This is a genomic window from Coleofasciculus sp. B1-GNL1-01 (genome assembly GCF_040220235.1).
Lineage (GTDB): Bacteria > Cyanobacteriota > Cyanobacteriia > Cyanobacteriales > Coleofasciculaceae > Coleofasciculus.
Genome location: NZ_JAVJTO010000051.1, coordinates 115343 through 173013, shown reverse-complemented (window position 1 = coordinate 173013; position 57671 = coordinate 115343). Strand labels below are relative to the sequence as shown.

Sequence of the window (57671 nt, the reverse complement as noted above, 5' to 3'; positions counted from 1 at the left end):
TTCCACTTTGCCTCACAGTTTTTTCACCCCTTGCCGCACAAGCATTGACGATTAATAAGGTTACCAGTTCGCAACCAGTCAATAGCGGTTTGGCGACAGAAATAGCAGCGATTGTTAGTGAAGACACCGAAAAACAAAGCAATCCGATTACTTCCGATTTGCCGACGGCTAAAATGAATACTGGAGTCGCTAGTAATACTACGTCTTTAGAGTCCCAATCTAAGATCTATAAATCGTCTGGAGAAGCTTTACTGGCATTACTCGTACTATTAGGTGTGCCAACGGTCGTGATTTTTCTAGTCGCCAATAGTAATGGCAGTTCTTCGAGTCGTCGTTCCTCGCGTCGCCGTTCTTCGAGTAGTAGTCACACGGGAGGTGTTTATACAGGCAGTAACTACAGTGGTGGCGATTCCGGTGGTGGCGATTCCGGTGGTGGTAGTTTTGGTGGTGGTGACAGTGGCGGTGGTGGCGCTGGCGGTGATTTCTAAGCAGCCTTCCTTGAGTGCGATCGCTCCTTATTGATAATCCGAAATACCTGTGGCCTGGACTGTAGGGGCGACCCGCTTGCATTAATTAAATACTCCATTCCATTCAATTAGGTTGGGTCGCCCTCTACTCAAATTCGTTGTCATTACAACTTGAACAAAACGACATCGGAATTTGAATCAACATCCGGACTCGATACCTCTCCAGTTTTTAACCAATAGCCAGCACGTCATAGTTTATTAAAGGTTGTCACGAACAATATACAGAGTGAAAATTGTCCGACTACTTAACACCTCTACTGAGCTATATCTATTTCTTTTATTTCCCATTAATCCCGAAACTCAAACATGATTCCATATATTTTCTTAATTGGTATTCTAGGTTTAGCTTTGGTAATTCTGGCTTATAGTCGAATCTGGATTATTGCGAGTCGTCCGATATTAATCTCACCAATAGGACAACACACCCAAACAGGTGGTTCTGCTGATGGTAGAATTTATCAAAACTATACTGTCCTTTTAGAGGAGTCAGCACTGAGGTTACATCAAAGGCTTGCTTATATGGGTTGGATTGCTATGGGGTTTGCATTTACATATTGGATAGGTTGGTCTATTACAGTTGCTTCTCAACCTGAACCAACCTTACTTATACTTATACTGATAAGCTTGTCAATTATGGCGTTGGTGGTGGGAGTTAGTACTTTTCCTTTGGCAGACAGACTAACCAATAATCTGTTATCAGCCACACGAATAAAACGACAACGGCAACCGTTTTATTGCCAGCATTGTCATCAACCGCTACAAGAATTAAATGGGAATACTTTAAGATTTTATCTTAGTCACTCTGCCCAAATTTCTCAAGAAAAGGGTATTGTCAGTTTTGTGGGGTGGCGATGTCCTCAATGTCAGCCACAGTTACCGCCTCCAGGTATTAATTTATATCAAATTCGGTTAAACAAACCTGACTAAAAATGGACATATAACTCTTTTTCCCGCCATGCTTCTGTGGTTCAGGCTAAATGGGCGCAAATGGAAAATCAACTTCAACGGCGGGCTGATTTGATTCCTAATTTAGTTCGAGTCACTCAAGCTTACACCGAACATGAGAAAAAAAATGGGTCTTTATTTCAGCAATCTCGTCAGGCTTATTTACAAGCGGATACCCCAGAAAAAAAGCGGCGGCTGTGGAACAAGTGAATGACGCGATTAATCGTTTTTAAGACTATGCCACCAATAATTCTCAGTTACAATCAAGTCAATTATTTGCGAACCTTCAGTATGAAATAGCCAGGACAGAAAATCGCCTTGCTGTAGAACGGATGCGTTATAATCAGGCGGTGCAACGGTACAATCAAACGATTCAGCAATTTCTAACTCAGTTTTGGCACAGGGGTTAGGGTTTGAGGCGCAATCCTTTTTCCAGACGGCAACCCCTAAACCTTAACCAGGACGATTCTCACGCTAATCTGATTCGTCTGATAAGTTAGGGGATAGGAAGGGCGGGTTTTGCCTGTTCAATTATCACACGCTAGAAAGATTAATCCCTAAACCCGTCCCTACAGGGATGGAAATTTTGTGTCTGATATCAATAACGTCTCTTGCTTTAAATGTTGAATTATTTGTTATTGCCGATATAGAACGAGTATGTTATCGTGTTGGTTGATTTGAGCTGAATAGCACTGACGTAAGCGTTTTATGAATCGATGTAATACATCCATAGATTTATAGTCAGCGCTGAGGTGTTTATGGCGCTAAAGCGCAACTACGAATGAAGCTAGCTTAGGTCAGTAGTATTCGCCTTTATTGCGTGAGTTTATCGCCTTCATGCCATCCTCAAATTACGACCACTTATTTAATACTATTGAAGAGTTAGTGCTGCATCATTCTCCTAGTGGTGCAGAACGAGAAATTGATCAACTGCTAATCAGTCGATTGCATGGCTTAGGGGTTGAATCGTGGCAGGATCGAGCTGGGAATATTATTGCTAAGATACCGGGTCAAACCCCTGAGCGATCGATTGCGATTACTGCTCATAAAGATGAAATCGGCGGTATTGTTAAATCGATAGGCGAACAGGGACAAGTGCAAGTCCGCAAACTCGGCGGCTCATTTCCCTGGGTTTATGGGGAAGGCGTTGTCGATTTATTAGGGGATAATCAAACCTTGAGTGGGATTCTTTCCTTTGGATCACGTCACGTTTCCCATGAATCTCCCCAAAAAGCACAACAAGAAACTGTCCCCGTGCGTTGGGAAGAGGCTTGGGTGGAAACGAAATGTACTCTAGCTGAACTTGTCGCTGCTGGGGTGCGCCCAGGAACCCGCATGGTTGTGGGAAAGCACCGCAAGCGACCCATACGCCTCAAGGATTACATTGCCAGTTATACCTTGGATAACAAAGCCTCTGTTGCCATTCTGTTGAGTCTCGCCGAACAAGTCAAAACTCCCGTTGTGGATACTTATTTAGTGGCGTCGGCGAAGGAAGAAGTTGGCGCAATTGGCGCGTTGTATTTTAGCCAAAATCACTCGCTTGATGCTTTAATCGCCCTAGAAATCTGCCCTCTCTCCTCAGAATACCCAATTGAAGATGGGGAAGCACCTGTGCTGTTGTCCCAGGATGGCTACGGGATTTACGATGAGGGACTCAACTGGGAACTGCGACAGGCGGCGAATGGGATTGGTGTTCCTTTACAGCTTGCCACAATTAGTGGGTTTGGCAGCGATGCGTCTATTGCCATGAAGTTTGGTCATGTTTCCCGCGCCGCCTGCTTGAGTTTCCCGACACAAAACACCCATGGCTATGAGGTGGCTCATTTGGGTGCGATCGCCAACTGCATTTCTTTGCTTGACACGTACTGCCAGACTCAGTTCACCTGAGTATCACAAAACGGCGACGGATAACAACTCCCTTTATTAAGATACAGTTAAGGAAAAAATGCGACAGTGAAGATTGTGTAAATATAGGTAGTATAGGCTTTTGAGAAGCAAATCGTTCAGTATACTAGATAAAAAGCGAAGGACTTAACCAGCCGTTAGCGCTGAAAAAACAATTCTTTAAGGTAGGTTTACCATGTTGCATATCATGCTAGTTAGCTCAGTTAGTCTTTACTTAGTCGTAGCGGTACGCTTGTTAAACAAGTGGTTTACCTGTTTAAGAGAAGATAATACGTTATCGGAAGACGATAAACTGAGCTGTGGAGTTTGTTTTGTTATCGCCACGATTACTTGGCCCCTATCTGTACCCTATTCCTATCTCAGATTATTAGAAGGACAAAATACTATTCCTCAAGATTCCTGATTAAGTTGAATCTGCTTAAATAAAAGAAACGTGGCAAATAGGAAGTCGTAGAAAATAACTATCAACTAAACCGAAAGAAACCGAATCAAGCCACCACGGATCAACTTTTCAATAATCCAACTCCTTACGCTATTTTCGGGGTGGATTGACGCGCTCCGAAGAGTTCATAACCGAAAACCGATCAACAAAGCTTGTCTTCAACCGAACGTCATGCAATCAATCGCGTATGAGTAATCAAGATTCTCTGGGTTGAGTAGAAACAAAAGTATTCACATCTCTACAGCATACATTTGTGATTGCAGGAGTAGTGATCAATACAACGCAATGGCAATCAAGTGACCATTCGCGCATTATTGGAATGCTTACGGTGTCAGCATGGGGAATTTTGAATTTGCCAAGTAGCCAAACTCTATCGTTATGGGGACAGAGATCGCCCCCACAGACTGTCAAAATTGAAAAACAAGTGACAACACTTTGAGGAAAACGATATGACGGCTACTTTAACAGCACCTCAATCGATAGAATCTTGGTTAGGTGAAGAGGCAGACAATCTATTGACGTACAACGCCAAAGTGGATAAACGTCTGTTACATTTACCGAGTCCAGACTGGGTGGAACGGATTTTTGCCAATAGCGATCGCCCTGCCCCAGTGTTGCGTAGCCTTCAGCAGATCTACTCCAGCGGACGCCTTGCTAATACGGGTTATCTGTCTATCCTACCCGTAGACCAAGGGATTGAACATTCCGCCGCCGCCTCTTTTGCCCCGAACCCGGTCTACTTTGACCCGGAAAATATTGTCAAACTTGCCTTGGAAGGCGGTTGTAATGCGGTTGCTACGACGTTAGGGGTTTTGGGCATGGTGTCTCGCAAGTATGCCCACCGTATCCCCTTCATTGCTAAACTGAACCACAATGAAACGCTGACGTATCCGAATCGATATGATCAGCTAATGTTCGCCAATGTCGAGCAAGCCTGGAACTTAGGCGCTGTGGCTGTGGGGGCGACGATTTACTTTGGGTCTGAGGAATCGAGCCGCCAAATCGAGGAAGTGAGTAAAGCATTTGCTCGCGCTCATGAGTTAGGGATGGCAACAATCTTGTGGTGCTATTTACGCCATAGCGTTTTTAAGCAAGATAAAGATTATCATCTTTCGGCTGACCTCACGGGTCAAGCCAATCATCTGGGTGTTACCATTGAAGCCGATATTATTAAGCAGAAGCAGCCTGAATGCAATAATGGCTATGGTGCGGTGGCTAAAGCTACGGGCGAAAAATATGGCAGAACAGATGATCGCGTTTATACGGAACTCACCAGTGATCACCCCATTGATTTGACTCGTTATCAAGTTCTCAACTGTTATGCGGGTCGTGCAGGTTTGATTAATTCTGGCGGTTCATCGGGGAAAAATGATTTTGCCCAAGCTGTTCGCACTGCTGTGATTAATAAACGGGCTGGCGGTTGTGGACTGATTTCTGGACGCAAGACATTTCAGCGTCCCTTCGAGGAAGGTGTTAAGCTGTTCCACACGATTCAGGATGTTTACTTGTCCGGCGACGTGACCATTGCTTAATCCTGAGTTAAATCAATCTTGGTTGGGGCGGGTTTAGTTATATCTGTTGTGAGGCAAGACACGATAATGGTGAAACCCGCCCCTACACAAAACTTTAACTTCCTCACTTTGACTGTTGAGTTGAAACCCAAGAATATTTTGAATAGACTAGTACCGGACGAGTCCGGGGTGTCTGATGGGCGGAGGTAGCCTTCTTACAAGGTGAAATCGAAGCACCAGTCAGTTTTGAGACCGACTTAGGTACACTATTCGTCCGGTTTGTAAAGTCACGATTGTGTATTCTAGTAGAATGGGCTTCTTAAAAAAGAGGCTCACACCACCCCTAGACTCGTCCGCCTCTTTTTCCCATCAAATAAATGTAGAGTCCAGGATGCACCTAGAAAAATGCTTCTCTGATGAGAATATCATTCGTGAGTTGTGTACCCTGCGAGTGACACTTGCTAAGAAGCGACATGACAAACAATTTCTCTACAACATATCAAAAGATGCACCTCCACCCATACACCCTGATCGGCTTGACCAGCTTTCAAAAACAGACAAAATAATTCATGATTTATTCCCACCGCGAAAGCAGTGGTATCGTCCGAATCGTCACGAACGCAAGAATAAGAGCAGTATAGAAATCAACAAGTTAGCTCTTAGTAAAACTGTGTTGCGGGTGCGTAATAATCCTAAGTATAAAAATGAAATATGGTTAAAAAATCTTAATAAAAAAATTGACGAAATCAAGAGTGCTGCTCTAGGATTTACATATCAAATGGGAGCATCAAATTTTTGGATATTAGCTCTTTCAAAGGGGTCTGAAACCCTTGCAAGATGCCTACTTTGGGTAATGTTTGCTCCCTACTCCATGAGTAAGCCTTGTATAAAACTAATTCCAAAATCTGATGAGCATAGTTATCGTATAATTGCTGTATACGAAAATATAGTTGATCGAATTATAGATAAATTATGCGCTCGCTATTTTTGTAAAATATTTGACAAATTTTTTTTGGATTGTTCCTATGCCTTTAGAAGTGGCAAGAATCATCATGAGGCTTTTAAGGCTATTATCGAGTATAGAGAACAGAGAGATGATCAAATTCTTTGGGTTGCTGAATGTGATATTCAGAAGTTCTTTGATTGCGTACACCATCAAAAAGCTAAAGATACTCTAAATTTAGCAATACAGCGGATAAATTCAGGTGAACCAGCAGTCGATAAACGAGCCAGAGAAATTTTTGATGCATATTTAGAATCATATTCCTTTTCAGGGTATGCACAAAATGAAGCTGATAAATGGTTTAAAGAAAAAGATCCTGAAGGTTATACAGGATGGCCCGAAGATGAATTAAAACAATTCTATAATAATCCATCAAATGAATATATCGGTATACCCCAAGGAAGTGCGCTTTCATGCTTAGTTGTTAACTTACTGCTCGATCAAGCAGATCGGCAGGTACTCCAAGATCCAGAAAAACCCGATCCAGATTTATTTTATGCTAGGTACTGTGATGACATGATTATTGTTCATCCGGATAAAGCAAAGTGTCATAGTGCTTTTGAGCAATATAGAACAGCACTGAGTTCACTTAACTTACTGCCTCATGATCCCTGGCAGGTTGAGAAGTACAACAAGGGCTTTTGGGATAAAAAATCTAAGTCTCCCTACAAATGGGCAGCTAAAGACAATGCGGCTGCTGTTCCTTGGGTTTCCTTTCTCGGATACCAACTCCGCTATGATGGATTAATTAGAATCCGCCCTTCTTCAGTTGAAAAAGAACTCAAAAAACAAGTTGAACAAGCTGACAATATTCTCAAGTACGTTTGTCCTAAGCAGAAATCAACAAATTCTTCTGAAAAATCATATTCTCCTGGTACGCGGAGGAGCAAAGGTCAAATTATTTATAGACTGCATCAGAGACTTATTTCAATGTCCGTTGGACGCAAGCAAATCGGAACTCCACCAGACGCACCTTCAGTATTTTGTTGGTGTGTTGGTTTTAAAGAACTTAAAGGGCGGCGTATCGTTTGTTCCCAACTCAAACAATTGGATCGAGGACGGGAACGTCAACTTCGTCGTGTTAAGCGACACCTAAAAGATCTAGACATTCCTTCTAATGCTAATGCTGACTCCCATCATGATCGGCTTAAATACCGAGGACATCCTTTCAGTTATTACTCCCTTAACTGCTCAACAAATGCCCCATGTTCCGGTGTCGCCAATCCCTCCTGCAATACTGACAGCACTTGAGCCAAATCCCCTGCTAACAAGGCGGGTACAGCTAACCACAATCCCGGAAAAACCTCACTCCTGACAATCCCTTCATCATCCGGTTGTAGGGAAACATAGTCACCATCTCGTAATCTAAACCAATCGAGGCGTTGGTCATAAAATTGCCACACGATGTATTCCTGCACCTGATTACGACGGTATTGTAAAGTTTCAATAAGAATATAGTCAGATGTAGTCATGTTGGGTAATATATACATGAAACTCTCTCTCCGACTATCTATACCAAAAAAGCAGGAATCAGTTATCGAACTGCCTTTATGTGGTGGAAACAAGGAAATTTGACAGGTCATCAATTTAAGAAGGTCGAAACGAAAAACCGAAAAGATTATAGCCGAATTAAAATCTCACGGACAATAATGCGACTAGCTCAAAGACATATAATTAAAAAGGGGCATCGTTTTTGGAGGTCGATAGATCGCTTGTCTTGGCAGTCTAAAAATCTTTACAACTCAGCCAATTATCTCATCCGTCAAAACTGGATTTATGGTCATGGGTATTTGACTTATAATCAGATGGCTTCCTTAATGAAAGAGACCGAACAATATAAAGCCTTACCAGCTAAAGTATCACAGCAAGTTTTAAGAGGATTAGATCGGAACTGGAAATCATTTTTCGCCGCGACCTCCGAATTTAAAAAGCATCCCGATAAATTTATAGGCAGACCGAAAATCCCTGGCTATAAAGATACCAAAAAAGGACGAAATCTGCTAATTTATACAATTCAAGCGATAAGTCAAGTAGCCAGAAGAAAAGGATTAGTCAAGCTATCAGGAACTAATATTGAGTTGACCAGTCAAGTGGCTAACCGTATAGCAGAAGTAAGAATCATTCCGAAATGTGATTGTTATGTAATCGAGGTAATTTATGAAGAAAAAGAACAGTTATTAACCCCCAATGAAAAGATAGCAGCAATAGATTTAGGTATAGATAATTTAATGGCTGTAACTTCAAATCAACCGGATTTTACTCCTTTGTTGATTAATGGCAGACCGTTAAAAAGCCTAAATCAATTTTATAACCAGCGTCGAGCGAAGTTACAATCTCTGTTAAAAGGCAATCACAAAAGTTCCCAAAGAATCCGTCGTTTAACCCGTTGCCGTAATCAGAAGATAGATAATTATCTTCATCGAGCTAGTCGTTATTTAGTCAATCTTTTAGTTGACCAAAATATCACGACTTTAGTTATTGGGAAAAATGACGGTTGGAAACAAGAAGTGAACTTAGGAAAAGTCAACAATCAAAAATTTGTGACCGTTCCTCATGCTCGATTAATTGACATGATTATTTACAAATGTCAATTACTAGGAATATCGGTGATTCTTCAAGAAGAATCCTATACCTCAGCTTCTAATTTTTTGAATTTAGATCCTCTCCCCGTTTATGGTAGAGACGCGCCATGGCGCGTCTCTACTGAAAAACCCGTTTTTAGTGGAAAAAGAATTAAACGAGGTTTATATCGTACAGAGCAGGGGGTTCTCGTTCAATCTGATGTCATCGGTTCCTACAATATTTTACGAAAAGCATTCCCATAAGTTTAACCGCTATGGGATAGAGAGGTGCGTAGTTCACCCCAGGAGAATTAATCTCTCAAAGTAAAAGCGAAGGGAATTTCTGCAATGAAATTCAGTCTGTCTATATTTGACTATACTTTTACCAACTATATCCAAATTGTGCCAAGTCAAGAGTCAAAACTCACTTAGAGCAAGGATAATGCTGCTCTAAAAATGCTTTGGCATCTGCCTCATTCTGAATCACGCCATCCAAAGTTGCGGCTAACAGGGCATCTAATATCTCCTTATAGTGTGGTCCTGGCTTATACCCCAAACCTTTGAGATCATTGCCATTAAGAGGAACTTGCACGATTGCCAAGTTTGTGAAATAGTGCCACAACTTGCGCCGAATTGCTCTAGAACTGTGTACGGCAATCAAAACCAATGTGGGTAATTTATACTGACGTAGCAGCCAAACGACTTCACTGGGACGCTGACATTGGGGTAGAGACTCTACCACCTCAGTTTGGGCTTGTCCGAGATGCTGCAGTCGCTCAATACTATCAATAGGCAGTTGTAAATTTTCTGCCACTTTGCCGCGTTCTTGAGGGTCTAGATAGGCAATTAACACCTCTAGACGCATCTGCCAATGTTTGAGGGTTTGGTCAGGGTCAAAGCGTCGTAACCAACGGTCAATTAGACGAACCCGCCACCATAACAATGGGTCAAGCTTTAAGCTGGGATGAAGACAGCGTAATGCTCCGAGTGAGCCGATGAGTTGGAATGCCCGTTGCCAATAGGGGGCTTCTAGGATGTACTTTAATTCGGCTTTCAAGCGGGTTTCTAGGGCAGGCGCTCGCGTCTTTGCTCCTAGCGATCGCTCATAAACGCCACTCTCTAACGCATACTGGATATAGTCTTGGGTTTGGGGTTCCAGTTCAAAGCCTAAGCGCACGGCAAACCGAACGGCTCGATAAATGCGAGTGGGATCTTCGATAAAACTATTGGCATGCAAGACGCGAATTTGACGCGATCGCAAATCCAACATCCCACCAAAAAAATCCAGTAGGGGCAACGCCTCACCTCGCCTCCCCGTCAGTCGGGCTGCCATAGCGTTAATCGTAAAATCTCGCCGATAGAGATCCTGGCGAATAGAACTGGCTTCCACTTCCGGATTCGCCGCTGGATAGGGATAAAACTCAGTCCGAGCCGTGGCAATATCAATCCACAAGGAATCCAACACCGGGTCATTATGCCACAGTAATGCTGCCGTTTGAAACGCCCCATGAACCTCTAAGCGAGCATTCGGATACCGTTCTCGCAAGGCTTTCGCCAAGGTTACTCCTGCGCCCACATCAGCCGCCCGATGAAACCCATCAACCACCAAATCTACGTCTTCTAGGAGCAAAGGTTGGCTCTCATCCGCCAGCAATACGTCACGAACGGCTCCCCCCACTAAATAGAGATGCCAACCCCGTTCCTGGGCTTCCTGGGCGGCTTGAGTGAGCAATTGCCACAGGGCAGGAGCAAGGCGTTCCCGCATATTTAACAGGCGGGATGAGGGATAGGTCATCGGGATGGGGCAAGTCTCTCCCCAGCGCTCTTGATCTTGGCGTACTTGTCGCAGGACATCAGTACGAGTGACAATCCCGACTAACTGCCCATTCTCTAACACGGGTAAGCGTCCAATATCATAAGTCACCATCAGCGACTCAATTTCTGGCAGTGAGGTTTGGGGGGTAATGGTTTTCAGGTTTCGGGTCATATACCCTTTAACTGGAGCATGACCTAAACCGTGATGCAGCGCCAGATCAATATCTCGCCGTGAAATAATCCCAATTAACTGGTCATGTTCATCAACCACAGACAGTCCAGAATGCCCATAACGCAGCAAAATCCGCTGTGCTTCGCCAACGGTGGTATCGGGGCGAATAGTTCGCACCGGGGAGGACATTAACTCCAGGGCGCTTAGGGGTTGGGGAATTTGCTCCTTGAATTGATCAACGAGTTGGGGCAAAACCTCTGGGGGATTTTCATGGCGTAGGGTGACGGCGGCGGCTTGAGAATGCCCCCCTCCACCTAGGGGTTGTAAGAGCGCATTTAAATTCGTGCCAGGAATCCGCGATCGCCCTATTATCGTGAGACGGGATGATTTTGATTGTTGATGGTTGGATTCTCCCCCATCTCCCCCATCTTCCCCATCTCCCCCATCTCCCCCATCTCCCCCATCTCCCCCATCTTCCCCATATTCTGCCGCCAGCAATAGGGCGTCGCTTTCAGTCAGATCAACTAATCGTGAGGCTAAACTTGAGAGTCCCGGTACATAGTCTTGAGTTTTCAGGAACACCCAGGACAGGGTATTACCTTGATAATTTTCAGATTTTAACTGCTCTAGGGCTGTGGTGAGCAGTTGTTGCAACTGGGGCGAAAGTCCTGGATCAACATAGTCAGCAATCTGGCGGATATTTGCCCCTTGTGCCATTACCCAAGCCAGAGCCATGGCATCCCGTGGGGTGGTTTGGTCAAAGGTTAAGGAACCTGTATCCACATGGATACCGAGTGCCATCACCGTGGCTTCGGCGGTGGTTAATTGGATTGAGGTTTGTTGTAATTGCTCGACGATGAGCGTTGTGGTGGCACCTACAGGTTCAACCTGTCGGAATGTAGCAGGAATATCACAATGAGTGTCGCCGTGATGGTCGTAAAGTTCAATGGCAGTAAGATGAGGCAAGTCGAACCATTGAGCGGCTTTCCCTAAGCGATCGCGCTTTTGGGTATCCACCACGACGAGGGAATGAATTTGATCTACTTTAACCGAACGTCGTTCAATCAAAGCATACTCATCCCGATGCAGTGCCAAAAAATCCCGAACCGCCGGGTGAGCGCCGCCTGTTAGGACAAGTTTCGCTCCTGTTTTCAGGCGCGTCAGCCCAACAGCCGCTCCGAGGGCATCAAAGTCGCTAATCGTGTGACACAAGATTAAGTCCATGGTTTGTCATTTGTCATTTGTCATTTGTCATTTGTCATTTGTCATTTGTCATTTGTCATTTGTCATTCGTCATTTGTCATTTGTCATTCGCCATTTGTTTGCTCCCTCTGCTCCCCCTGCTCCCCCTGCTTCCCCTGCTTCCCCTGCTCCCCCTGCTTCCCCTGCTCCCCCTGCTTCCCCTGCTTCCCCTGCTCCCCCTGCTCCCCCTGCTCCCCCTGCTCCCCCTGCTCCCTCTGCTCCCTCTGCTCCCTCTGCTCCCTCTGCTCCCCCTGCTTCCCCATCTCCCTCATCTTCCTCATCTGCCATCTACTTTGTTGTTGATTTTCAGTTTTTTCAAAAAAGCGGGTCAATTTTTGGTAGCTTACAATCAGAAGGATTTAACGTCTTGAAAGGCACAACAGGAAATGTCTATCTTATTTCAAATATCACTGGCAGCTTTGGTAATTTTGTCATTCGTCATGGTGGTGGGCGTTCCCGTCGCCTATGCTACCCCCCAAAACTGGGAGCAATCAAAAAATTTGATTTGGATAGGTTCAGGGCTTTGGCTGGCTCTGGTCATTGTGGTTGGCGTCCTGAACTATTTTGTGGTAGCCTGACTTTCTCCCCGCCTGAATGATTAAATTCAGACGGGGCTTCTTCACCAACAGACAGATGCTCATGACGCAAGAGGGCAAAGAAAGATAGCCATGGCAGTTTTTGAGGGAAATTTTACATCAGCCAGCTCCCTGCGCTTGGCAATTATCATCGGTCGATTTAATGATCTCGTGACAGAGAAGCTATTAGCCGGGTGTCAAGATTGCCTGAAACGCCACGGTGTTGATCCCAATCCTCATGGCTCCCAAGTTGATTATATTTGGGTGCCAGGTAGTTTTGAAGTCCCTCTCATGGCTCGTCAAGCTGCCCTTAGCCACCGCTATGATGCGGTGATTTGCTTGGGCGCTGTCATTCGCGGTCAAACCCCCCATTTTGATTATGTGGCGGCTGAAGTCTCTAAGGGCATTGCCGCCGCTAGCTTTCAAACTGGAATTCCTGTAGTCTTTGGAATTCTAACGGCTGATACGATGCAGCAAGCCTTGGAACGGGCAGGAATTAAGAGTAATAAGGGTTGGGAATATGCCATGAGTGCCTTAGAAATGGCGAGTTTAATGCAGCAGTTCAAGGGGCAAAATGGCTCAACCTCTTATAATGCTTATGATACAGCAGGAACTACTCAGTCCTTACCTGTTTCATCCGGGCGGTCTCTTCCTTCAGAGTCCGCTTCTGAATACAATGAGTCTGGGAATTCATGAGCCACTCATCAGATCGGGAAACATGCCAAAGCCTGTCTCGGAACAGAGGAGCTATGGCAAATAACAAATAACTTGACAAACCCGGATTATTCTGAGACACTGTAAAAAGCAAAATAAATGCGGGTATAGCTCAGTGGTAGAGCGTCACCTTGCCAAGGTGAATGTCGCGCGTTCGAATCGCGTTACCCGCTTATGTAGAGACGCGCCATGGCGCGTCTCTACTCTACATTATTTCAGCGTCTCTACATTATTTCAGGCAACGTCTCTACAATGATCTGTCCTAACCGCTATCCCCTGAAAAGTCAGGTCTATAATTGGTCAAGGGAAAGGAAAGCGCTAATATTAGAGCATGGGCGTCTCCAAGAAAATCTCAGTTGGGAATTTGTGGGGATAAGTTTAAGCTATAGTGATTTACTATGCAAGTTAATCGTGTAATCAGGAACACTCAATCATCAACGTAATCTTGGTTTTGAATAGCGCTTGTGCCACCTCAGAAAGCTCAAAAGATAGATTTAAGTAAGGAATATCCCTGCCCGTGTCGGCGGCGGGGGTGTTTAGTGCCGATTACCCTGACAGAAGCCTTTGGCTGTAATCGCTGTCAGCAGATTTTCGTTCTTGAAGAAAATGGGCTTACAATCGAGCAATTATCGACGACTTATCCCTACAAAAAAACGTGGCGTTGGACAGGTCATCGCTGGGTGAGTACCCAAGGGAATCTTGGGGAAAGCTACCTACCTGTAGCCCTCTTAATCGTGCTGGTTTTGCTGATTGTCTGGTTACCCCTAGCGCTGCAATCTCCAACCGGTCCTTCTATAATTCTTTGGGCATTACTGGCAGTGATTTTAGCCGTCTTGCCAGCGCTTATGGTTTGGTTAGCTTATCGGCGTTCGTAAATGATGGATATGGAAGCCTCTGATCCTACGCCTCAGTCCAACCCTGTGATTGCCAGATCATATCGGGCATCTGTGGTGTTGGCAACCACAAAAGGAGTTGAACGATCGCGTGGCGTTCAAGCAATGGTAAAAGCCCTGCAAAATGCGTTTGATGATATTTTGGATGCCAATACCATGGACTTGGAAGCCAGTCGAGAAATGGCAGTTCCTGATTTGGTATTAGACTGGCTGAAGCTAACGCCAGAACGACTTCAGATTGCGATTGGGATTTTGCAGCGGATTGGGGAATTATCTGATCCGATTCGTCGGGTGATGAATGCGTCTTATCAACTTGACCATTCTCAAACCTATTGTCAAATGATGCCGTTGGGCGTGATTGCCTTAATTTATGAGGCGTTCCCTGAGTTAGGTGCGATCGCGGCTGGTTTTTGTATTAAAACCGGAAACAGTTTGATATTAAAAGGAAGTAGCGAAGCCAGTCAATCGAATCAAGTGATTGTCCAAGCATTACAGAACGCCTTAGACGAGGCGGGTTTACCCTCAGGTTGTTTGGAATTGTTCCCTTCAGAACAGGGGGCTTCTATGCGAGATTTAGTCACACGGGATGACTATTTAAACTTGGTGATTCCTTATGGACGCCCGACGCTAGTGCAGCAAGTCTTGCAACAAGCAACGGTACCCGTTTTAAGATCAGCGATGGGGAACTGCTATCTCTATTGGTCGGCATCAGGGACTTGGGATGGAGTGCGATCGATTATTTTAGACAGCCACGCCAGTATCCCTGATCCAGTGAATGCGATCGAAAAAGTCTTGATCCATCGTAATCAAAAGCCATCTTCGTTAATGAATCTCTGTAAGAGTTTGAGCGACAAGGGCTTCAAACTCAAAGCCGATGCTGAGTTGGTGGCAAAGTTTCCCGATCAATTGACTTTAGCGTCTGAATCAGAATGGAGTCAACCGTATTTAGATAAGGTTGTTGCCTTTAAATTAGTCGATAGCACCGAAGACGCGATCGCGTGGATTAATCAATACAGTAGCCGCCACGCTGACTGTGTAGTGACTGAATCTTACCTAGAAAGTCGCCAATTCTCCCTCAAAGTGGATAGTGCTTCGATTTATCTCAATTCCTCACCGAGATTTTCCCGCAATCCCAAACGTGGGGACTCGGTGTTTCTGGGGATGTCCAATCAGAAAGGGTATCGTCGCGGGATGATTACTCTGGAGACATTAACCACACTCAAACAGGTGGTTCAGGGGAATGGGCAGTTTTAGTTATAGCGCTACGCGCCAGGAAATAGGCAATAGGCAATAGGCAATAGTGAAGAAAAAAGCTTACCTTACAAGGGATTGAGCGATTTTGAATTTTTCTTGATTTGTCCTAACGTATCTGCGTAGTGCTATAACTGAATAGAGTTGAGTTTATTTCCATCAACCTACTTATAACTAATTGGTTGTGTTTTTTCTCTTAACTACCACGGATTTCCGACTAAAGTAAACGCACTCCAATAATAGGGATGAGTTAAATTAATATTTCCCTGGTTGAGTAATTCCTCAGGTAAAGAAATCCTAGCCGATGGTGTGACTAATTCATCGCCGTCTAACTGCACTTCCCCCCGCATCATTGCCAATTGTGCCTGTCGCAAGGCTTCAGCTTTAATCGGGGCTTGTTTTAACTGTTGATAAAATGTGGTCATCAGTCCTAATGTCCCGGTATCGCTGACATACCAGAGGCTACCTAGCGCTGATTTTACCCCCGCTTGTACGGCTAATCCGGTAAAGCCTAACTCGGCTTGTTCATCCCCTAAGGCTGAACGACAGGCACTTAATACCATCAGTTCAACTGGGGGATTATCTAATTGTAACTCTCGCAATTTGTCGAGGGTTAATCGGGTATTCCAAAACTGAATATAGGAGTTACTAGGTTTACCTGCTTTAAACTCTCCATGGGTAGCGAGATGGAGAATGCCAAAGGGTTGATTAGCGCGGGCTTCTTTGAGATTATCTAGGGTGAAGTTTTGGTTCAGAAAGGATTCCCCTGACCACAACTGATTGGTAATCAAGGATAATTCTTGGGGGACAGCAGGTAAGGGGTCTTGTTCCTTAAATCGAGAAGCGCCCATGGCTAAAATATTAGCATCTCGGATATCTACATATCGGGTATCAGTGAGGCTAAAACTGGGCATTAACCCGACGCTATAGTTCTCGATAATAAATTGATTTCCGTCATAGAGTGTGGCGATGGGGAGGGAACGCAAGCCTCTATCCATCACAAAGCTAAGATTATTAATTCCTTGGGCTTGTAATTCAGTTTCGATGGGGGAAATTAACCAATTATAAAGTTGTTGCGCTGAGGATTTATAGGGGCGAGGAATGCGAACATTGGTGACAGCGCGACGTAATTGTTGTACTTGTTGCAGGACTTTCTCTCGGGTTGCACCGGGAACCGGACGACGAATGATGTCTCCAGAAGCGGTAACCAGGACGAGTTCGAGTTGGTCAGTGGGTTGGGGATTGGGGTTCGTTGAAAATTGTTGGTGTTGAGGCGTGGAAGCATTAAATTGCCAGAGGATGTCGTCTTTGGGATTGGGTTTTTCGGGAGTGGGGGTTTGGGGTTTGAAGAAGGCGTAAATTAGGGCAGGTTTGATGCCAGTAAGTTGTTCAATTTGATTAAGCTGGGCTTTGGTTTCTTGAGGGGTGATGGTGCGGGTATTTCTAACTCCGAGATGACTTTCATAGGCATTGGTGAGGTTGCCTTCTTGTTGAGCGACTTCCGTTTCGGCGGCTGGGGTTGTGGTGGTGTTGGTGGTGGTGGGAACCGATGCTGATTCGGCGGGTTTGCTGGTGTCTTCGTCTTCGGTTAATTGATTGTTATCTTCTTCGGGAAGTTCGCTAACTTCAGTGGGTTGGATGACATCAACGGGATTGATTTGAGACTCATCCACAGGTGTCATCGGTGAATCATCCACAGGTTCTTCTTCGGGAATTGTCGGTGCATCAACACTAAGAATTTCGATGTCGCCGTCTATTTGGGTAAACAGCAAGGATTGGGTGGGAAGGAGGGTAATATCACCATCGGTAATTGCACCAACTGTACCATTGGTTGTGGCATCACCAATAATAAAGGGAGTCTCGCTGTTACCCCCATGGCGAATCGTAATACTACCATTATCATTCCCACCCGCGCTAGAAATGCTAACCTCTTCACCGTTAGCATCTGTAAAGGTATCTGTGGCGCGGAAAAATTGACCTGCGGTAATATCAATGTTTCCGCCTTTGCCATTGTTACCCCCTTCAGCGTTAATAAAACTGACTTCAATATCACCAATGGGGTCAAGGGTAACATCACCGCCATCACCAGAACTACCACTACTATTAATTTCACCCAAAGTCATTGAGTTCAAGGCTTGGATAAAAATATCACCGCCACTGGTTCCAGAACTGGTTAGGTTGTTGGTGGTAATCACGCCATTATTGCTGGTTAGGGTAATGTCTCCACCGGGATTGAGGGTTGAACTGGTATTGATGTTGGCGGTATTAATGGTTTGATTGGCGGTAACGGTAACGGTGGTGGCTATAATATTTTGGGTGGTAACAGTGTTAGCACGATTAATCGTCAGGCTATTTAAGGGAGTGATGTTACCGATGTTTCCTGTGGCGTTAATGTTACCTGTCCCAGCATCAAGGGTGAGTGTCTGAGTGCCATTAATTGCGCCGTTAAGATTGATATTACCTGCACCATTGTTGGTATTCAGGAGGACAGAATTTCCCAGATTGGTGTTCCCTGTAATCGTAATGGTCTGGTTATCGGTGGCGATGGTAGCGTTCAGGTTTGTGGTGGCACTGTTGAGGGTAATCGAGGCGTTCCCTGACCCGGTTATGCTGCCGTTGACATCAATGGTTCCGCCTTGAATGGTGACTGGTTTGTTAAATGTAATGGGGTTGATGGTGACAGGGTTTGTGTTTCCTTGTCCGATGGTTAGGGTATTAAAGTTGGATTGGAATGCATTTAATTCACTGGTTGTCAAGTCTAAAGCGGCGGTGTTGTTATTGGTTGCGCCAATGGTGATGGCTTGGTTAGATGTGGCAGGTTGTAAGGTAAGGAGATTACCGTTTGTGATTGCATCTGAATTATTAATTTCACTGGCTTTTAAAGTTAATGAGTGACCATTGGCATTTAAGCCGGAGGCAAAAGACAGAGTGGTTAGTCCAGCATCTAAGGTCACATCGTTGTCTAGAGTGACTGGACTATTAAAGGTAAGGTTGTTTCCTGTGGTGATGTTTCCGATAAGGCTCGTGTTACTTGAATTTACGTCTAACCTGCCGTTAATTGTTAAAGATGACAGTTGGATGGTATTGGTGTCGTTGAGGGTAACGTTTCTGGCACTGCTAACGGCGACTGTGTTGAAGTTATTGTCAGCATTATTCAGGGTAATATTGTTAGGGGTTCCGGCAGCTAGGGTGGTGATGCCGCTGATTTGCAATTGACCACTGTTGGTAATTTCTCCGTTGGCTATGACGTTTAGTTGACCCTCAATGTCTGAAGTTCCTAGGTCTATGGCATTTTGATCTTGTAGGGTGACATTATTTCCACTGCTTATGGCAATTGTACTTAAGTCGTTGTTAGCATTATTCAGGGTAATATTGTTAGCCAGTCCTGCGGCTAGGGTGGTGATGCCGCTGACTTGCAATTGACCACTGTTGGTAATTTCTCCGTTGGCTGTGACGTTTAGTTGACCCTCAATGTCAGAATTGCCTAAATCTATAGCATTTTGGTCTTGTAGGGTGACATTATTTCCACTGGTTATGGCAACTGTATTTAAGTCGTTGTCAGCATTATTCAGGGTGATATTGTTAGCCGCTCCTGCCGCTAGGGTGGTGGTGCCGCTTACTTCTAATTGACCACTGTTGGTAATTTCTCCGTTGGCTGTGACGTCTAGGGTACCCTTAATGTCTGAACTGCCTAAATCTATGGCATTTTGATCTTGTAGGGTGACATTATTTCCACTGCTTATGGAAACTGTATTTAAGTCATTGTTAGCATTATTCAGGGTGATATTGTTCTCTGCTCCTGCGGCTAGGGCGGTGATGCCGCTGATTTGCAATTGACCACTGTTGGTAATTTCTCCGTTGGCTGTTACCGTTAGTTGACCCTCTATGTCTGAAGTTCCTAGGTCTATGGCATTTTTGTCTTGTAGGGTAACATTATTGCCACTGCTTATGGCAATTGTACTTAAGTCATTTTCACTATTGTCTAGGGTGATATTGCCATTCTCCGTCGCGTTCAGGGTCGTTGTTCCTGACACTGAAATTGGAACACTTTGAGTAATACCTGGAGTGCCTGTAACATTTTGTAAATTAGGAGCAGCCGTAGTCAAGCTCACCTTACCCTCAAAAGAGTTTCCGGGTTGATCGAGAGTAATAGCATTTACTGTTGTTAATGGTGTTCCAATAAATTCCTCTCCTTCAGCCTGACTTATCACCGTCAGATTCCCACTCACATTTTGAGTTGCAGGTTCAGTTCCTAACTCAATGGAACCGACTTTGCTGATGATTACATCTCCGTTAGAAGTTGTCAGTAAAGGTAGGACATTATTTGCATTAGTTAGGGTGACTGTGGGTGCATCGTTAACCTGAGGCGTTCCTGCTACTTTCAGCGCTCCTGTTTGATTGACATCCCCAGTTGAGTTGAGGGTGAAGTCACCGCCAATCAGGGAATCACCTATAACTGTGCCATTTGGGTTACTGTTGGTGATGAGAACATTGCCAGCGTTTGCTAAAGTTGTTTCAAAGCTTGCATCACCCATTACATTGAGAGCGCCACTGTTGGTAATTTCTCCGTTGGCTGTGACGTTTAGGGCACCCTCTATGTCTGAAGTTCCTAGAACTATGTCATTTTTGTCTTGTAGGGTGACATTATTGCCACTGCTTATGGCAATTGTACTCAAGTCGTTGTCAGCATTATTCAGGGTAATATTGTTAGCCACTCCTGCGGCTAGGGTGGTGATGCCGCTGACTTCCAATGGACCACTGTTGGTGATTTCTCCGTTGGCTGTGACGTTTAGGGTGCCCTCTATGTCAGAAGTTCCTAAATCTATGGCATTTTTGTCTTGTAGGGTGACATTATTCCCACTGGTTATGGCAATTGTACTTAAGTTGTTTTCACTATTGTCTAGGGTGATATTGTTAGCGGTTCCTGCTGCTAGGGTGGTGATGCCGCTGATCTCCAATTGACCACTATTGGTAATCGCACCATCAGCCATGACATCCAATGTGCCATTAATAGTAGAAGTTCCCAAATCTAGTGCGGCATTATTTTGGATAAAAATATTGTTAGTTGAATCTGCTGCTAATTGAATAATCGCTGTTGTTAATGGTTGAGCATTTGTACCCACTGCACCGGATGTGTTCAGTGCCAATGTTCCGTTCCCACCTATCGTGATGGTTGAACCTGTGGCAGTGGGGGTAACTCTTCTGGTATTTAAGGTCAATGTGCCATTATCACGCAAAATTAGAGGCTTCGTGAAGGTAAGATTGCCGCCACTGATACTTAGGTTAAAGGTTTCTCCACTCAGGTCAAGTTCTGTTGTATCTGAGTTAATTTCAATGGCTCCATTTCCCCCACCAATGGTAACGATACCAGAGGAGTTGAGTTTCTCTGTCAATTCTGTGGTGTCGAGATGGAAATTCCCCGTTGCACCAGTTCCGATACCAATTGTCGTGTTGCCATTGGGTTGGAGAGTTATATTTCCCGTATCAGCATCAATCGTTGAGTCACTACTAGCAGCCAGGTCAATATCATCCGCCGTCACGGAAATATTACCGCCGTTACTATTGATAATGGCAGCATTGGCGGTATCAGTCATTTCGCCATCTATGATAAGAGCGACATTGCCACCATTGGTATTCACATTTAGCGCACTAACAGAACTTCTCAGGTCAATAAATTGATTACCCCCTGATGTATCCACGGTCAAATCGCTGACGTTAGCGCGAATCGCCCGTTGTTGACTGCCAAAATTGCCTGTCCCACTAATCTGCACAGATAGTGGACCAGCAAGGATGTCGCGAGAACCATCATCGTCGGTAATTGCACCACCACTAGTGAGAGCAATCTCACCCCCATTCAGTCCGGCGTTGAGATCCAGTTTTGTTAGTCCATCTTCCTCGCTGATGAACTGGTCACCTTGGGCAGTTGAAGTGTCTACACTCAACTCATTAACATCAGTTTGAATCGGGTTAGTTTGAGTACCCAAGTTAGTCTCTGGGGCATTTTCATCATCTGGATCATCAGGAGATAAAATCAGGTTAGCGACATTGGCTGTGATATCTATGTCAGGGTCATTGTCCGTGATTGACTCATTAACGGTAAGAGCTATATCGCCCTCTCCGGCTTCGAGATTGAGTTGAGTTACACCACTTCTAAGTTCAACAAACTGACTGCCCCCTTCTGCCGATGTATCCACGGTCAAATCGTTGACGTTAGCGCGAATCGCCCGTTGTTGACTGCCAAAATTTCCTGTCCCGCTAATCTGCACAGACAGTGTATCGGCGAGGATATCGCGAGCACCATCATTGTCCGTAATTGCTCCACCACTGGTGAGGGCAATCTCACCCCCATTAAATCCGGCGTTGAGATCCAGTTTTGTGATAGAACTCCTCAGGTCAATAAACTGACTACCCCCTTCTGCCGATGTATCCACGGTCAAGTCGCTGACGTTAGCGCGAATCGCCCGTTGTTGACTGCCAAAATTGCCTGTCCCACTAATCTGCACAGATAGTGAACCAGCAAGGATATCGCGAGAACCATCATCGTCGGTAATTGCACCACTACTGGTGAGGGCAATCTCACCCCCATTCAGTCCGGCGTTGAGATCCAATTTTGTTAGTCCATCTTCCTCGCTGATAAATTGGTCATCTTGGGTTGCGGAAGTGTCTACACTCAATTCCTTAACATCGGTTTGAATTGGGTCATCTAGAGTACCTAAGTTGGTCTCTGGGGCATTTTCATCATCTGGATCATCAGGAGCTAGAGTTAGATTAGCGGCATTGGCTGTGATGTCTGTGTCAGCGTCATTGTCTGTAATTGATTCATTGACGCTGAGAGTTATATCGCCCTCTCCAGCTTCGAGATTGAGTTGAGTTACACCGCTTCTGAGCTCAATAAATTGACTGCCCCCTTCTGCCGATGTATCCACGGTCAAATCGTTGACGTTAGCGCGAATCGCCCGTTGTTGACTACCAAAATTGCCTGTCCCGCTAATCTGCACAGATAGTGAACCAGCAAGGATATCGCGAGAACCATCATCGTCGGTAATTGCACCACTACTGGTGAGGGCAATCTCACCCCCATTCAGTCCGGCGTTGAGATCCAATTTTGTTAGTCCATCTGTCTCGCTGATGAACTGGTTCCCTTGGGCAGTAGAAGTATCTACACTCAATTCCTTAACATCGGTTTGAATGGGGTTCTCATTTGTACCAAATGCTGTGGCTGTGGCATCAAGGGTATTGGCTGTAATTACTCCCCCTGCACGGGTAATGGCTCCATTGAAAGAATTTAGGGTAACTGTGCTGGTTCCGGCATTCAAGTTGGCGTTTAATACAATCCCGCCTGTGCCGTTATTGGTGTTGAGTTCAATCGCACCATTGGTTGTGGAGATATCGGCATTGACTTCAATTCGGTTTCCAGCGTCAGCCGTTAGTCCCACGCCGTTTCCTGTCATATTAACGGCATTGGTAAAGGTAATATTATTGCTAGCTTGTAGAGTCACATTGCTGGTCGCGCTATTGATTAAACTTGGATCGATCTTGGCAATAGTAGAATTATTTGGAGGAGTTGCAGGATTAGGAAGGTTAGGGTCATTTGAATTATCTACATCGTCTAAACCGTCTGCAAACTCGTCACCATTACCCGTAACCACTTCTATATTGGTTGGGTCTAATAATAATGTGCCGATATTTCCGTTAGGCGCTAGGGTATTTACACTGCCGTTATAGTCTAAAAACTCTTTTCCGGATACTTCAACTTTTCCACCATCTCCTGCTTCTGTTCCACCTTGGGCGCTAATTGTGCCGTAGAATCGGGTAGCGTTATTTGACCACGTTACGACTTCTCCACCTTCTCCATTGGTGATAGCATCAGCCTTAATCTCTGAATCTGGGCTGACATAGGTTCTTGAGGCGTTGGGTATCGTTCCTTGTCCCTGATAAGCGCCTCCTATTTGGACTATCCCACCACCATGGGTTCCTGATGCGTCTACGTTGGCGGCAATTAGACCTACTCTATCGCCAATAACATTAATCTCACCTCCGGTTGAGGATGAGGGTGCAAGGCTGGGTTCCCCTACAGCCTCTGTGTGAGAAGCATCAATTTTACCGGATATAATAGCTAAGCCTGTCTCTTGTGGTAAGGTGACTCCAGTCTCTGCCAGTTGTACATCCCCTGATTGGTTAACCTCGACGCCTGTTTCAACTTCCTCACCCGAACCCGTTAATAATTCGGCTAAATCCCCTGGCTGAACTGGCAATAGTTCACCATCCGGAGTTCTGGGGGGTTCAACTTCCAGAGACAATAATCCCCCAGGACGAGAAATTTTGACTAAATTGGAACCGGGAACGGCTGCAACAGTAATACTTCCCCCTGGTGCGGTGAGTGTCCCGGTGTTAACGACATTGCCAGCCAGTAGGGTTAAGTTTTTCCCGTCTGATACGGCTAAATCCCCTGCATTAACAATACTTCCCGCTTCTGTTCCATCAAAGGCAAATTGGTTAGGTGTGCCGACTAAGTTCTGATAATCATTCTCGCCAATAGCATTAAACCAATTACCATCGCCAAATCCAATGGCGTCGGCGGTGGTGGCGGTAAAGTCACCGGGGACATTGAGTTGGGTATGTGGACCCAAAATAATCCCCGCCGGATTCATGATATATAAGTTAGTATTATTGCCGCCTGTTACCTGAATTAACCCGTTTATTACAGAAGCGTCACCGCCTGTGACGCGACTGAGGATATTGTTTAAATCTGGATTGGCTAAAAAGTTAGCGACTTCTTCGGGATTTAAGCCAAACTGCTGGAAACTGTGGAAGAGGTTTTTGCCATCAGCCGACAGACTCCCACCGGAAATGTCGATGCGGTTCCCATCCGGTGTGACAATTGTGCCTGTACCATCGGCTGCTGGAGTTATTGATTGTGCCAAGACTGGAGAATTAACCACCAGTGAAGCGATACCCAAAAGTATACCTTGGCACAAAGACAGCAAGACGGATAAGCAACGCCAGCATAACCGAGCTGATTTCATTGGTTCAACACCCTGTAATCGTATGCTTGATAGTTTCGCTTATTCTGAGTGTTTTGGGTTTTATTTTAATAAAATTAAACAATATTTAGTTTTGATTCATTGTGCTATTCGACTAGCAGGATGAATCAATTCTGATAAAACCTTCCAACTCTTATAGGGTTGCACCGAGTAGGTAAAACGTTCATGGCGAACTGTTAAAAAATCAAATTCTGACCATCAAAGATTATTTTTCAGGACTTACGCAGCTACACCACTTGTGGGGGTAAAGGTGCGTTACGCTACGCTAACACACCCTACTGGCGTGACGCAGCTAAAATTGTGCAATAGATTGGGTTCGTAGTGAGGGCTTCAGCCCTCTCCAGCTAGGCGTTAGAGAACTAAAATTCTCACTACAAACAAAGTCCTATTTTAGCTGGGTCAGTCCACTACGAATAGAGGCTTGGCGTATAGTCCGATTTTTATAATAAGTAGACAATGGCTAGTGGAGTAGCACACCTTAATTGGTAGATTAGAATCGTAGGGGCGCACCGACGTGCGCCCGTGTCAACTTAAGGCGAAAAGTAATACAGGGGTAGTGTTTCACCCTCATCCCCTAACCCCTTCTCCCATCAAGGGAGAAGGGGAGCCATCACATAAAGACGCTTCCAAAGTAACTCTGGAATACCGCTTGCTTTTTGCTCCCCTCTCCCCGGCGTGCTATCCCTTATACGCATCTTTCTTAACAATCCTGAAAGCCTTGTTTAACAAGGCTTTTAAATTCAATTCATTCCACTAAACTTGACAAATTACCACAAACTACTCTTGACAAAGACCGAGTTTTATTGGGAATGGGCTATGTAGGACTAGGGGTTGGAGAGCGCTATAGCGATCGCTCTCGCTAATGTTAAGAAAGATGTGGGTAATGCATAGTGGGGGAGAGGGGTTGAGCTTAAGTTGACACGGATGACCGACGTGCGCCCAATTCCAAACCGATGTGCGCCCAGAAAATCGGCAAAATCTATCAGATTTGTTTTGTCGTGAGGGAACCTGAGCCAACTCCGTCTAGGCGTTTAAGCACTAAAGTGCTTACTACAAACTTGTTTCCTGCCTTCTTCTAAGGATTGCGTCGCCGAAATTCAGCCGGGGTTAAACGGAGGGGTTGTTCTGAGTTCCAGATGCCATATCCCATAATTCGGGCGTATTCCTGAGCGCGGGTTAGGCGTTCATTATATTTATTATTGGGCGATCGCGGTGTCGCTAAAACATATCCTTCTTTAATCAGTTGTTCATTAATCATGACTCCATCATGCCAAACGTAGGCTAACCAACGACCAAAACTGTCTTTAGTTTGCACATCAGGTTCTAAGAAAACCGATTGGAGTACCAGTTGTTGACCCCTGGTTTCACCGATAAGTTGTTCAATCCGAGTTTGAGCCGCCGTTCCCCAAGGCTGTTGTCTCAAGTCGGGTGCTTCTATACCAATTAACCGTACCCGAACAATTAAGGCGGGTTGTTGAGTGGTATCTAATACCTCGATGGTTTGTCCACTAACAACTTGTTGGACTTGTACAGGGATACCAGGAGGAACGTTTTTAGATTGACATCCTCCCAGTAAAAGGAGAAAGCTACAGCCAATCAGGAGGGCGATAAGGCGGCTGGGATATGTATTGTTCAGGTTAGGTGTTAGACTTTTCCATCCCCCCCAACCCCCCTTCGGAAGGGGGGAGTAATGCTGATATTGGTGATTGCTGTTTGTTCTAATCCTCATCTAAGGGCAATCCAAACCGAATCTTGCCTTTACCAAAATAGCGCCCAAATTGGAGTTCGTAGACTTCATCCTCATCCTGGGTTTCGACTTCTATGTCAGAACGGGGATACCCCACACATAACAGGGCGTACCCTTTTTGGCGCAGCGCTGGAGACAATCCCATGGCTTCGGGTTGATAGATGTCACCGGAGAGGACACGCACCGCACAGGTGGTGCAAGCCCCATTGCGACAAGAAAATGGCAGTTCTACGCCTTGGTCTTCGGCGGCTTGGAGGATATAGCGATCGCTTGGGACTTCTAGAGTATGCTTGGTATTGGTTTGGCGATGGTGAATGGTAATTTTATAGAATCGAGTCATCCGTTTCGTGTATAATTACAGACTGTGTGCTAAGTTGAATACTATTGACTCCCGCACAGATCATAATAAACCCCCAGGAGAGGTGGCCGAGTGGTTTAAGGCGCAGCACTGGAAATGCTGTTTAGGGGAAACTCTAACGAGGGTTCGAATCCCTCCCTCTCCGTTTAAATTTAAAAGAGAGTAAAATTAGTCAAGCCGTCTCAATCTGAGGTGTCGGGCGTAACCGGAACACTCCGAGGTCTTTGAGTGGCGATGCGGATAGAAAGCAGGTAAAGTCCCCCCGCGATCAGCACAGCAAAGATTAGTAACAGGACTCTCACCCAAGTCTTTTGATGCCAATTTTTCGACTCTGGCTCATGCATCAGTTTTTTGCCACCCCTGATTGGCGTATTGCTTCAAATAAACTAATTGTAGCGAGACAGGTGAATCATCCCCCCGCAGGGGATGCTACCCTAAGGGTAACTGGCGAGTCTCAATTCCTAACCTCGGAAGAGACCCAGTGAATGTTCCATCAATTGATAGGATAGTCTTGTGGTTGCCACTCCTGAAAAAGTCCAATCAATACCCACATCTAACCCAGAAGGCGGCGATCGCGTTGCCGTTTTACTCATGGGTTATGGGGAAGTCGAAAGTTACGAAGACTTTGCCAACTATAATGAGCAAGCCTTAAACTTATTAACCGCTAAGTTCGCACCTGTACCTACTTGGGTGTATCCCCCCTTAGCCAAACTGTTAGCCGTTTTTGATTTCCATGAGTGGGGACATCAGCACAACAATTTCATCTCCCCCCACAACCAAATTTTTGAGCAGCAACGCGCCGGAATTGAACAACACCTGCAAGAAAAATGGGGCGATCGCGTCCAAGTCTTTAAGGCGTTTAACTTCTGCGCTCCGTTTTTACCGGAACAGGTGTTGGAGCAGATTAAAGCCCAAGGCTTTGATAAACTGCTAATTTATCCCCTCCTCGTCGTTGATTCTATCTTCACCAGTGGTATTGCCGTCGAACAGGTGAATAATGCCTTAGTCAAGTTGACGGAGGGTGACGAACATTGGCTCAAAGGACAACGGTATATCCCTTCCTTTTACAACGAATCCGCCTATATTGACTTGATGGCGCAGATGGTAGAGGAAAAAATTGCGGCTGATTTAGCCTCTGCTTACTTACCCTCTCAAATTGGCATTGTTCTGATGAACCATGGTTGTCCCCACGAAGCAAAGGGATTTACCTCCGGCATCATGGAAAGTGAGGCTTTGTATGAACGGGTACGGGAAAAGCTAATTCATAAGTATCCGTTAATTTCAGTGGGTTGGCTGAATCACCAAACCCCTTTGATTAAGTGGACACAGCCCAATACTGAGTTAGCGGCGAAGAATCTGATTGATTTAGGGGCAAAAGCGATCGTATTTATGCCGATTGGCTTTGCCACAGAAAATCATGAAACCTTGCTGGATGTACATCACATCATCCATGGGTTAGAGCATCGTAACTCTGATGTGGCGTATGTGCAGATGCCCTGTGTTAATGATCATCCTGACTTTCTAGCCATGGCAGCAGATTGGGCAAATCCTCAGATTGAGGCACTATTAAGCGAAACGGCGATGGCGGTTAATCCGGAATTGGCTTCCAGTCATCATCATCATCATCATCACCACCACGATCACTAAACCTAAGATCAATAGCACTGACTTAACCTGGGTTTTGTCCAAAGTCCAACTGGGTTTGTAGTAGGCACTTTAGTGCCAGAAGCGCTAAAGCGCTGACTACAAACGACTAAAGTCAGTGCCATTCAACCTAAGATCTCTGACTTCTTCAAGAAGTCGGGGATCTGATTAACAGAGTTAACCTTCCTTCACCTCCCATCGAAACAACCGGGGAAGCTGGGCTAAATCTAGGAGATAGTTACCCGCCCAAAGAACAATTTCGACAATTAACAGAGTCCTTACCCACATCAATTCGCTATCAGAATTCAGGATAGTCAGTCCTTCATATAATTGCCAGAGGCGATAAGGCAGGTATAAGTAAGGAACCATCACCCAAACAACCGATTGAAACTGTTTTAATGTGATTATCTCCGATATAATTTGTAATCCTAGCATCAAAAAATAGGAGGCAAGAACAGTTAACACGGTAGAATAATTCCACCACACACCCCACAGGAGCATAACAACTAGGGGAACTAAGACGCCGATAACCTGAATTGTGCCAAACCAAATTTTAAACCATGCGGGCAAGGGTTCAGGAATAGTGAACGGTTTTGCCTTCCGCCACGCCCAGCCGACAATTGCGGTAAATCCAGTGGCAACAATAAAGAAACCTAGGTTTTCTAAAATTAGGTATAAATTTGTATTGACAGAAGTCATAAGTAGTTGGACAAAATTAAAGTTGACAGTTGAGCTTAGGAAGGAACAGGGAACAGTGAACAGTGAACAGTGAACAGTAAGGATTTGAGGCTTGTGAACATTTCTTGGTACAGCGGACATAATTTATGTCCAGGTACTTATAATTATGATCCGTAATAGCTTGATTGTCGGGTAAATAGCTTTTGACAACAATTCATTGATGATTTGTCATTTTCTCATAGGTTCTCCCAGTTCTGGCAAGTCTACCCTAGCTGCCAAACTGACTCAACTTGAACCCAAAGCCGTGATTGTGTCCACAGACGCGATCCGGGCGCAGCTATTTGGGGATGAGAACATCCAAGGGGATTGGTCATTAATTGAGGCGCAAGTATTACGGCAAATTCATCGATCTATTGCCGATGGAAACCTAGTGATTTACGATGCAACCAATGCCAAACCCGAATGGCGGCGATCGCTTTTGCCTAAGATATCGGGTGAAACCGTGCGCTGGCTAGCTTGGTATCTTACCACTCCCCTAGAAACCTGCAAAACTTGGAACCGACAGCGCCAACGTCAAGTTCCTGATCCGGTGATTGAGGAGTTTTATCGCGCATTGCGAGATCATCCGCCTCAAACCAACGAGGGATTTTTAGCGGTGAATTCGGTCAATCTAGTGGATACAGAATCGGATATCTGGCAAATGTTCAACCAATCAATCGGTAGAGACGCGCCATGGCGCGTCTCTACTTGTAATCTTAAAGATAGGCAGGATTGAAGGGATTCATCGATTAGGATGACTGACGAACATAAGGCTGACGTACCATCGGCTGATTCTCAGCAGGTGCAAAAACCAACGGAAGAGACAAATCCGGAGTCGGTTGATAACTCCTGGACGAACCGCATGGCTGGACTCTGGACTACAGCTAGCGATCGCTTGCAGAAACTCCTTCCCACCGAACAAGTGACACAAACAGTGATTGACTGGTTTAGTGTTAATGAGGCGCAAGTCGCTGAGATTTTGGCGTCGGTACGGAAAGAACTCCCCACAACCCAAGCGCTGCTGATTGGCAAGCCTCAATCAGGGAAAAGTTCTATTGTGCGGGGATTGACAGGGGTTTCAGCAGAGATTGTGGGTCAGGGATTTCGTCCCCATACGCAATATACTGAGCGTTATGCTTATCCCTCAAATGACCTACCCTTGCTGATTTTTACCGATACTGTGGGTTTGGGTGATGTTAACCAAGAAACGCCGATAATTATTCAGGAATTGGCAGGTGAATTGGAACAGGATACTCATCGTGCCAGAATCCTGATTTTGACGGTGAAAATTAATGACTTTGCCACGGATACGCTGCGACAGGTGGCTGAACAGTTACAAGAGAAATATCCAGAGATTCCCTGTTTGCTGGCTGTAACTTGTTTACATGAACTTTATCCGGCTGATGTCGTTGATCATCCTGCTTATCCGCCAGACTATGAAGAGTTGAATCGCGCCTTTGCTGGGATTCAGCAGGCTTTTAAGGGACTTTATAATCGGGCGGTTATGATTGATTTTACCCTAGAAGAAGATGAATATAATCCTGTATTTTATGGCTTAGAGGCACTCAGCGACGCCTTAGCCGAGTTGTTACCGGAAGCCGAATCCAGGGCGATTTCGCAATTATTGGAAGAAAAAGACGCGGGTCAGCAACTGGGGAATCTTTATCGGGATGTCGGGCGACGTTATATTTTAGCCTTTTCGATTATGGCAGCAACCCTGGCGGCTGTACCGTTACCTTTTGCCACAATGCCCGTTTTAACGGCGCTACAAGTCTCGCTGGTTGGGTTGTTGGGAAAATTGTATGGACAGACGCTGACGCCTTCTCAAGCTGGGGGAGTCGTGAGTGCGATCGCGGGAGGATTTGTCGCCCAAGCTGTGGGACGAGAATTAATCAAATTTTTGCCCGGTTTAGGGAGTGCGATCGCGGCGTCTTGGGCGGCGGCGTATACCTGGGCGTTGGGTGAGGGGGCTTGTGTTTATTTTGGGGATTTAATGGGCGGGAAAAAACCCGATCCCCAGAAGATTCAATCGGTGATGCAAGAAGCATTTCAGTCGGCTAAAGAACGATTTAAGGGTATAAAGTAGACCCGAAAACCAGCCCGGAGTTCAAACTCCGGGCTAATAGCCCAAGTCCATTAAAATGGACTAAAATTCTTATCCAGTCGTCTTTAGACGACTTTAGCTTTCAGCCGTGGGTTTCAACCCAAGGCGGTTGGTGAGACTATTGTCAAATAAAAATAAGGAAACATATTAATCAAGGGTATTCAGATGGCAACCATCACACTTGAGCTTACGCCAGAACTCGAACAACAGTTACGGGATGAGGCTGCCCAACAAGGTCTTGATCCCAATCATTACATTGTGAATGCATTGAAAGAGCGCTTGCGCCCAATTCCGCATCCTATTTCCCGCCTGTCAAAGGCTGAAGCTGACTTATTGCAAAACATTAATCTGGGTTTACCACCACAAAGATGGGAACAGTATCATGCCCTGCTGGCTAAACGCCGTGCTGAAATCTTAACACCTGAGGAACAGGTAACATTAATTGAGATCTCCGACCAAATTGAACAAGCCAATGCTTGTCGAATTCAGTATTTAATTGAACTGGCAAGTTTGCGAAACACCTCATTGGAGACACTCATGCAGGAATTAGGCATTAAAGCCCCTGCCTATGTCTGAGCCAAAGTTAACAGCGAAACAGAAGGAAGCTGTTGCACATTTTCTCAAGTTAGGGGAGTCGTGAGTGCGATCGCGGGAGGATTTGTCGCCCAAGCTGTGGGACGAGAATTAATCAAATTTTTGCCCGGTTTAGGGAGTGCGATCGCGGCGTCTTGGGCGGCGGCGTATACGTGGGCGTTGGGTGAGGGGGCTTGTGTTTATTTTGGGGATTTAATGGGTGGGAAAAAACCCGATCCCCAGAAAATTCAATCGGTGATGCAAGAAGCGTTTCAGTCGGCTAAAGAACGATTTAAGGGTATAAAGTAGACCCGAAAACCAGCCCGGAGTTCAAACTCCGGGCTAATAGCCCAAGTCCATTAAAATGGACTAAAATTCTTATCCAGTCGTCTTAGACTTTAGTTTCATACTAAATCCGGGTGTCCCTACCCCCGTTATAACCCAGTCCGCGTAGGCGGCCTACCCTTCGGGAAGGCTTTGCCTATGTTTGTGTAGCAGCGATTTCAATCGCCGTGGCAAAAAGAGGGTAACTTAACGACTTTTCTCAATACCCTCACAGAGTTTGCGATCGCTCTCACTCACATTTGGATTAGTCTTCAAATAGTCTCGCAGCCAATTACAACCACGTACTATTAAATTATCTAACGACTCCAACTTCCATAGTTTTACCGTATGGTCATGACTAGCAGAAGCAATCCTCTGTCCATCCGGACTAAAGCTAGCACTTGCGACTCCTCCACTATGTCCTTGGAATGTTTGTACGAGAGTGCCATCTATTCTCCACAGTTTCACTGTACCGTCAAAGCTAGCGGAGATAATCATTTGTCCATCTGGACTAAAGCTGACACTGTAAACCGACTCATTTTGTCTGGTGAATGTTCGTTCTAATGAACCATCAATACGCCATAACTTTACCGTGCAGTCATAGCTAGCCGAAGCAATCATCTGCCCATCTGGACTGAAGCTGACACAAAAGACTGAACTGTTATGACCATAAAATGTTCGTTCTAAAGAACCATCAATACGCCACAGTTTGACTGTATTGTCACAGCTAGCCGAAGCAATCATTTGTCCATCCGGGCTGAAGCTAACACTATTAACTCCGCTTCTATGTCCCTTCATTGTGTGCAATAGAGTACCATTGGTTGTCCAAAGTTTTACTGTGTAGTCACGGCTAGCCGAGGTAATCATTTGTCCATCCGGACTAAAGCTATTACTATTAACTCCACCGCTATGTCCCTTTAGGATTTGCAATAGAGTACCATCAATTCTCCAAAGTTTTATTGTATAATCTTCGCTAGCCGAAGCAATTATTTGCCCATCCGGGCTGAAACTGACATTAGTGACTCCGCTACTATGCGCTGGGTAGGTTTGCACTAATGCACCACTCAGATTAATTAGTTTTACTGTACCGTCTTCGCTAGCCGAAGCAATTATTTGTCCATCTGGACTAAAACTGACACTGGTTACTCTTCCAGTATGTTCCTGAAATGTTTTTACTAATGTATTCCGACTAATACGCAACATTTTAACTGCATGGTTATCGGCGGAGGCAATCATCTGCTCATCCGGACTGAAACTGACACTATAGAGTTCATTGCTATCTCCCTGAAAAGTTTGCAATTCCATAGCATTTAGATTCCAGAGTTTCACAGTCCCATCCTCACTAGCTGATGCAATCATTTGCCCATGTGGACTAAAGCTGGTACTACGGACGGAATTCTTATGTCCCCGGCATTTTTTTATTAATGAACCATCGAGACTCCAAATTTTTACTGTACCACTATTTTCGGCAGAGGCAATCATTTGACCATCCGGACTGAAGCTAACACTGAAAACCAAACGGCGATAGCTATTGTCAGTTGAATTAGTTGAATCTAACGTAGTGCTAGGTTCTGAGTTATTGGGGCAGGTTCCTACTAATGAACCATCAATATTCCAAAGTTTCACAGTTTTATCAAGGCTGGCGGAAGCAATTATCCGTCCATCCGGACTGAAACTAACACTTGTCACGACATTACTATGTCCCTGAAATGTTTGATCTAGAGTGCCATCTATTTTCCAAAGTTTTAATGTACCGTCTCCACCTCCAGAGACAATCCTTTGTCCATCCGGACTGAAGCTAATGGTTTGAACCCCCTTATGATGTCCCGGAAATTTTTGTTTTAGAGTGCCATCAGTGTTCCATAGCTTGATATTTGGATCATTGCTACCAGCCGAAGCAATCATTTGACCATTTGGACTAAAGGTGGCACTTTTAACGCCGCTGGGATGAGCGATAAATGTCTGTACTAGAGTACCATCCGCTTTCCACAGTTTTACTGTACCATCAAGGCTAGCGGAGACAATCATTTGACCATCGGGACTGAAGTTAACACTATAAACTAAACCATTATGCCCCTCCAAGCGATTGTACTCATGTATTTGTTGGATGATTTGATATAAACGACTCAATGTCAAAGCTTGTTCCTCTGATGACACCAAATCGGCTATCTCTTGTAATTTTTTACCCGCTTTGACAAGAGCCAATAAAGTTCCTAGCTGATCATGAGATGACCAGAGTAGCTGAGATAAGGAATTTAATGCTTCATATTCTGCCAGTTTTGCCCGTTGACGTTCCTGTTGTTCTTTATGTAATGCCGCTTCTTTCTCTTTTAGTGCTTGCCTTAATTGAGCTTCGGTTAACTTCTGCTTTTCCCTTGCTTCTGCCAATTCCACTAATAATCCGAGTTGTTGCTGCTGACGAATAAACGCGGCTAGATAATCATGAACTAATTGATAGCGATCCGCCGGAATCTCTGGTAATAGAAACACTAATCCCGATTCAACAAAAATCCTGAGTACCAAATCTAATTTACTCGCGTCTGCCGTTAACTCATCAACTAACTCCTTTAAATCCCGTTCTAATTCAGCGCGAGTCTTTAGCGGGCGAGTTCCCTTTTCATCCGTCAGTAAATACAGCACTAATTCCGCTGCTTGTCGATTCTCAATACCACAATCCTCAATCACAGCTTCGACATAGTGCTTGACTAATTCCCCTTTCGTTCCTACCTCTCGATAGTCAGCCAAAGTTTTAATGTTTTCCGCTTGCAGTTGCGCCCCAACAATCTGTAACTCAATGGGTAATATTTCCCCCGTTTGACCCGCTAAATCCTTGACCAGTTGATCAATTAAGGCAGGTTCTAGGTAAAAGCGCGATCGCGTGGTTAAATCTTCTATAATTGATCGAGCATCTGCGGGTGAAAAATTCCCTAATCCATATAGCACATTTTTACCTAAAATGTCATGACCAATGACGTTCATGCTATCGAGGCGATTGCACTCCAAAAGATAATGCAGGTAATCCTCCCGCAGCGATAGAATTACTTTAACTGATAAAATATTTAGACAGTCTCCTAAAAAGTCCCAAAAAGGTCGCCGTTGCGCTAAATTGGGATAAACAAAGAAGAATTCTTCAAACTGGTCAAAAATTAGCACCGTCCTGATATTGTGCTGTTCATTTTGCCGTAATTGTTCCAGTATTTTGGCGTAGGACGGGTTTTGGAAGGAGGTTGGTGTTTTTCTGGAGATGTTATTGTCTACATCCTGAAAAGGTGAGGGCGGGTTTTGTTGAGAGGTTAGTGGTTTTCTAGAAAGGTTATCGTCTAAACCCGCCTCTACAGGATTATTTGCCGTTTTTCCTTCCTCTAACTCATCCGTTACGAAATTTGTTGCTAATTGCTTGCTCAAGTCCTCTAGCCAATTGGTATAAACTCGGATTAAAAGAGGTAAATTATTTTGAATACCAATAACTCTGTGCTTCAACGCTGGTATTAATCCCGCATTCACGAGGGAACTTTTGCCCACACCAGATAGTCCATGAATCACGATTAGCTTACAGTCATTCCGTCCAATTCGTTCCAATAATCGCTCTAAATCCCGCTGTCGCCCTGATGCGATAATTTCCGGTGCAACTGTTTCTTGATTATCGGTTTTGGCTGACGCTTCTTGTCGGTGTGGTTGTAGTCTTCCCGCACCAATAAAGGCGCAAATACTATATTGTTGTTCAATAGAACGCCGTAGTTGCTTTATAGCAAAAGCTTCTAAATAGTGCTTTTCTTCAAAGTAAAGATCGCGTAATTCGGCTAAAATTCGGATATAAACTAAAGGATGTCCTTTATCACCTAAATCTCTGGCTTGCACCAAATGCGCGATCGCGTCCTGTTTATTCCCTAACTGGCGTTCCGCTTGGGCTAGAAATAGCAAGTTTAATCCCTGAAACCATCGCTTCTGTTCGGGGAGTTGGGCTAAAATATCCTCAGCTTGTTGTGCGGCTTGACGACTATCTTCCCAGCGTTGTTGTTGTAAGGTGACTTCGGCTAAAAAGCTATAATCTTGGGCTAATCTACTGATACTGCTATACCGTTGATGCAACGATAACGCCTTTTGTACCACTTGTTCTAATTCATCCCAAGATTGCATCCGTTGCAAAACTCGTTCGAGTTGGGTAATGCATTTTGCCACTAAATCGGGACGATTTTCTCGTTCAAATAGTTCTAGACATTGCTGTAAAGGGATCTTGGCGGTTTGCCAATTTGCTTGGCGGTGTTTTTTGCGGTTAACGGTGTGATAGTGGTAGAGTCCAATTTGAAATAATACTAACCCTACTTTTAAGGTAAAACCCGCCCCGCCATCGGTTTGTTGTTGCCAAAATTCTAGGCTTTTTTGAAGATAATCTAAGGCTTCTGGACTATCCCCCGCATTTATTCCTCGTAGAAATGCTAAATCGGCTGCAAACTGGGGGGTTAACTCGATCTCGCGCTGGGATAATTCTTTTAAGGCTAACTCGAATTCTGAACGAGTTAAGTAACCGAGGTCTAAATTTTTGGTTAACTGAGATAAAGATTGAGGGGAATTGACGGCTAAAGCTTTAGAAAATAGGGACTTTACAGCCTGCTGGAGACTATTAATTAACTCATCCGTTGGTATCGCAAACGCGGTTGTTGTTGCCCAACTCTCGAAATCTGGTGCAATTCTCATTAGTCGAATATAAACCAGATCATTCATCCATAGGATAAAAGGAAAGGGGAAATTCTTGCGAAACTCCTCCCGCACCTGATTCATCGCCGCGAACATATCGTCCAGATTGTCTAAAGTGGCAAAGCCAGATACCATAAGGGCAGAAGGCATCTCCTGTCCGAGTTGCGATCGCACGGTGCTAAATAGGGTTTTGTCGTCTGGCTTCAGGTGAATAAGTCGGATGTCGAAGGTGCATTCGTCTTGCAGTTGCTGGATCAGGCGTTGTTGCAAATACCCATAGTTACAACGCGCCAACATCAGGCAAAACTGTCCCTGACAGGCTTCCATTGCCCAGGCTAATTCATCTAAAGACTCCTGATTGGCTAGAGTAAAATCGTTCAAGTCTTCACTCCTACATCATGTATTTATTGTAGTGAGTTCAGGGAAAAAGGAGCAAAAAATCTGACCACTTATTCTCATTGAAGCTAACTATCCCCGAATTAGCCTGTGTGGACACTTTGTCAATATCCAAAACTTACAACTTAAGAATTGGTTAGTCCCTTAAACGATAGGAAAAGGCAGAATGTCGGGAGGGCAAGACTGATAAACCTGGAAACGCTTCTATTATCGTTGGTGACTCTGAACTCCCTTACGGTAATACCATGGAGGTTTATGTTCAACTCATCGGTCGTGAAGATTTGGGCAATAACCCCATACACTAGAACTATCCACCAAGCTCCTAACCTGCCATGTCCAAGTTAGTCTGCTCTCGTTGGGTTACTCTACCCTTCGGGTTCTCCTCCGGAGTACGAGAAGGCGAGAGCCTACGTTCCTCAACCCAACCTACAAAGGTGACATGCTCCCAAAGTCACGCGCCTCACCTTGGTCGAAGGTTGGTATGACCCGACAGAATATAAGAGGAGCGATCGCATTCACTCTGATTGATTCCCCAACCTTGTGCTAACGGCTCAACAGGTGCTAAACGGCAATGTCATCTAACAACTTAGACCACTACTACAGAATACTGGGACTAGAACCCGGAGCTTCCCTAGAAGACGTGAACCAAGCCTATAAAGACTTGGCATTTATTTGGCACCCGGATCGCGTCCCCGAGGACAATCAGCGCTTGCGCCAGAAAGCTGAAGCCAAACTCAAGGAAATTAACCAAGCGCGAGACGAACTGCGATCGCAAAAACCCAAAACCCCCAAACCCCCATCCTCACCGCCGCGCAAATCGGCGTCTAATACTTATTATTACCGTGCTAAATCGCCCCGACGAGAACCCACTCAATCACGGCGTTACTACCAATCCAGAGAACCGAAGCAACCGCCCTCCTCATCCAGGAACTACTACCAACCCAGAGAACCGAAGCAACCGCCCTCCTCATCTAGGAACTACTACCAACCCAGAGAACCGAAGCAACCGCCCTCCTCATCCAGGAACTACTACCAACCCAGAACGCGATCGCAATCCCAGCGCCCGCGATCGCAGCCTGATCTCAGTGGTAGTAATTTTCAGGGGGTTGATCTGAAAGAAAAAGACTTATCTGGACGTAATCTTAGTAATGCCAATCTCAGTCAAGCTAACCTGACGGACGCATTTTTACATAATGTGAATCTCACAGGTGCGAATTTAGAAGGAGCAAATTTGTTTCGCGCTAACTTATTTCAAGCCTGTTTAGTTCAGGCAAATTTACGGGATGCGAATTTAATTGGTGCGGATTTGAGTGGTGCGGATTTAAGTGGTGCAGATTTACGCGGCGCTAAAGTGGGGACAGGCGACCGATTGTTAGTAAAATTAACAGGGGCTATTTTATCAGGCGCTATTTTACCCGATGGCAGAATTCATGAGTAATCAGACTGAAGAAAATTTGTTTGAGTTCGTCAGCATAAGTTGTGAGGATAATCATTGATTTTCTCCCAAAGTCAACACTCCTGAAGCCATATCCACTAATAACTGCCGATTTCTTAACCACTTACGACCCAGCAAAATATCCGTAACTCCGATAGCTGCATGAACAGGAATATCAAACTCTTGTTTGTCTATGCGAACTTTCCCTAAATAGATGTCAAACTTATCAAAGCTGCGTGCTGTCTGCATTGACTGGTTTGTAACATAAAGCCAACCTAGCTCATCTACATCCTGCTTATCAATTGCCAGCCACTCGGAAAAGCCTGTGTCTAAAATAGCATCGATCTCGAATTCTAATCCTTCAGCCGCAATGATCTCGATTTGAAAAATCAACTCCTCATTATCTCCAAATTTCCCCTCAATCATATTGTGCCGAATACTCCAGTTTTATTCACCTTAAACATAAAGGTTTGGGTGTGAGGATAAGTTTGAAGCACCTTTTGCAGGAGTGTAATCTCATTGAAGTCTATAATATAGGTTTCACTATTTGGCTCAATCACGACATACCCATTGTTATACTTACTAAATAGTTCCGGCTTTAATCGGTCAAAAATTAATTGACAACGCTGATACAATTCTTCCTTTTCCGATTTCCAATGGGCTATTTTTTCCGGAGACCATTGAATCTCAGAAAATACTCTGCCTCGACGATGTACTGTAGGATTGGATTTTGATTGAGCCATTCTTGTTTCTCCTGCTTCTAATACTGGATAATTCCATCTCAATTTTACCTCTAAATTGCTAAATTGACTCCACTGTACGGGTGTATCTCGATCCGTTATCTTGGAAAGAAATACATCCGGCGCTTGTCGAGGCGGGTTGACACACCTACCGAGAATGTTGCTGACTTCAGCGTTTGTAGTCAGTGTCTGACTTTAAGGCGAAGACAGCGCCACGACGAACTCCTCCAGAATCTGCCCAGATAGGTTAACCTGTATGCTAGAAGACGGTTCCCGGTACCCACACCTTGAACAGTTAACAATCCTCTGACTGTCAATGTTCGGGTTTTGTCAATCCTTTATCAGGAATGAGTATGAAGTTATCTGAATAGTTTAATTTAGAATGATATATTGGACGTATTTTCAGCCGCCTTTTCCGGCGTATCTATCGGGAGAACGATTTCCAATTGTAGAGACAGAATCCTATCATGGAAAAAGTATTGGCGACGAAACTTTATAATTTTACTGGGCGAAGCATTGGCGGCGAAAATTGAGCGGTAGAACTGAAAAATAGGGGTGCGAAGGTTTCGCCCCTACGAATGTATGAATGTACAAATGTATGACTGTATGACTTTTACAAACCAGGGTTTACTATGACTAAGGCATCATCACCAACATCTAGACGTACTAACCGACGCGGGGAAACCGATTGGCGACTTTTCCGGAGATTGGTTCCTTACGCGCTGACTAAAAAGCGCCTACTGATTACAGCGATTATTTTACTCGTTCCCGTATCCATTCTAGGCGCTATTCAACCCTTAATTATTGGGCAAGCGGTTTCCTTGATTCGTCAAGAAGAAACCTGGTGGTTTCTGGATAATCGTTCTTTATCAGAAGGCATTAATATTCTGGCAACTCTGTTGTTACTGAGTATCATTATCCGATTATCCTGTAGCATTTTTCAGAAATTCCTGGAAGAAAACTTAGGTCAGCAAATTACCGCCGGGATTCGCAATGATTTGTTCGACCATATTACCTCCCTGGCGGTGCGATTTTTTGACCGAACCCCGGTGGGAAAACTGATTACCCGGATCACCAGCGATGTAGAAGCATTAGGATTAGTCTTTTCCAGTGGTGCCATTGGCATTCTCAATGATATTTTCACAATGCTGGTTATTGCCATTTTTATGTTTTCCCTACAATGGCAATTGGCGTTAATTCTGATCTTAATGCTATTTCCAGTTACCGGACTGATCATCTACTTTCAGCGACAATATCGAAAAGCGAATTATATAGCCAGAGAAGAACTCTCCACACTCAACTCAATGCTGCAAGAAAATATCGCTGGAATTAATATTGTTCAACTATTTCGCCGGGAACAAGTGAATGCTGAAATGTTTCGGGAGGTGAACCAGCGCTATGTGGCGGAAGTCGATAAAACCATCTTTCACGATTCTGCTGTATCCGCCACATTAGAGTGGATTTCTTTAGTGGCGATCGCGGCTGTATTATGGTTAGGTGGTTGGTTAATTCTGCAAGATAATCTCAGTTTTGGGGTCTTATCTGCCTTTATTCTCTACGCCCAGCGTTTGTTTAATCCGCTGCGTCAGTTTGCTGACAAGTTTACCATGTTCCAAGCTGGATTCACGGCACTTGAACGGGTGAGTGATATTATGCATGAGCCGATTGAAATTCGTGATCCAGAGTTATCCCAGGCGGCGTTAGTTTCAGAACAATCGAGAACCAATGGTAAGGGAGAAATAACAGCGCATAGAGGTGAAATTCGCTTTGAAGATGTCTGGTTTGCCTATAAAGAAGATGACTATGTTCTCAAGGACTTAGATTTTACCATTCGCCCTGGAGAAAAAGTGGCGTTAGTGGGTCCCACAGGTGCGGGAAAGAGTTCGATTATTCGCTTGTTGTGTCGCCTCTATGAACCCACAAAGGGACGAATCTTAGTGGATGGAATTGATATTCGAGATTTGCCACAAGCTGAATTACGGCGTCAGATGGCGGTTATTCTGCAAGAGGGATTTTTGTTTGCTGGGGATGTTAAAAGTAATATTACCTTGGGCGAAGACTACTCGATTGAACAAGTGAAAGCGGCGGCGGAATCCACAAATGTTGATCAATTTATTGAACAACTTCCTCAAGGCTATGATACCCAACTCCGGGAGAGGGGAACCAACCTTTCTGGGGGTCAAAAGCAGTTATTGGCATTTGCCCGGGCGGCGATTCGTGATCCGCAAATTTTGGTGTTAGATGAAGCGACGGCGAGTTTAGATGTGGGAACCGAAGCGTTAATTCAACAAGCCCTTGATCATTTATTGGAAAAACGCACGGCAATTATTATCGCCCACCGTCTTTCAACCATTCGCAATGTAAACCGAATTTTGGTGCTTAAACGGGGTGAGTTGGTAGAATCTGGTTCTCATGAACACCTGTTGCAACAGAATGGTTTGTATGCGGCTTTATATAAGTTGCAGATGTTGGGAAGTTAGGAGATTCGTCATTTGTCATTTGTCATTTGTCTCAAATCGAAACGACAAGAGGGCGGGTTTTGTTGATAAGTTATCGGTATACCCATCAATTAAACGGCTAAACCTGCCCCTACAATAAGGTATAACTTTTACCTCCTGCCTTCTACCAGTTTCTTCTTCTTGCTCATATTGACAAAGATGAATAAGTATGTATAAAACGCTAAAAAGAATCGGTGCGATCGCGTCGATTACCTTCCTCACCATCGCCCTCGGATGTTCTCCGTCAGAAGAAAATCCTGAGACGATTGAAAGCCGCGATCGCACGTCTGAGGAAACGACTGAATCTCCTGCAACCAAGCCCATTTCAGCACCAACCCATTCGGTAGGTGAAGTCATTTCCATCAGTCAAAACAATCTCAATCTCCAATTTACCGTTAACAGCACTAGGGTGCATCCCGGAAAAGGTGTGATTCAACCCAATAAAGGAAATCAGTGGGTGGTAGTCGATACAACAATTGTTAATCAAGGACAACAATCACAAACCTTTTCCGTCGTTTCCTTTGAAATCATTGATAGCAACAATAACACCTACGAAGTGGCGCTTTTAGCCAGTGCATTAGATGATATTGAAACACCGACAGGTGAAATTAGTCCCGGCGATCAACGAGAGGGACAGCTTGTGTTTGAAGTTCCTGAAGATACGACTAATTTGAAACTGTTATTTCAGCCGAATCCGATTGAGTGTGAAGAAAAATCAACAGCAGCCAAAGGATTAGATTGTCAACCCATTGTTGTTAAACTATAACCAATCACCCATCACCCATCAACCCTATGGAAACCGCCAATCCGATATTCCGTCATCAAATCTCCGCTGATGTAATTGCCTTAGACAAACAGGGACGAGTTATTCTAGTTGCTGATGTCAGAGGTAGCCGTGTGGTTAAGCTTACCCTCTCTCAATTTACCTCCTACCTAAAAGCCACACAAACCGTGGTTCCATTCGCGATGCTAGTTGACCCCGAAACGATTCAAATTGTTCAATGGGATGGCGTCAATTGGTCTGAGGCTATCTGTTCCCTAAAAACAACAAATATAGTAAACTACTATGATCCAAGCTGTGACAATCAAACCATTGATGGAGATTATCTAGAAGCATTAATTGAGTCTTGGCTGCGAGACTTAGCCTATCACTGGAAGTCCGTCACACCGCCAGCAACTAAGGAGTTAGCGGCTATTGGTTTGTTGCAGCAGCTAGAAGATGGAAGCACCAAAAGTGACGTGGAGATTGCGGGTGATACTTTACTTGGAGACTAATTTTTTGATGAGTATTTGTACTGGGCGTGATCCGCAAGCCAATACTCTGTTAGAGAGTACCTTACCATCGGTACAATTCGCCCTGCCAAGTATTTGCGTGATGGAAGCATTATCAGCCTTGGAAAATGAGCTAAAGTATCGCAGACGTTTTGAAAATGAGTTAAATTTACAAATTAGTCAAGTACGGCGAGATCAAACATTATTTTAGTAGCACTCAAGTCTTACTTAATTGGCTACAGTCCCAGCAATCTGAATAAGCAACAGAAATGATCGTTCGTAGTTGCGCTTTAGCGCCATCAACGCTTGCATCACACCCTTTAAATCAATTACAAAGTTGATTAACTAAATCACCCCATCCTGATAAGTCCAATTTTTGCACAACTCAGCGTTTCTTTATGTTAATTTAATCAATGGCGAATCAAGTAGAGACTTGGGACGAAGTAAGATATAATAAATTCAACCATCATCCCGTTATCAACAAATAGAGCAATCATGTGCATTCCCTAGAAATCAAGGCTCAACTCAAATCCCTAATGAAAGAGGCATCATCAATAGAACCCTGTTTAGCAAAACGGTTAGATGAGATCAACCGCTGGGTGAAAGACATAAAACCAGGTTCACTTACTGCCAAAAAATTTGTCATGGCGTTTTTGTTAGAGGTGATTCGAGATGCTGACGTTTGGCTTAAGCTTAAAGGCTTATCCTCTCCAGAATTGCAGAAGTCTGCCTTTGAGCAAATGACACCCACGGAACAATATTGGTATGGTTATCTTTTTCCCCAATGGCTAAATAGCAGTGATCCAAAGTTTTACATTTGGAAACAAAAGTTGATGTCAAGTGAGTTCAGTCCAGCAGACGATGATATTCTTAAATCTATAGTTCAAACTATAGAGAGTCGAGGGGGTACAGTTTGGCGATGCTATATCGCCGATTTTTCTATGGCAACCGATTTGATTGTTAGTTATCGTCAAAGAAAACCACTTTGCCTTCAGGTGACTAGCGTGAGTAATAACTATTCTCAAAAAAAATATGAAAATTGGCAAAATACGCTACAAATGTGGGTAATCGATAGAGGGCTTTTCCTAAGTTATAACCCTGGAAAACCCGATTTTTTGGAGCAGTTAGTAACAATAACACTTCATAACAGTGACTTTCTTCCCCTGGGACGTTATCTCCAATTTCCCTAACGGGGCAAATTGGTTCTGACGACCGAATTTTTTTAGCACAAACGGAATTTCCTATCTAACTTATGGTCACCAAACAACAAAATTACAGTCATGATGACTTAGGCGCTTTTTCTGAAGCGCTGGAAAAATCCCGGAAAATGCAGCAGGATTGGCTGACTCATGGACTTGATTTTGTGAATTTATATATTGAGGATATCGAGGGAGATTGGTTAGACAGATGGGATGATGATGAAACAACGATAGAGAGTTCTGTCACCTTAACATCAGATCAGACATTTATTGATACCTCAATTGTCGAATTTATCGGTGCTTTTTTGGCGAGTGATTATCCCGCCGCAGTTTGGGCGCGAGACAGTGATCATCCCTTAGCGATGCGAGTGCAGCAGCAAATGGAAACTGAGGGATTAGCTCAAATTATTGCCCAGTTGGAAGAGTGTTTGAGTATTGCTGATGAATCGGATAGGCTGCATGAAGCGATCGCGATTTTGGCAGGTGGGGTTGCGGTTGGAGAGATGACCCGCGATTCGGGTGATGAAGAGGATGAGTTTAAGTTATTTGATTTAGCTGAAAGTTTGTTGGAGAAATTAGCAGAACTTAAGGAAAGAGAATGGAGGATTATGGAAAATTGAGGTGAATAAGTAAGGGCGCACGTCGGGAAAAGGGCGCACGTCGGGAAAAGGGCGCACGTCGGGAAAAGGGCGCACGTCGGTGCGCCCCTACGAATATTAAGGAGGATAGTGTGCTCAACGCCTAACGGCATCAAAGGTAATAGCACTCAGGAAACTGATTCAAGTACCACTGGACAACGGTGCTCAACGCCTAACGGCATCAAAGGTAATAGCACATTAAGTTGCTGGCTGCTTTCTTCATGCTGATTGATGTGCTCAACGCCTAACGGCATCAAAGGTAATAGCACAATTAAAGCGAGGATACTTACAAAAGTACTTATCGTGCTCAACGCCTAACGGCATCAAAGGTAATAGCACCTTAGACAAAAATGCTATAAATCAGCCAAAATATCCTGTGCTCAACGCCTAACGGCATCAAAGGTAATAGCACCGCGATCGCGCGAACCCTTAAATCATAATGGCTGCCAATCGGTTTTGCAAGCATCTCCCTAATCCAACTCTCCTCACGCCAAAATTGACTCAAATTTGGCTAATTTTGCCAAAACCCAAAACGCTATAACCCTTACCCTGAGAGGAATTCCAGCATTTTGCAAGCATCTCCCCCACCCTTGAACTAGCCGCAAACCCAAGCCCTGTCTGGATTTGCACCCTATTCCCCAGCCTTCAAACCCTCAACAGACACAGATGCTTGCAAATTACTCCACCCGAATCTCTATCCACGCATTATCCGGCGGTTGACACCATTCACGGGGAGGAAGTAACTGAAATCGTTGCCAACGGGTTCCTTTTGAACCAACGTGATCCACCCAATAGGGTAATGTTAACAAACCATCCTCCTGCTGCACTAACCAGCGTAGGGATTCACCCCGATAGTCTTCCGGTAACAAATTAATCGCATTGACTAAATCCCGACTTTCACCCAAACTTAACCCACCAAATCGATCCACCGTTTCTGGATTCGCGATCGCCTCGGTTAATCGTTGGCATAATGTTGGTTGGGCGTTGTCGTTTCCAGAGGCTACCCAGACGATAAACTGAATATCACTGAGTAACTCTTGATAATCAGGACGGGCATTCGTGGGATCAAAGATTTGCTTCTTTTTGAATCGGCGAAAGGTGCGGAGGATGGTGGATTTTTCCGGCTCATTTAATAGTGCGATCGCTAACTTAGTCCCACAATACCGATATCGATCCATTTCTCCCACCATGGATAAAAGCATACCATAAACCGTAGCTGGAGGCGGAACCGGATAAGTTTGGGCATATTCCCTGGCGCGGGAGACACGGAAACAGGCGATGGGAACCTCAACTTTGAGGGCGGTAATCATGATACTCCCTCCAATTGCGGTAACTGTAAATCATCAGCAATCCGTTGTTTTAGCGTCGAAAGTGCTACTTTTGTCCCCGCTAGCACATTAGCACCTAATTCCTCCAAGCGATCGCCCTCTGGGGTTTTGGCAATTGCACCGGCTACCCAAAGTTCCGTTGCTTCAATGTCTCCCACTTCCACACGATGGATTAAACTGGGCAAAGATATCTCCCCATCTTCATTTTCCTGGAAACAATAGAGAATCCGAGGCGAGAAATCCTGTGTCCACCGCAAGACTAAACTTTCTGGCGAAAAATCATAGAGAAAACGGGCGTGGTTTCCGGCGACTTCTCCTAGGGATACTAACCCGTCTAACACTGGAATGATCCGAGATGTCTCTTTCAATCGATTAGGGGTTAAAGCGAACCCATATTGATAGCGCGTGGCGTGAACTTCTGTGCCATAAAGAGAGGTTCTCCCCTTTTGTCCACTGGCGGAATTAAAGGTAATATCTCCCGCATAAGGAATCGTGGAAACAGCGCGAGTGACTTCTAAGACTCCCCGCCTTGCTAAATTAGTCCCTTTGGCTTTCTTCCCTTTCCCTTTTTTCTCTTCGTCACTAAATTCTTGTTTCGCCCCTTCCGCTTTCATGTAACCGAGGACATCATCATCAATGTAGGTGGTTTCATCAAAACTCCCCTGTAAAACATTATCATTTTTCTGATCATCCCAACAGCGATTTACCGCATAGTCACCCCCAGCAGTTTGCCAATAGTATCGTAGCGCCCAGCGGATGGCTTCAGCGGATACGGTGGTGTGAACCTCTCCTTTCCAGAGGAGTTTTTGCAGGGTGGTAATATTGCCTTCATTTTCGCCACGGTTATTGGCGGCGGTGCCGTAGCTAGTTAAGATATTGCCAAATAAATGAAAGGTCATGATTTGTTCTCCAAATGGTTGATAATTGATTACTTTGGGGTTGAGATCTGGGCTGTAGGGGCGGGTTTAGGGACTTAATTAAGGGGGTGACTGATAACTGAACAACGAAACCCGCCCTGATTCAATTGATGATTAAAACCCAAAATTATTCGGATTCGGATAAAGATGGTGGCACCAATGCTTCGCCCCTACACGCCCTGACAACATTTACTATTAAAAATCAAATTCCTCCTCTTGACTCTGACTACTGCGCTGATAACTGGCTAAGGCTAATAACGCTAAATCTCGTCCTTTTTTCCAATCCTTTGCCCCCAGAATCAAATCCATAAACTCTTCCCAATTTTCCTCCAGGGTGGGCATAAATTGCGCCCTCGACAAGTAATCGGTAATAAACTCCCGAAACGCCACAGCGGTTTTACACCGTGCTAATCCGGTGCGAAATTTGGTATCCTCCCGTTCATAATTCGGCTCTTCCTTCTTCTCTTTTGCTCGTTTATAAAGTTGTTTATGGTTATAGGCGATCGCTTCATGACAAGCCTTGACAAATAGCTTCTCACTTTCTCGATCCCATTCCACTTCTTGAACCATCTGATTTAGTCCTCCGCGTTCATAGGTCAATTTTTGAAATAACTCGTTACTTGTGGCATTATCTGCCAAACCTGCATACCAATGTTTACCCCTGGCTAAGTTTTCTGCAATTAACTCCCTGGCAAAACTACAGGAAATAAACAACCCTTCTTTCCCCGCCACATCACGGGTACTTAAATAATTATCGCAAACCTGATAATTCCGCTCAATTCGTTCATTTGCCTCCACTAAATACAAATCCGTGCGCGTTTTTTGTTGACTTGCCCAAGGAACTGTTCCTAATGTAATCACCTGACAGCGTTGTAAGGGACGTTCTGCCAAAATATCCTTAGTAATATAAGTCAAAAATTTTAACCCCGCATCCCCTAACCCAGAGGCAAAAAAGTCCTTGTATCCCTCCTCGCGCCATTTCCGATGACGCCGCCAATTGGCATAAGCGGCTAAGTCGGTAATTTCGGGAATTACTAAAGCATATTCTGCCCGTTTATCCCGTAATTTAGACCGAATCGAATAGTAACAACAGGCTACGGCGGCAAATAATAAAACGAATACGGCGTCTGGTGGTTCTTCAAAGCTGGTACTGGAACTAAAGGCAATATGTCGTACTACTGTCCCCGGATTTAACCATCCCGGTACTTTAATCGGTTTGGTGAGGAATTTTCCCTGCTTGTCACACAGTATTTTTGCCTGTTGATAGATGTATCCAGAGAGATGTTTATATCGCGCCACTAATTCGGGTTTACCTTCTTCAATCACAAAGGATTTAGAGACAAGTCCTGTAGATGTATGGGTTTTATTATGTTGTAAAAATGTTCCCAGGATACCTTGGTGCAGGATTAACTGAGATTGAATGTCCATTGTCTTCGAGACTAATCCTCTTAAAGATATCCGTCCATCGTCTAATTGAAAGGATTCGTTTAATAGCCAATTTAAGACTTGAAAATCCTCTCCCTCCCACTGTAAACTCACCTGACGCTGTGTTAGTTCCCAGGTAATATAACCCGGGCGATCGCGAATATTTGTTTCGGCTTCAAGTTGCTTTAAACTCATCCATAACCCAGCTAATCCGGCGCGATGGAGTAAAGTAAAGTGAGGATTATTTAATTTTAAAGTTAATTGGGTTGACATAAACGTTTAATCGACCTATTAGTTATGAATTTACCTTTGATTAATCCGGATTGTCGGGGCGGGTTTAGGGACAATTGTCGGGGCGGGTTTAGGGAATCAATTGTCGGGGCGGGTTTAGGGAATCTGTAGGGGCGGGTTTAGGGACTAAATTCAGATATTCACCGATAAATGAACAACAAAACCCGCCCTCCTCACCGATAAATGAACAACAAAACCCGCCCTGATTCAAATTATTGGCGTTTCCTTGAGTTTTTCGGGCGCAAGGATAGCGCCCCTACAAATCATTTTGCCCCTGTTTCTGAACTGTATTCCACTTGATCAGGGGGTGCGATGGGATAATATCCATTCCGCCGCCACTTCTCAAACCCAGGGATAATCCGAATTGGAATTGTCCACCGTTGACGTTCTTTTTTAAAGGATTTATCCTGACGTTGATTGGCGGCATTTTTAATATTAACTAAATCTTCCTCTAGTAAAACCGTAATCGTATAGCCCGGTTCCCGTAGAAAATTAGGACGGGTACACCAACATCCCTCTAACCATTCCGATTGACTTGGCTGTTGTTCTGGAGTAGACATTTGGGCGACAATCGTGGCTAAATCTTGCTGGGAAATCACTTTTTCGGCTAGTTTATTAACCAACTGCTGTCCCGTTTCTAATTCGTCTTGGGAATAAGGACGTGAATCATCCCAGGGGTAAACTAAGGCTGGGGTAATTTGACCCGACGCCAGTTTTACCCGATAGTTTGCTGTAGTAATCACCCGCCGATTTAATCGCCCTAATCGCTGAATTAACGCCGATGCTGGGGCGATGGGCGTGACTAATAAATCCGCACTCAAATCTAAGGACATTTCACAAACTTGAGTGGTAATTGCTAACACCGCCCCGTCACGTTCAAAGGCGTTGATCACGGCTTTATGTTTCTCCAATCGGTCAAAATAGCGATAGCGACTGTGATAAATTAATATAGGGATTGAATCCGGAAGCTGTTTTTTTGCCTCTAGATACAGTTCCCGACAGGTGTTAACCGAATTTGTCACCCATAACACTTTATTCTGGTGTTGACGAGTTAAGGTTTCTCGCACCTTCTGCCAAGCGTTATCGGCTGATGGGATAGACTCAATCTGATATCGCGGTAAAACTTCTAAATTTTTCGGACCTTCAATAATCTGAGTCGCTTCTCCTAATTCGCCAACTACTCCTTGAATTGCCTGAATCTGTTCTGGTGTAAAACTGGCACTCATCAACAGAATGGGTGCGCCGCGAAAGGTGTCTATAAATCGCAATAAAGCCCCAAATAAGCGGTTATCATAAGCATGAACCTCATCAAACACAAAAGCCCCTTGAGCGATCGCACTCCAGGAATACAGCGATCGCCGATTATTTTGCATTAGCCCCAAAACCGTATCTACGGTGCAAACAATCAACTTTTGTCTCCAAGCGGTGAGGGCGGCTAAGCGATCCTCAATCCCTTCATCTTCATCCCCAGAAAACAAGATCTCTCGGTCTAAATCAGCGCGAGAATGCATTAAATCGGCTTCAATTTTTGTCTCATGGGCGTAATCAATAAACCCCTGAGTCGCGGTTCCCGTCGTCGGATAGCCAAAAAATAACTTGCGATCGCCTGCCCATTTTTTTGCCCACGCATACGCCCCAACGGTTTTTCCCGTACCACACCCGGCTTTAACTAAAGTAATTCGATGGGGAGTCGCGGCAATTTTCTGTTGAAACGGGCGTAATTTTTTCCCTTGCAGTCGTTGTTGGAGAACCTGATCTAAGTCGTTTTCAGATAGGGTAATCGATAAAACGTTCTCAATCCAATCCTTAATATTCTCGTCCACAACAGGTAAAGCCGAACCCGCTAAATCCGCCGCGATTACCGTAGCTTTCACCGCCGCAATAAATCTCAGTCGCCTAGTATCGTTTTCAGCGATAATCTGCTGTTCAATCTGGTCAAATTCCTGATATAATTCTTTTAATTCTCGTTCTAGTTCTTCCTTCTGCCAAACTTTTCCAGGAACGGCAGGCAAATTAGCCGGGAGTCCCAATTGCCGACCCATTTTTAACATTTGTTTAAAATCATTGTGGTCGGTATAAATAAATAAACCACTTCCGGTACCACTACGGATTGTCAAGTCCAGGTCAGAACTCATCTTCAAATGATGTCCCATCGCCGCCCAAACAGCTATCACCAGATTAGTATTGGGACATTGTTCTAACCAATGGCGAAATTCAGGAACACGCAAGGCGAGGATACCGCTTAAAACTTCATGGCGAATCATTTGTTTACCCTGATGTTTATTCCATAATTGACGCAGTTGTTTAAGCTTGTCCCGTTTTTTCGGATCTTGGGATTTTTTGGCAGTATGCAGATAAACCATCTCTTGAAAATGCTGATTTGCCTTACCCCAATCATGTAAGTACGCCCCCAATCTCACCGTATTGGTAAATAATTCCACTTCATTCTCATCCAATCCCAGTTGTTGAAAAATCCGTTTATCTAAACGCTGAAGTAATACCTCAGCCCCTCGTTTAACTAAAGCAATATGACCTATAAATCTTGCCGCATTTTGACTCCGAATTGAGTCAGAATCAGAGATAGATTTAGCCAGAAGTCGTTTAAATTTAGACATAATCAACCTAATTTTCGCGGCAGATTCAGCATCCCAAGACGAGAGAACTAACGTTTCAGTGTAATCAGTGTGACTAACCTCTCACCCCCACCCCCATCTCCCCCATAAATCTGTCAAATCAGTGGTTACAAAAACACCCCACAACCCATGTGTCGCCGCCCTCCTAATCCCCACCGTTGCAATGTCAGGGAATCCTCTTCACTAAGATGGCTAACTTCAGTGGTAAATCCAACTACCGTATCCTGCTGAATTTTTATCGCTTTGCGCTTTGGTGTTTGATCCCGATTTAGAGGAATTCGCACCTCTCCCGACACCCCCAACCGATTCAGTTGACGCTGCGCCGCCTGGAGGAAGGATTCGGGTTCGGTATAACCTTTAATCGTCACAATCCGCGATCGCACCCTTGACTTGGCGTTGAGGGGTTCAATCCTGGGAATCCCAATCTGGATGGGATGATTACCAATGTGAACTCGCTTTCCCGCGATCGCATAAACCAAGGGAATCTTGGTAATCGGTAAACGAATCAGCAGGCGCGATCTATCCGTCAGCGCAATCTTCCCTTGGCGATCGGGAATACCGGGAATCGTCAATATCTGAATTTCATTCTGCTGGTGAATCGCCGCACAAAGTTTAGATAAAGCCGAAAACAAGCCAAAGCCGTGATCAGCCGGCAGCATTTGTCCTTGAATACTAAAGCTTAAATTGACAAACAGTTCGATAGGAGACGCACCTGTTTGCCGTTCTACTATTGTCGAATTCATTGTTGAACCTAGTTGAAACCAGGTGTTTTCAGCGCCTGACGGCGATCAGAGGTGGGGATGAATGGCACTCAAATCAGTCGTAGGGTGGGTATTGCCCACCAGCCAAAATTTCAGCACCATCTGGCTTAAGATGTTCTATTCTTACTTACAGGATACATTGGTTTATACACCTCGTCAACAGTAAAAGGAAATTCAAGAAAAACGCCTGACGGCATCTGAGGGAACAAGGACAGCAAGACCCAAGTAAGAATAAATCTCACCGCCCGCTTCACAGCAACTGTCCAACTTACGGGATAGTGCTCAACGCTGCTCTGCTCAACACCTAATGGGTACTCTACTCTACTCTACTCAACGCTTACAGCATCAAAGGTAATGGCACAGCGATCACAGGAACTCTTAAATCATAATAACTGCCAATCGGTTTGGCAAGCCTTTCCCAAACCCATCCTTATAGTAGTGCGAGCATCTTGCTCGCTGCTAACATCTTGCTCGCTGCTACAGCGTTTTCAGACTCAATGTGATACACCATTTCCAAGAGTAGAAAAGCACTCTCTCCTTGTAGGAGAGAGGTTAAAACATGATCAATCAACACCTAATGGCATCCGAGGTAATCTTAAGTGTTGCATCAAACAATCCGATATCCCGCTTGAACCTCAGACCAAGCCTCAGGACGATTATAAGCGCGAAGTCCACTTACACATTGATCGGAAAGACGAATTAGCAATAAACTATCCTCCGCCTTTAATACCCTCTCCAACTCCCATCGCAACTTTTCCCGTCCCCGCAAGGTCAAAAAACAGCGGAAAATAGAGTATTGAATCCGCTCACCGTATCCCTGAAGTAACTTATACGCCTTGCGCCAGCGCTTGGGACAGCGGATATCGTAACAAATTAAGTACCAGTTTTTTTGTTCACCCATATCCCACCTCAACGCACTATTAATTGACCAAATAAACCGCCTTCACCGAACCATTCTTTTTCCAGCAAACGGACTTCAAGTTCCAACAAACGGCGATAGGTGAGAGAATAACCCGTAACAGGATGCTTCCAGGTTTCCTGTTTCCGGCGTTCATATAAACCCACGAACTTTCGTCGTCCCGTATCACTTAACCACACCTGTACTCCTCGCACGTCAAAGTCAGCTTGTACATCCCACTGACCTTTATTAATCGAAGCCATAACCACCATATCCACCAACGGAACTCGGAAAATTTCCATTAAATCCAGTGCCAATGGTGAAGCTTGAGAACGAGGTTGGTGGTAAAATCCCAATGCGGGTTCTAGTCCCACGGTGAGGATGGCATTCATCACATCCTTAATTAATAAGGCATAGCCAAAACTCAACAAAGCATTAAATCGGTCTTTGGGGGGGCGGCGATTGCGATGGTCAAAGCGTAATTCAGGCGGAACTGTGGCGGCAATTAAACAGGGTAACGCGGCAAAATAGGACGCGGCTAAATTCCCTTCCAATCCCAATAACGATTCACGAGATGGGGCAGAAGAGACATTTTTTAGTACCGCTTTCATCTGCGCGATCGCACGTTTTAGTTTAGCCGATTTTCCCTGACTGCCACGCTTTCCCCGCATCAGGAATTTGCGCTGTACTTGACCGCGACAGGTGACTAATTTTCGGGCTAATTCCAGACAAGTATCCGGCTGACTCAAGGCTTGATATTGATGGATGCGCCGCTGAATACTGCCTTGTCGGGTATCAAAACTACCGATATAACGTCCACCCCCAGAAATAAAATGCACACCAATTCCTTGAGTCACACAAAAATGCAGCGCTTGGGTGGAGATTTGGGAGAAACTATGGAGGACGAGTTGTCCCACCTGACGCACGGGAACCGTTTCCACAGGTTGACCCCGGCGGCTGAGTTTCAGTTGTTCCCCGGTACGCCCAACGGCTGTTCCGGGTTCCAAGACATGAATCACCTGGCGTTCATCATCCGGGGGAAAGAGGCGCATCGGTTGCCATTCCCGATTATGGGCGAGTCGGGCTTCTTCGGGTAAACAGACGGGGGAGAGGGAACAACGGACACACATCCTCTCGTTGTCGGTGACGGGGGGACGATGACTGGATTGTCGCAGAATTCGCGCTTGTTGGATAGCATCTCGCACCGTGGCGCGTCCGAGATCATCTAGGGGAACATGAACTAAGACGTTATCGGCGTGGTAACGAATTCGTCCTTCTGAAATTGGGATACCCAAAGCCGATTCAATCAGGTAAGCGTAGGCGAGAATTTGCAGTTTATCACTGTCCCAGGCTTGGGGTTGATTGTTCTCGTCTCGGTAACAGCGTCCGCGTTTATGTTCGTAGGGAATGGTTTGTCCATCGCGGGTGCGGAGGGCGTCCACTCGACCGCGTAATCCGAGTTCTGGGCTTTCTAGGAATAAGTCTTCCCAGTCTTCATCCTCTTGTTTTTCCAGTTCGACATGGAGTCGGCGCCCTGCAAAAACGGCGGCGTCTTGGGTGTAGAGTTCTTCGACTTCTTCTAGATAGAATAGGCGCGGACAATAAGCGAGGGCGTGGAGGGCAGACACACGAATCGTGTCTTGGGTCGAATCAAGTGTTTGCATAAAAGATACCTTTGGTTAGAGTTGAACACGCCGATTGGCATCTGAGGTAATCGCACGAGAACTATTCGCGATCGCATCTAAGGATTCTTCGTGCTCAACGCCTTACGGCATCAAAGGTAATAGCACATTTAACCGAGTGTCTTGTTGTGTGTTATTAGTCTGTGCTCAACGCCTTACGGCATCAAAGGTAATAGCACAGAGGCTCGAACAATACCTCTTTCCGAAAAGGAGGTGCTCAACGCCTTACGGCATCAAAGGTAATAGCACAGATCTCTAGGTGCTCTTTTCCCAAGAACACTGTATCGTGCTCAACGCCTTACGGCATCAAAGGTAATAGCACTTATTCTCAGTTGCTTGCTGACAGCTTAAACTAAGTGCTCAACGCCTTACGGCATCAAAGGTAATAGCACAACAGCAGGACAGCCCTTTTGACCAGGCTCGTTTACTAGTGCTCAACGCCTTACGGCATCAAAGGTAATAGCACCAGGGAAATCAAACAATCTTAAACACGGCTGAGAACGTGCTCAACGCCTTACGGCATCAAAGGTAATAGCACTACAGTCACGATGGATTTGAAAGAGAATACGGTTCAGTGCTCAACGCCTTACGGCATCAAAGGTAATAGCACTCTAAAGATAAAGTATAGTATTTACCCTCTAGGAAGGGTGCTCAACGCCTTACGGCATCAAAGGTAATAGCACAACTGGCTTGGGTAGCGCCGTAGGTCTAAATGCTCTGTGCTCAACGCCTTACGGCATCAAAGGTAATAGCACCCAAAAAATCCACGATAGGCTGAATAAAAATCTATCGTGCTCAACGCCTTACGGCATCAAAGGTAATAGCACGATACAGTGTTATCTTTGTCGAACACTAAGTTTTGTGCTCAACGCCTTACGGCATCAAAGGTAATAGCACTCACGTATCACGTCAGAAACCGTTTTTTTGCGAGCGTGCTCAACGCCTTACGGCATCAAAGGTAATAGCACCGCGATCGCTAGACCCCTTAAATCATAATGGCTGCCAATCGATTTTGCAAGCATCTCCAAAATCCAACTCTCCTCACGCCAAAATCGGGTCAAATCGGGGCAAAATTCCCAAAATCCAAAACGCTACAGCCCTTACTATACAAGGAATTCCAGCATTTTGCAAGCATCTCCCTCCTCCTTGAACTAGCCGCAAACCCAAGCCCTGTATGGATTTGCACCCCATTCCCCAGCCTTCCAAACCTGAACAGACACAGATGCTTGCATTTTCAACCAATCTCTTGCCGTCAACTGGGCGGTTGACATCACAATCATAAGGGCACGATAGTATCGTACCCCTACCCCATCAACCATCTTTTGAATTACGGTAGGGGCATGGCACTGCCACACCCTCTCATCATCAATATAGATCCTAAATCCAATCCCACAGAAATCTCTTTAATTGCCCGTTCTCAATCAATTCCAGTTCCCTCCCCTTGCAGGGGAGGGTTAGGGAGGGGTTTGTCTAGGGTAAAGACACAGCATTGCCTAACCCTCCACTTGTCGTCAATCTAACCCTAGCCAAAATCACCCTAAACCCGATAACCTTTACCCCTTAGCGATGCAAATAAATAATCTTTGCCATTTCCCGATCCAACGCCGCCCGAGTTCTGCCCACCTTAATAATATAAGAAGGAAACCGTTGCTCCAACAGAATCGGCATTCCGGGACTAATCCCCATCGCCATTAACTTCTGCAACGTCATCTCATCCTTTGTCTTCAACGCAGCAACGGTGCCGCTATTTCCTCGTTTGACTGATGCTAGTGCAATCATTTAAATCGTCACTCCTAATACATTTAACAAACTATTGACCAGATATCCCACAAAAAAGGCAAAGGGAAAAATAAATGCCACAATCGCCCAGGTTATTTTCGCCCCGCGCTCTTTCAACATGACTTGCAGTTGGGCAATACAAGGTAAAAACAGCGTCAACACAATCGCTGTCACCACCAACTGATTCCCCGTAAAAATCCCCTCTTGCTGCATATCAAACAACCCAGCTGCGCCGTAATCCCGCCGGAAGAAGCCATATAAAAAGATAGGTGCAGCTTCTCTGGGCAATCCTAATCCTAAGGCAATCGGCTCAATCCCCCGAATAATCCAGCCAAACAACCCGGTCAAACGCCCAAACCAAATAATCACTGATGCCCAAATAAATAGGGGCATAATTTCCAAGAAATACCACTTCATTCTGAGATAGGTTTTCACCAGAATGTTTTGCAGTTTGGGAAAGCGCAAGGGGGGAATTTCCATGTAAAAACTAGCTGGGTTTCCCGGAAGCATGCGGGCGCTTAAATAGCCCGTAATCATAAAAATCGCCCCAATCACTCCTCCCCAAATCAACAACGCGGCAGGTTTTTGAGCTAACAATCCCACAATTACCCCCCACTGTGCCGCACAGGGAATGGCTAAGGAGAGTAAAAATGTGGCAATCAGTCGTTCCCGTGTCGTTTCCAGGGTTCGCGTGACTAAGGTTGCCATCGTATCACATCCCAATCCCAACACAATCGGAATTACCGCCCGCCCCGATAACCCGATCGCTTTGAACAGGTTATCTAGCATTAGGGATAGTCGCGGCAGATAGCCACTGTCTTCCAGGAAGGAAAACATTAAAAAGAATGTAGCAACCACGGGTAAGACAATCGCCACCGCATAGCGAATCCCTAAGGTAATAATCCCGTAATCGTGGGCAATTAAATCCTGTAGGGGTTGCCAGGGTAAAATGACCGCTACCGTTTGGTTGACAACGGGATTAATATATGTCTCAAAGAAGGTTTCAATGGTATCCAC

General features: G+C 45.0%; 43 protein-coding genes, 2 tRNA genes, 3 pseudogenes and 2 CRISPR repeat arrays (2 of these 50 running past the window's edge). Of the genes and pseudogenes, 28 read left to right on the top strand and 20 right to left on the bottom strand.

Annotated features, from left to right (window positions below; all coding sequences use genetic code 11):
- The 8 genes from RID53_RS12995 to RID53_RS12960 all read left to right on the top strand — a co-directional run.
- Nucleotides 1-488 carry the 3' portion of a hypothetical protein gene (locus tag RID53_RS12995; RefSeq protein WP_446388490.1) on the top strand. Its footprint begins 43 nt before the window's first position, so 488 of the gene's 531 nt are visible here — the last part of the coding sequence; its start codon lies off the left edge, out of view; it ends in the stop codon at nucleotides 486-488.
- Nucleotides 489-833: 345 nt separating this feature from the next.
- On the top strand, nucleotides 834-1454 hold the full coding sequence (locus RID53_RS12990; protein WP_446388489.1) for a hypothetical protein: 621 nt from the start codon (nucleotides 834-836) through the stop codon (nucleotides 1452-1454).
- 60 nt (nucleotides 1455-1514) lie between these two features.
- On the top strand, nucleotides 1515-1682 hold the full coding sequence (locus tag RID53_RS12985) for a LemA family protein (protein WP_446388488.1): 168 nt from the start codon (nucleotides 1515-1517) through the stop codon (nucleotides 1680-1682).
- Between the two features lie 86 nt (nucleotides 1683-1768).
- A complete protein-coding gene (locus RID53_RS12980) occupies nucleotides 1769-1882 on the top strand; it encodes a LemA family protein (RefSeq protein ID WP_446388538.1) in 114 nt (37 codons plus the stop codon).
- A 427-nt stretch (nucleotides 1883-2309) separates the two neighbouring features.
- Nucleotides 2310-3359: a M42 family metallopeptidase gene (locus tag RID53_RS12975; RefSeq protein WP_446388487.1), complete on the top strand. Its 1050-nt coding sequence runs from the start codon at nucleotides 2310-2312 to the stop codon at nucleotides 3357-3359.
- Between the two features lie 205 nt (nucleotides 3360-3564).
- Nucleotides 3565-3780, top strand: a complete 216-nt coding sequence (locus RID53_RS12970) for a hypothetical protein (protein ID WP_446388486.1) — start codon at nucleotides 3565-3567, stop codon at nucleotides 3778-3780.
- A 488-nt stretch (nucleotides 3781-4268) separates the two neighbouring features.
- Complete coding sequence (locus RID53_RS12965) at nucleotides 4269-5351, top strand: class I fructose-bisphosphate aldolase (protein WP_446388485.1); 1083 nt, start codon at nucleotides 4269-4271, stop codon at nucleotides 5349-5351.
- Between the two features lie 370 nt (nucleotides 5352-5721).
- Nucleotides 5722-7584, top strand: a complete 1863-nt coding sequence (locus RID53_RS12960) for a reverse transcriptase domain-containing protein (RefSeq protein WP_446388484.1) — start codon at nucleotides 5722-5724, stop codon at nucleotides 7582-7584.
- On the opposite strand, the pseudogene RID53_RS12955 reads toward RID53_RS12960, so the two are convergent.
- Nucleotides 7509-7766: pseudogene (locus tag RID53_RS12955) on the bottom strand (Uma2 family endonuclease); the annotation flags it as partial. The gene RID53_RS12960 and the pseudogene RID53_RS12955 sit on opposite strands and share 76 nt — an antisense overlap.
- Nucleotides 7767-7982: 216 nt before the next feature.
- Here RID53_RS12955 and RID53_RS12950 point away from each other — a divergent pair.
- A pseudogene (locus RID53_RS12950) lies at nucleotides 7983-9222 on the top strand (RNA-guided endonuclease InsQ/TnpB family protein).
- A gap of 96 nt (nucleotides 9223-9318) precedes the next feature.
- Here the strand turns inward: RID53_RS12950 and RID53_RS12945 are convergent.
- On the bottom strand, nucleotides 9319-12105 hold the full coding sequence (locus RID53_RS12945; protein ID WP_446388483.1) for a CBS domain-containing protein: 2787 nt from the start codon (nucleotides 12103-12105) through the stop codon (nucleotides 9319-9321).
- Nucleotides 12106-12174: 69 nt separating this feature from the next.
- Nucleotides 12175-12411, bottom strand: coding sequence for a hypothetical protein (locus RID53_RS12940; RefSeq protein WP_446388482.1), 237 nt, complete (start codon nucleotides 12409-12411; stop codon nucleotides 12175-12177).
- 98 nt (nucleotides 12412-12509) lie between these two features.
- Between RID53_RS12940 and psbZ the strand changes: the two genes are divergently transcribed.
- The 6 genes from psbZ to RID53_RS12910 all read left to right on the top strand — a co-directional run bounded on the left by psbZ (nucleotide 12510) and on the right by RID53_RS12910 (nucleotide 15559).
- Nucleotides 12510-12701 carry a photosystem II reaction center protein PsbZ gene (gene psbZ / locus RID53_RS12935; protein ID WP_446378093.1) on the top strand — a complete coding sequence of 64 codons (192 nt, stop codon included), beginning with the start codon at nucleotides 12510-12512 and terminating at the stop codon, nucleotides 12699-12701.
- A gap of 90 nt (nucleotides 12702-12791) precedes the next feature.
- Nucleotides 12792-13394, top strand: a complete 603-nt coding sequence (ribH, locus tag RID53_RS12930) for a 6,7-dimethyl-8-ribityllumazine synthase (RefSeq protein WP_446388481.1) — start codon at nucleotides 12792-12794, stop codon at nucleotides 13392-13394.
- 119 nt (nucleotides 13395-13513) lie between these two features.
- Nucleotides 13514-13585 (top strand) — tRNA-Gly (locus tag RID53_RS12925).
- Between the two features lie 16 nt (nucleotides 13586-13601).
- The gene (locus tag RID53_RS12920) at nucleotides 13602-13829 is read left to right on the top strand and encodes a hypothetical protein (RefSeq protein ID WP_446388480.1); all 228 of its coding nucleotides are present in this window, start codon (nucleotides 13602-13604) and stop codon (nucleotides 13827-13829) included.
- A 47-nt stretch (nucleotides 13830-13876) separates the two neighbouring features.
- Entirely contained in the window at nucleotides 13877-14287 is a 411-nt protein-coding gene (locus RID53_RS12915) for a hypothetical protein (RefSeq protein ID WP_446388479.1), read from the top strand.
- Between the two features lie 9 nt (nucleotides 14288-14296).
- Complete coding sequence (locus tag RID53_RS12910; RefSeq protein ID WP_446388537.1) at nucleotides 14297-15559, top strand: glutamate-5-semialdehyde dehydrogenase; 1263 nt, start codon at nucleotides 14297-14299, stop codon at nucleotides 15557-15559.
- A 197-nt stretch (nucleotides 15560-15756) separates the two neighbouring features.
- Here RID53_RS12910 and RID53_RS12905 read toward each other — a convergent pair whose 3' ends face one another.
- From RID53_RS12905 to RID53_RS12895, 3 genes are all read right to left on the bottom strand, one after another.
- Nucleotides 15757-24582, bottom strand: coding sequence for a CHAT domain-containing protein (locus RID53_RS12905; RefSeq protein ID WP_446388478.1), 8826 nt, complete (start codon nucleotides 24580-24582; stop codon nucleotides 15757-15759).
- Between the two features lie 1093 nt (nucleotides 24583-25675).
- Nucleotides 25676-26329 (bottom strand): thermonuclease family protein, encoded by a 654-nt coding sequence (locus tag RID53_RS12900; RefSeq protein ID WP_446388477.1) that lies wholly within the window; start codon nucleotides 26327-26329, stop codon nucleotides 25676-25678.
- Nucleotides 26319-26687, bottom strand: coding sequence for a 2Fe-2S iron-sulfur cluster-binding protein (locus tag RID53_RS12895; RefSeq protein ID WP_446388476.1), 369 nt, complete (start codon nucleotides 26685-26687; stop codon nucleotides 26319-26321). Before RID53_RS12895 ends, RID53_RS12900 begins: the two co-directional genes overlap by 11 nt.
- A gap of 76 nt (nucleotides 26688-26763) precedes the next feature.
- On the opposite strand from RID53_RS12895, the gene RID53_RS12890 reads away from it, so the two are divergent.
- Nucleotides 26764-26850: transfer RNA gene (locus RID53_RS12890), tRNA-Ser, on the top strand.
- 37 nt (nucleotides 26851-26887) lie between these two features.
- Here RID53_RS12890 and RID53_RS12885 read toward each other — a convergent pair.
- Nucleotides 26888-27049 carry a hypothetical protein gene (locus RID53_RS12885; protein WP_446388475.1) on the bottom strand — a complete coding sequence of 54 codons (162 nt, stop codon included), beginning with the start codon at nucleotides 27047-27049 and terminating at the stop codon, nucleotides 26888-26890.
- Nucleotides 27050-27218: 169 nt separating this feature from the next.
- Between RID53_RS12885 and RID53_RS12880 the strand changes: the two genes are divergently transcribed.
- On the top strand, nucleotides 27219-28352 hold the full coding sequence (locus RID53_RS12880; protein WP_446388474.1) for a ferrochelatase: 1134 nt from the start codon (nucleotides 27219-27221) through the stop codon (nucleotides 28350-28352).
- A gap of 174 nt (nucleotides 28353-28526) precedes the next feature.
- Here the strand turns inward: RID53_RS12880 and RID53_RS12875 are convergent, their stop codons facing one another.
- Nucleotides 28527-29048, bottom strand: coding sequence for a hypothetical protein (locus RID53_RS12875; RefSeq protein WP_446388473.1), 522 nt, complete (start codon nucleotides 29046-29048; stop codon nucleotides 28527-28529).
- Nucleotides 29049-29247: 199 nt separating this feature from the next.
- Here RID53_RS12875 and RID53_RS12870 point away from each other — a divergent pair, with 199 nt between their 5' ends.
- The 4 genes and pseudogenes from RID53_RS12870 to RID53_RS12855 all read left to right on the top strand — a co-directional run.
- The gene (locus RID53_RS12870) at nucleotides 29248-29802 is read left to right on the top strand and encodes an AAA family ATPase (protein WP_446388472.1); all 555 of its coding nucleotides are present in this window, start codon (nucleotides 29248-29250) and stop codon (nucleotides 29800-29802) included.
- Between the two features lie 18 nt (nucleotides 29803-29820).
- A complete protein-coding gene (locus tag RID53_RS12865; protein WP_446388471.1) occupies nucleotides 29821-31152 on the top strand; it encodes a GTPase family protein in 1332 nt (443 codons plus the stop codon).
- Between the two features lie 183 nt (nucleotides 31153-31335).
- Entirely contained in the window at nucleotides 31336-31746 is a 411-nt protein-coding gene (locus tag RID53_RS12860) for a hypothetical protein (RefSeq protein ID WP_446388470.1), read from the top strand.
- 24 nt (nucleotides 31747-31770) lie between these two features.
- Nucleotides 31771-32052: pseudogene (locus tag RID53_RS12855) on the top strand (hypothetical protein); the annotation flags it as partial.
- A gap of 222 nt (nucleotides 32053-32274) precedes the next feature.
- Here RID53_RS12855 and RID53_RS12850 read toward each other — a convergent pair.
- Nucleotides 32275-37143, bottom strand: coding sequence for a WD40 domain-containing protein (locus RID53_RS12850; RefSeq protein WP_446388469.1), 4869 nt, complete (start codon nucleotides 37141-37143; stop codon nucleotides 32275-32277).
- Between the two features lie 586 nt (nucleotides 37144-37729).
- On the opposite strand from RID53_RS12850, the gene RID53_RS12845 reads away from it, so the two are divergent.
- Nucleotides 37730-38596, top strand: a complete 867-nt coding sequence (locus RID53_RS12845) for a pentapeptide repeat-containing protein (RefSeq protein WP_446388468.1) — start codon at nucleotides 37730-37732, stop codon at nucleotides 38594-38596.
- Between the two features lie 51 nt (nucleotides 38597-38647).
- On the opposite strand, the gene RID53_RS12840 is transcribed toward RID53_RS12845, so the two are convergent.
- Nucleotides 38648-39019 (bottom strand): aspartyl protease, encoded by a 372-nt coding sequence (locus RID53_RS12840; RefSeq protein ID WP_446388467.1) that lies wholly within the window; start codon nucleotides 39017-39019, stop codon nucleotides 38648-38650.
- The gene (locus tag RID53_RS12835) at nucleotides 39016-39336 is read right to left on the bottom strand and encodes a hypothetical protein (protein WP_446358509.1); all 321 of its coding nucleotides are present in this window, start codon (nucleotides 39334-39336) and stop codon (nucleotides 39016-39018) included. The genes RID53_RS12840 and RID53_RS12835 overlap by 4 nt, the downstream gene beginning before the upstream one ends.
- Before the next feature lie 629 nt (nucleotides 39337-39965).
- Between RID53_RS12835 and RID53_RS12830 the strand changes: the two genes are divergently transcribed.
- From RID53_RS12830 to RID53_RS12805, 6 genes are all read left to right on the top strand, one after another.
- On the top strand, nucleotides 39966-41813 hold the full coding sequence (locus RID53_RS12830) for an ABC transporter ATP-binding protein (protein ID WP_446388466.1): 1848 nt from the start codon (nucleotides 39966-39968) through the stop codon (nucleotides 41811-41813).
- A gap of 187 nt (nucleotides 41814-42000) precedes the next feature.
- Entirely contained in the window at nucleotides 42001-42597 is a 597-nt protein-coding gene (locus RID53_RS12825) for a DUF4352 domain-containing protein (RefSeq protein WP_446388465.1), read from the top strand.
- A gap of 26 nt (nucleotides 42598-42623) precedes the next feature.
- Entirely contained in the window at nucleotides 42624-43106 is a 483-nt protein-coding gene (locus RID53_RS12820; RefSeq protein ID WP_446388464.1) for a hypothetical protein, read from the top strand.
- Nucleotides 43107-43113: 7 nt separating this feature from the next.
- Nucleotides 43114-43314, top strand: coding sequence for a hypothetical protein (locus tag RID53_RS12815; RefSeq protein WP_446388463.1), 201 nt, complete (start codon nucleotides 43114-43116; stop codon nucleotides 43312-43314).
- A 286-nt stretch (nucleotides 43315-43600) separates the two neighbouring features.
- Entirely contained in the window at nucleotides 43601-44293 is a 693-nt protein-coding gene (locus RID53_RS12810; RefSeq protein WP_446388462.1) for a hypothetical protein, read from the top strand.
- Between the two features lie 62 nt (nucleotides 44294-44355).
- Complete coding sequence (locus tag RID53_RS12805; RefSeq protein WP_446388461.1) at nucleotides 44356-44922, top strand: hypothetical protein; 567 nt, start codon at nucleotides 44356-44358, stop codon at nucleotides 44920-44922.
- A gap of 110 nt (nucleotides 44923-45032) precedes the next feature.
- Nucleotides 45033-45352: direct repeats of the CRISPR family, unit length 36 nt; unit sequence GTGCTCAACGCCTAACGGCATCAAAGGTAATAGCAC.
- 265 nt (nucleotides 45353-45617) lie between these two features.
- Here RID53_RS12805 and cas5 read toward each other — a convergent pair.
- From cas5 to RID53_RS12760, 9 genes are all read right to left on the bottom strand, one after another.
- Nucleotides 45618-46250 (bottom strand): type I-MYXAN CRISPR-associated protein Cas5/Cmx5/DevS, encoded by a 633-nt coding sequence (gene cas5 / locus RID53_RS12800; protein ID WP_446388460.1) that lies wholly within the window; start codon nucleotides 46248-46250, stop codon nucleotides 45618-45620.
- Entirely contained in the window at nucleotides 46247-47167 is a 921-nt protein-coding gene (gene cas7i / locus RID53_RS12795) for a type I-B CRISPR-associated protein Cas7/Cst2/DevR (RefSeq protein WP_446388459.1), read from the bottom strand. Before cas7i ends, cas5 begins: the two co-directional genes overlap by 4 nt.
- Nucleotides 47168-47380: 213 nt before the next feature.
- Nucleotides 47381-48883, bottom strand: coding sequence for a type I-MYXAN CRISPR-associated Cas8a1/Cmx1 (gene cas8a1, locus RID53_RS12790; RefSeq protein ID WP_446388458.1), 1503 nt, complete (start codon nucleotides 48881-48883; stop codon nucleotides 47381-47383).
- Between the two features lie 281 nt (nucleotides 48884-49164).
- Nucleotides 49165-51516, bottom strand: a complete 2352-nt coding sequence (cas3, locus tag RID53_RS12785) for a CRISPR-associated helicase Cas3' (RefSeq protein ID WP_446388457.1) — start codon at nucleotides 51514-51516, stop codon at nucleotides 49165-49167.
- A gap of 125 nt (nucleotides 51517-51641) precedes the next feature.
- Nucleotides 51642-52277 (bottom strand): type I-MYXAN CRISPR-associated protein Cas6/Cmx6, encoded by a 636-nt coding sequence (gene cas6 / locus RID53_RS12780; RefSeq protein WP_446388456.1) that lies wholly within the window; start codon nucleotides 52275-52277, stop codon nucleotides 51642-51644.
- Nucleotides 52278-52902: 625 nt separating this feature from the next.
- Nucleotides 52903-53196: a CRISPR-associated endonuclease Cas2 gene (cas2, locus tag RID53_RS12775; RefSeq protein WP_044208133.1), complete on the bottom strand. Its 294-nt coding sequence runs from the start codon at nucleotides 53194-53196 to the stop codon at nucleotides 52903-52905.
- A gap of 8 nt (nucleotides 53197-53204) precedes the next feature.
- Nucleotides 53205-54857 carry a type I-MYXAN CRISPR-associated endonuclease Cas1 gene (cas1, locus tag RID53_RS12770; RefSeq protein ID WP_446388455.1) on the bottom strand — a complete coding sequence of 551 codons (1653 nt, stop codon included), beginning with the start codon at nucleotides 54855-54857 and terminating at the stop codon, nucleotides 53205-53207.
- A 90-nt stretch (nucleotides 54858-54947) separates the two neighbouring features.
- Nucleotides 54948-55843: a CRISPR direct-repeat array (repeat unit 36 nt; unit sequence GTGCTCAACGCCTTACGGCATCAAAGGTAATAGCAC).
- 592 nt (nucleotides 55844-56435) lie between these two features.
- Complete coding sequence (locus tag RID53_RS12765) at nucleotides 56436-56654, bottom strand: FeoA family protein (protein ID WP_044208130.1); 219 nt, start codon at nucleotides 56652-56654, stop codon at nucleotides 56436-56438.
- Nucleotides 56655-57671, bottom strand: the 3' portion of a protein-coding gene (locus RID53_RS12760) for a nucleoside recognition domain-containing protein (protein WP_446388454.1). It continues 435 nt past the right edge of the window; the window shows 1017 of its 1452 coding nt (coding positions 436-1452); the start codon falls outside the window, past its right edge; its stop codon occupies nucleotides 56655-56657.

Bases quoted from the DNA above. Each gene is read 5' to 3' on its own strand.
- RID53_RS12990 (WP_446388489.1), top strand. From the start codon at position 834: ATGATTCCATATATTTTCTTAATTGGTATTCTAGGTTTAGCTTTGGTA.
- RID53_RS12985 (WP_446388488.1), top strand. From the start codon at position 1,515: ATGGAAAATCAACTTCAACGGCGGGCTGATTTGATTCCTAATTTAGTT.
- RID53_RS12975 (WP_446388487.1), top strand. From the start codon at position 2,310: ATGCCATCCTCAAATTACGACCACTTATTTAATACTATTGAAGAGTTA.
- RID53_RS12970 (WP_446388486.1), top strand. From the start codon at position 3,565: ATGCTAGTTAGCTCAGTTAGTCTTTACTTAGTCGTAGCGGTACGCTTG.
- RID53_RS12965 (WP_446388485.1), top strand. From the start codon at position 4,269: ATGACGGCTACTTTAACAGCACCTCAATCGATAGAATCTTGGTTAGGT.
- RID53_RS12960 (WP_446388484.1), top strand. From the start codon at position 5,722: ATGCACCTAGAAAAATGCTTCTCTGATGAGAATATCATTCGTGAGTTG.
- RID53_RS12945 (WP_446388483.1), bottom strand. From the start codon at position 12,105: ATGGACTTAATCTTGTGTCACACGATTAGCGACTTTGATGCCCTCGGA.
- RID53_RS12940 (WP_446388482.1), bottom strand. From the start codon at position 12,411: ATGGCAGATGAGGAAGATGAGGGAGATGGGGAAGCAGGGGGAGCAGAG.
- psbZ (WP_446378093.1), top strand. From the start codon at position 12,510: ATGTCTATCTTATTTCAAATATCACTGGCAGCTTTGGTAATTTTGTCA.
- ribH (WP_446388481.1), top strand. From the start codon at position 12,792: ATGGCAGTTTTTGAGGGAAATTTTACATCAGCCAGCTCCCTGCGCTTG.
- RID53_RS12920 (WP_446388480.1), top strand. From the start codon at position 13,602: ATGGCGCGTCTCTACTCTACATTATTTCAGCGTCTCTACATTATTTCA.
- RID53_RS12910 (WP_446388537.1), top strand. From the start codon at position 14,297: ATGGAAGCCTCTGATCCTACGCCTCAGTCCAACCCTGTGATTGCCAGA.
- RID53_RS12905 (WP_446388478.1), bottom strand. From the start codon at position 24,582: ATGAAATCAGCTCGGTTATGCTGGCGTTGCTTATCCGTCTTGCTGTCT.
- RID53_RS12900 (WP_446388477.1), bottom strand. From the start codon at position 26,329: ATGAGGATTAGAACAAACAGCAATCACCAATATCAGCATTACTCCCCC.
- RID53_RS12895 (WP_446388476.1), bottom strand. From the start codon at position 26,687: ATGACTCGATTCTATAAAATTACCATTCACCATCGCCAAACCAATACC.
- RID53_RS12885 (WP_446388475.1), bottom strand. From the start codon at position 27,049: ATGCATGAGCCAGAGTCGAAAAATTGGCATCAAAAGACTTGGGTGAGA.
- RID53_RS12875 (WP_446388473.1), bottom strand. From the start codon at position 29,048: ATGACTTCTGTCAATACAAATTTATACCTAATTTTAGAAAACCTAGGT.
- RID53_RS12870 (WP_446388472.1), top strand. From the start codon at position 29,248: ATGATTTGTCATTTTCTCATAGGTTCTCCCAGTTCTGGCAAGTCTACC.
- RID53_RS12865 (WP_446388471.1), top strand. From the start codon at position 29,821: ATGACTGACGAACATAAGGCTGACGTACCATCGGCTGATTCTCAGCAG.
- RID53_RS12860 (WP_446388470.1), top strand. From the start codon at position 31,336: ATGGCAACCATCACACTTGAGCTTACGCCAGAACTCGAACAACAGTTA.
- RID53_RS12845 (WP_446388468.1), top strand. From the start codon at position 37,730: ATGTCATCTAACAACTTAGACCACTACTACAGAATACTGGGACTAGAA.
- RID53_RS12840 (WP_446388467.1), bottom strand. From the start codon at position 39,019: ATGATTGAGGGGAAATTTGGAGATAATGAGGAGTTGATTTTTCAAATC.
- RID53_RS12835 (WP_446358509.1), bottom strand. From the start codon at position 39,336: ATGGCTCAATCAAAATCCAATCCTACAGTACATCGTCGAGGCAGAGTA.
- RID53_RS12830 (WP_446388466.1), top strand. From the start codon at position 39,966: ATGACTAAGGCATCATCACCAACATCTAGACGTACTAACCGACGCGGG.
- RID53_RS12825 (WP_446388465.1), top strand. From the start codon at position 42,001: ATGTATAAAACGCTAAAAAGAATCGGTGCGATCGCGTCGATTACCTTC.
- RID53_RS12820 (WP_446388464.1), top strand. From the start codon at position 42,624: ATGGAAACCGCCAATCCGATATTCCGTCATCAAATCTCCGCTGATGTA.
- RID53_RS12815 (WP_446388463.1), top strand. From the start codon at position 43,114: ATGAGTATTTGTACTGGGCGTGATCCGCAAGCCAATACTCTGTTAGAG.
- RID53_RS12805 (WP_446388461.1), top strand. From the start codon at position 44,356: ATGGTCACCAAACAACAAAATTACAGTCATGATGACTTAGGCGCTTTT.
- cas5 (WP_446388460.1), bottom strand. From the start codon at position 46,250: ATGATTACCGCCCTCAAAGTTGAGGTTCCCATCGCCTGTTTCCGTGTC.
- cas7i (WP_446388459.1), bottom strand. From the start codon at position 47,167: ATGACCTTTCATTTATTTGGCAATATCTTAACTAGCTACGGCACCGCC.
- cas8a1 (WP_446388458.1), bottom strand. From the start codon at position 48,883: ATGTCAACCCAATTAACTTTAAAATTAAATAATCCTCACTTTACTTTA.
- cas3 (WP_446388457.1), bottom strand. From the start codon at position 51,516: ATGTCTAAATTTAAACGACTTCTGGCTAAATCTATCTCTGATTCTGAC.
- cas6 (WP_446388456.1), bottom strand. From the start codon at position 52,277: ATGAATTCGACAATAGTAGAACGGCAAACAGGTGCGTCTCCTATCGAA.
- cas2 (WP_044208133.1), bottom strand. From the start codon at position 53,196: ATGGGTGAACAAAAAAACTGGTACTTAATTTGTTACGATATCCGCTGT.
- cas1 (WP_446388455.1), bottom strand. From the start codon at position 54,857: ATGCAAACACTTGATTCGACCCAAGACACGATTCGTGTGTCTGCCCTC.
- RID53_RS12765 (WP_044208130.1), bottom strand. From the start codon at position 56,654: ATGATTGCACTAGCATCAGTCAAACGAGGAAATAGCGGCACCGTTGCT.